The organism is Chitinasiproducens palmae, from assembly GCF_900095735.1.
Lineage (GTDB): Bacteria > Pseudomonadota > Gammaproteobacteria > Burkholderiales > Burkholderiaceae > Chitinasiproducens > Chitinasiproducens palmae.
The window spans coordinates 28,094-85,764 of sequence record NZ_FNLO01000010.1; the positions used below are offsets into that span (position 1 = coordinate 28,094).

The window sequence follows — 57,671 nt, forward strand, 5'->3', positions numbered from 1 at the left end:
TCGGCGTTCGGCGTTCGGCGTTCGGCGTTCGGCGTTCGGCGTTCGGCGTTCGGCGTTCGGCGTGCTGCCTGCGCTCGGCGTCGTACATCCTGCGGGTGGCATTGCGCGGCGGATGGCTTGGTCACGCACCCGCCCCCCGTGGGCGACCGGTCTGGCAACCGATGGCTATCGCGGCCCCGTGGATGACGTCTTCCATCCTGCGTCGATGAATGAGCACACCGGCTGGGTCACGAAGCCGATGCGCGTTGCTTGCGCGCACCTGCCCGACGATGATCTCTTCACGCGTTCTCGTTGAAGGGCCGTTTGCCTTGACTCTGTCGCCTCTTCGGCGCGAACCGGCGTCCGTTTCTGCTCATTTACTCGCCCGTGCAACGTCCTGTCGAGTCGTGAGCTCGCAGGCAGCGAGAATGGCCGGTTGTCGAACGCTTCGCCTTGCCGCCGGCACCGCGGTCTGTAGACATGAACGACCGGCACTCGTGGCGCGTGTACAGCGCTATCGTTGCGACGTCGTGCCATCCTGCCGCGCCGCTTCCAATCCGCGCGGTCGAGCCCAATTGCAGTCGAGCCCAATTGCAGTCGTGCCCAATTGCGGTCGCGCCCAATTGCCGTCTAGCCGAAGTGCCGCCGTGGCCGAATGCAGCCGTGCGCAAGTGCCGCCTAGCCCGTGTGCCGCCTAGCCCGTCGCCGTCCTCAATTGCCGTCGCGCCCATGCGCCGCGGAGCCCAAACGCCAACATGCCCAAACGCCGTCGTGCTCAAGCCCCGCCATGCCCAAGCCCCGCCGTGTGCAAGCGCCATCGTGCCCAAGCGCCGACATGCCGAAGTGCCCCTACTGCGTCGCGCTTTTCGGGAATGCCCGCACCTGGGCAAGCACCGCCTGAAGCATGGCGGCGCCGAGCGCGCTGCTGCGGGCCCCGCTCCAGCCATGGATTCCATCAGGCAGGTCGGCATTGTCCTTGAACGGCATCTCGAGCGTCAGCGACAGGCAGCGATAGCGGTGTGCAAAGTATTTCGAGGCCAGCTTGAGCGCGTCCTCGCGGTACTTGTCGGCCTCGTAGCCGTAGCGGTCCTGAAAATCAGGGCTGGCGGTCTTGAATGCGTCGACGAAATGCCGCTGTTCGAGCGTTTGCCGCTCGGTGAAGTCCGGCAGCATTTCGCTGCCCGCGACGAAGACGTACGGGAGCGTCTCATCGCCGTGGATATCGAAGAACATATCGCAACCGGTTTGCTCGATCGCATTGCGTACGTGCAGCACTTCCGGGCTGTGCGTTGCGCTGGGCGTGAGCCATTCACGATTCAGATTGGCGCCGGCGGCGTTGGTGCGCAGATTGCCAAGCGCGGCGCCGTCCGGATTGATGTTCGGCACGACGTGGAAGCGTGCGTGCTCGCGCAGCAGACGGCCGACCGGATCGCCGGCCCAGTCGTCCAGCCCTAGCAGGCGCTTGAGCAGTCCTTCGACGAACCACTCGGCCATGGTTTCGCCCGGGTGCTGGCGGGCGACGATCCAGATCACCGGTGTCGGCTCGCCAGCCGTCCCGTTATCCTTGCCTACCGTAACGCACTCGAGTGCCCGGCCAGCGACGCTGTCGCCGACTGAGTGCACGCGCGCGATGCCTTGGCGACGGATTCGTCCGAGGAACTGATGGTGGCGCGCTTCGCCATACGGTTCGAAATACGCGTAGTAGACCGTGTCGTGTTCCGCGCGGTGCGAGAATGCCAGCACCTGACCGTCGTACTCGGCGTCGACGCGGAACCAGTTCTCGGTATCGTAGCTGGCGACGACGCGATAGCCTTGCCAGCCGCCGGGAAATGCGCACTGGGCCGCGTTCTCGAAACGATAGGTACAGCGTTGCTCGGCCATGCCATCCACGCGGAAGTAAAACCATTGCGCGAAGTCGGCGGCGGTGTCCGGCCGGACGCGCAAGCGCACGTTCTGACCATCGCTCGCGTCCACTACCTCGACGGCACCGCCGTCGAAACGACTGCTGATCTGCATAATCACCTCGTCAAACCGATACGGGCACCGACATCAGCCGTTCCCGCGAACAACGCCATGGCGCCGAACACCTGCCTGCCGCCGCCTGAACGCCATTCCTGCCCCGGGCGCCTGCGATGCCAGCGTCTTCCAGGCGACCAGCGCATGCCCACGGCACTACGCCGGCCAAACCGCGAACAGAGCGCCAGCGACACAAACGGCAGCTGGCGTGGGCGTTCCTGGCGCGTTGCCGGCGCCGGCCATGCGGGTTCGGTCCGCGGCATGCAGGTCTGCCCGAGGCCCATGGTGCCGCCGGAGCGGACTCACGCGATGCCGGACAGGCACTCGGCGGCAGCCAGCGCTCAGGCCTGTTTGCGCCGGAACACCCAGTCCGTGGCGCTCGACGCTTCGGCATCGTAGCGATAGCCATCCACGTCGAACTGCTGTAACTGCTCGGCGCGTTCGATCCGATGGTCGATCGCATAACGGGCCATCAGCCCGCGGGCCCGTTTTGCGTAGAAACTGATGATCTTGTAGCGCCCGCCTTTGAAATCCTCGAACACCGGCGTCACGACGTCCATGTCGAGGGCCTTGCGGACCACCGACTTGAAGTACTCCTGGGATGCCAGATTGACCAGCACGCGCGACTTGCCGCGTTGCGCCTGGGCAGCGGCATTCAATGCCTGAGCAATGCGCTCCCCCCAGAACGCGTACAGGTCTCGACCACGCTCGTTGTCCAGCCGCGTACCCATCTCCAGCCGGTATGGCTGCATCAGATCGAGCGGACGCAACACGCCGTATAGGCCCGACAGGATGCGCAGATGCTTCTGTGCGTAGTCGAGGTCGGCCTTTCGCATCGTCTGCGCGGCAAGGCCTTCATAGACGTCGCCGTTGAAGGCGTAGACGGCGGCCCTGGCATTGTGCTCGTCGAAGGTCGGCGACCAGGCAGCGAAGCGCTCGAAGTTCAGATGCGCGAGCGGATCCGAGATGTGCATCAGCGTGGCGATCTGCGCCGGCGAGAACGCGCGCAGGCGTTCGATCAATCGCGCCGATTCGTCGATGAAGTCGGGCTGGGTATGCGCCTTGTGCGGCACGGGTGTCTCGTAATCGAGCGACTTCGCGGGAGACAGAACGATTATCATGTGGCGCGGACCGCAAAAGTGGCTATTCTAACGAAAGACACGAGCAACGCCCGCCCTCCCCACACCCTGCCCCTGCACCGGACCGCCAGCACACGCGGCCTACACGACAGTGACCGAAGCCACGCGCGTCATCCTCGACTCCAATGTCTGGCTGGACCTCGTACTGTTCGACGATCCACCCTCCCGTCCGCTGCTGACCGCCCTCGAAGGCGGACAACTCGTCGCCTTGATCGACGCGGCCTGTTTCGACGAACTGCGTCGCGTGTTGCAGTATCCACAATTCGCGCGCTTCGGTCCCGACTGGGCGCCCCGGCTGGCACGCGTCGAGGCACTGACGGAAAGGTTCGAGCAGAACGCGCCTTCGGGTCGCGCATTGACGCTGCCTCGCTGCACCGATCGAGACGACCAGAAGTTCCTGTCGCTGGCTTGCGATAGTCAGGCGGAATGGCTGCTGAGCCGAGACCGCGCGGTGCTGAAACTGGCCGGACGCGTTCGGAGCCGCTTCGGTTTCGCGATTGCAACACCGCAACGCTTTTTGGCCGCGTGGGCGGCGCCGCGCGCGAACGAGGACACCGAGGCGTCGGCAGCCGCCGCCTGACGGCGGACCGACTGCGTCGGCGGCGCCAATGGGGGTCGCGAACGACCCAGCGCACGGCACAGCGCCCGGTGATTTGCGCTGGCCGGGCATCAAGCGGCACGCTCAGCGTCACCGGGGGTCTTCCGACGGCCGGGGAGTAGTGCGCGGCGAGCGGTGCACCGTCCAGGCGTGCCCTGCCGTAAGCGGTCCCGGCCTACCGGATCGGGACTCGTCTGCCATTATCCAACTTGGGCCTTAGGCATTTACTGAGGCATCCATCCAAGGCGTCCACCCAAGGCATCCACCTGCGGCACCCATCTGAGGCATGTAGCTGAACAACGGCCTGCTCGGCGACCATGGCAAGCGACTCCAGCACAGCGCTCTGCAACGGCTGAGGCGGCCTGGTCGCCGACCGCTCAGTCGAGCGCCCGCATCCAGCAGCCGGCGTGGCGCGCCAGTCGCTCGACGGATAGCGAGCGGAGCCATTCGCAGCACGGCTACGCGCTCGCCCCCGCAGGCGACGTTACATACGCGACGATCGCTTCAGGCGCGTGCGCCTGGCCATCGTCGCAGGGCCGAAGACGCGGCGGCTTGTTCCCAGGTCCTTATTCCAGCGGCGCGCAGGCAATGCGTGCGCCCGCGCCGCCGATCGGCTGGGTCGTATAGTCGTCGGGATTGGCATGGATGACGAGCGCGCGACCGCCAGCCGTCTTGAGCGCCGGCCGGCCCGTCGCGCCGTCGAAGGAGACAAGCGTCGAATACAGCTCGACGGTCGCGCGCCCGTCCGGTCCAACGTAGAGGTTGGGCAGATCGCCCGAATCAGTCGCGTTGGCGTTCAGCAGCCCGTGAACCAGCTTCGCATCGCCATGCACATGCCCGCCGCTGTTCATGAACTTGTCATCGGAGCAATCCCCTTTCTCGTGGAAATGCATGCCATGCCAGCCGGGCGGCAGTCCTTGCGCCTCGATGCGGACCAGCACACCCTTCGGCGCGTCGATCAGCATCACCTTGCCGACCGTCTTGCCACCGGGAACGAGCAAATCGCTGGACAGTGTCTGGGCAGGCGGCGTTTGAGGGCTACCCGATTGCGGCGCGGTCGTTTGTGCGTGCGCGGTGACGGCCAGGACAAGCGCGGCGGCGGCAAGCGCCGGGGGCAGGAATCGCATCGAAGGTCTCCGGTTTGGGTTGAGTGGCATCGCGGGCGCCATCGGCATCCGGCGGCGTGCATTGCCTACCATACGCGTCCCCGGTCACATCCGCCAGCCACCGAACGGCGTAAGGGTGCGTCTGGACGCAGTGTCCATCGCCCGCGGCGCATCGTGCGACGTGCCGCGCCCGCTCATCCCACGCGCGGCGCCGACCGCTCTTCGTACGCTAGACCGCGACCACCGTACGCTGCGACGTGGGCGCCGATGAGCGGACCGCTCGGCGACCCAATAGGGAGCAAGCGGAATACGGAGCAAGCGGAATAGGACGCAAGCGGACCGGGTGCGGAAAAACGCAGCCGAACGACGTGGCAGCGGCGCGCGGTCAGCGGCAAGTCACTGACAAACCAATGGTCAGTGATCGGCGAAGCAGCGCCATCTCGACCCAATCGCAGGCGAGGGACCCACCGTTGACCGGTGTGCAACCGACGCCGATGCGACGCGCCCCGCAACGCAGGCGCGCGCGCATCCGGCTGACGCGGGAACGGTGCTGGTCAAGTCCGCACCGTCTTCCACCCGTCCTTTCCAGAGCGCACGGCATTCGCGCGGTCGCGGCACGGTCTACAATGACGCGCTTGACGGAACGCGGCCACGCCGAGGACGAGCGCGCCCGCCCGTCTGGAAAGCAACGCCGATTGCATGCCGGTCGCAGTCACCCGCCTGCCACGACCGCCCCGCTCACCGCTTGCCCATTGCTTCCCATTGCTTCCCATTGCTTGCTCACTGTCCGCTCACTGCCCGCGCCCGCTCATGACTGCTTCCGCCGCCACGCCCGCCACGCCAGCCACACCGAGCTTTCCGTCCCGTCTGCCGAACGTGGGCACGACCATCTTCACGGTCATGTCGGCGTTGGCGGCCAAGACCGGAGCAGTGAATCTCGGTCAAGGCTTCCCTGATTTCGACTGTGACGCCGCGCTTCTCGACGCCGTATCGAAGGCGATGCGCGATGGACACAATCAGTACGCGCCGATGGCCGGCGCACAACCGTTGCGGCACGCGATCTCGAAGAAGATCGCGGCATGCTACGGACGAACCTACGACCCGGACACCGAGATCACCGTCACCGCCGGCGCCACCGAAGCGCTGACCAACGCAATTCTGTGCAGCGTCTCGCCGGGCGACGAAGTGATCGTCCTGGAACCGTGCTACGACAGCTACGTGCCGGCGATCGAACTCGCGGGCGGCACCGCGGTCACGGTCTCGTTGAACGTACCCGAGTATTCGATTCCGTTCGACAAGCTGGCGGCCGCCATCGGTCCGCGCACCCGCCTGCTGATCATCAACACGCCGCACAATCCAACCGGCCGCATCCTGCACGGCGATGACATGCGTCGGCTGGCAGAGATGCTGCGCGGCACCGACGTGCTGGTGTTGTCCGACGAGGTCTACGAGCATATGGTGTTCGACGGCGTGGCGCACGAGAGTGTCGCGCGCCATCCGGAACTGGCGGCACGCAGCTTCGTGGTGTCGAGCTTCGGCAAGACCTATCACACCACCGGCTGGAAGATCGGCTATGTCGCCGCGCCCGCGCCGCTCTCGGCCGAGCTGCGCAAGGTCCACCAGTTCAACACCTTTTCCGTCAACACGCCGATGCAGATCGGCCTCGCGCAACATCTGGGCAACCCGGCGCCCTATCGGGACCTGCCGGCCTTCTATGCCCGCAAGCGCGACCACTTCCGCACCGGCCTGGCGGCGAGCCGCTTCAAGCTGCTGCCTTGCGAAGGCACTTATTTCCAATGCGTCGACTACTCCGCCATCAGCAGCATGCCGGAGGCCGAATTCGCGCAGTGGCTGACGACCGAGCATGGCGTCGCGGCGATTCCGGTCTCGGCGTTCTACCGCGAACCGCGCGACAGCGGCATCGTCCGCTTCTGCTTCGCGAAGCGGGAGGAAACGCTGGACGCGGCGATCGCCAAGCTGGTGCGCCTCTGAGCGCGACGCCGCATTCGAATCACTGATAAAGGAGACGGGACCCATGAGCGAGCAGGACACTCCATTCGACATCGTCGGCATCGTCGGCGCCGGCGCGATGGGCCGAGGCATCGCGCAGATCGCGGCGCAGGCCGGCGTCACGGTGCGGCTGTACGACGCGAACCAGACGGCGGTCGAGCAGGCCCGTGCCGCGCTGGCCGAGACGCTGGGCAAGCTGGCAAGCAAGGGCAAGATCAGAGAGTCGGAGCGCGATGCGGCGCTCGCACGCATCCATGGCTGCGTGGCCGTCGAGGCGTTGGCCGACTGCTCGCTCGTCATCGAGGCGATCGTCGAAAAGCTGGAAGTGAAGCGCGCGGTGTTCGGGCAACTGGAAGCCGTGGTCGCCGACGACGCCGTGCTGGTTTCGAACACGTCCTCGCTGTCGATTACCGCGATCGGCGCCGGTTGCCGCCGCCCGGAACGGGTCGCCGGGCTGCATTTCTTCAATCCGGTGCCGTTGATGAAGGTGGTCGAGGTGATCGACGGTGCGCACACCGCGCCCGAGGTCGCGACGCGACTCGCGGCGTTCGCGCGCCAGATCGGGCACACGCCCGTGAAGGCGAAGGACATGCCGGGCTTCATCGTCAATCACGCCGGACGCGGCATGAACACCGAGGGGCTGCGCATCGCGCAGGAAGGGGTGGCTTCGTTCGCGGACATCGACCGCATCGTGCGCGAGCAGGCCGGCTTCCGGCTCGGCCCGTTCGAATTGATGGATCTGACGGCGCTGGACGTCTCGCACCCGGTGATGGAATCCATCTATCACCAGTTCTACGAGGAGCCGCGCTTCCGTCCTTCGCCGATCACTGCGCAGCGTCTCGCCGGCGGTCTGCTGGGGCGCAAGACGCAGGCTGGCTTCTATCGCTATGTCGACGGCAAGCCGCAGATCGACGCCGAGCGTCCGGCGCCGGCCGCGCTGCCGGCGCGCGTGTGGATCAGCCGGGCCGATCCGGCCGCCCGCGCGCGTATCGCGGTGCGCGTCGCCGAAGCCGGTGTGCCGCTGGACGAAGGCGAGGCGCCAGCCGCCGACTCGCTGGTGCTGGTCGCGCCGCTCGGGCTCGACGCGACGACCGTCGCATTGTTCGAGGATCTGGATGCGCAACGGGTGGTGGCGGTCGATACGCTGTTCCCGCTCGATCCGGGCCTGCGCATGACGTTGATGACGACACCGGCAACCAGCGTGGCGATGCGCGACGCGGCGCACGCGTTGTTCGCGAAGGCCGGACACCCGGTCACCGTGATCGAGGATTCGGCCGGCTTCGTCGCGCAGCGCGTGGTCGCGACCATCGTCAATATCGGTTGCGACATTGCCCAGCAAAAGATTGCGACACCAGAGGACATCGACCTGGCCACGACGCTGGGCCTCGGTTACCCGAAGGGTCCGTTGGCGCTCGGCGACTTCCTTGGCCCGGCGCGCATCCTGATGATCCTGCGCAACATCCAGCAGGTGACCGGCGACTGGCGCTACCGGCCGTCGCCGTGGCTGCATCGGCGCGCGGCGCTGAGGCTATCGCTCAAGCACGTCGCCGCATAAGCGCGGGCGGTCACGACGGCGCCTGCCGTCGCGTCCGTCACCCATCGCGTAAACCGAGACGCGGGCACGCAACTGCCCTCGTCGGCGGCGCCACGGCAGTGCGGTTCGGTTAGGTTCGGTTAGGTTCGGTTAGGTGCCATTAGGTGGGGTAAGTGCGGCGCACCGCTTCGCCCTGCCCGGTGCCGGCCCACGATGCGTGACGCACGGACCCGGCTGCTGTTTGGCCGTGAACATCGCACCGGCGGTCGGTGGAGTACCGCGACCGCCGGTGCTGTGCGTCACGCCGCCCCGCGCCGCAAAGCCTGAGAGATGAACGCGCTGAGCAGCGCGCGCATGTCCCGCATCGACGCATTCGCCTGGCGGGCACGCCGACGCAGATCGCCTTCGCTCAGCTCGAGCACGATCTGCGCGAGCGAATCGGCATTGTCGAGCAGCAAGCGCGCGCGGATGTCCGGCTTCGTGTTGAACAACCGGGTCGCCGCCGCGACAAGCTTGTCCTCGGACTCGCCCGCCGCGCTCTGCGCACGCGCCAGCTTCAGCAGATAGCGCGCCTCATCTCGTCCGATGCGGCCTTCCGACAGCCGCTGGATCTCTGCCGCGAGCGGGTGGTCTGACGCCGCCGCCGATAGATAGAACACGTCATCGGTGTCCGCGGCGAGATGGGAAACTTCATGGAGCATGGTGGCGACATCGGCCCGGTGCGTCGCTTCGTTGCACGGCGGTGCGCAAGCCGCCGCCTGCTCGCGGTGCGCATCGCTTTTCTCGACGTCGATGAACACGCGCTTGAGCGGATCTCGTTTGAACGTCAGTCCGAGAATGTCGTCGCGCGTGAACTTGACCAGCCAGATCCGGCGGCAGGCATCGTCGATCAAATCGTTCATGAATCGGTTGATCGAGCCGAGGTGATCGAGCAAGTGCACCTTGATCAGGTTCTGAGCCTCGGCGTCGGCCTTGGTGCCGATCAACGCAAAGAAGCGATCGAACAGGCGCTGCGAGCGCGCCGGGTCGCGCAGCGCGACATCCAGCGCATGCACGCGGCTGGCGGAGTTCAGCGCGGTCGCCTTCAGCTTCTTCGCAACCGGCGCGTACTGACTGGCCACGGCCAGTTCGTCTCGATCCAGGCCGTAATAGACAATGGTCGGCGCGTACTCCACCAGCGTTTCATCGACAAGCAGGACCGTCGGATACGAGCGGGCCTCCCAGGTCCGAAAGCCCTCGCGGTATGTCAGCATTTTCCGCTGCTGCGCGAAACGGCGCGCGATCCGCTGCTGCCCGACCATCGCGTCCAGGACGGTGCCGACCCACTCGGGGTCGTCGCCCGGTTCGCCCTCGAAACTTGCCTCTTCGGGCGCGAGCCGAAAGATCCGGTGGCCTTCGTCATAGATGCAGAGCACCTTGTCGCTGTCCGGCGGCCCGATCTCGTAGATGCCCGCGTGCAGCGCGTGTCGTTTGATCGGCGCGAAGCCACCGGCAACCGGCAAGTACCATCTCTCGCTGTCGAGCTTCATGATCCCGAGCGAGTTCGGCGACGACAGTCGGGACGGGTCGAGATCCGGCGCAAGCCACGCCTGCGGGATCTTGTCGCGCAACCGGTCCGACACGCCACTGCCCGCCGGCTCGGCGGGTCCGTCGCCCTCCGCCTGGGGCTCGACGGGCCGGCCAAATACCCAGCGATCTTCGGCAGCGGGGCGCACCGGATAGCCTGGCTCGGCCGCCTGCGTTACGTCGTAAGCCTCGTAGGACAAGCCATCGCGCCGCAAGCGAACCGGCACGAAACGGTCATGGATCCGGGCGCAAAGCGTGCCGCTCTCGTCGCTCGTGTCCGTCTGCACGTAATACAGCGTGCCCGCGCCTTCGTGCGAAGCGCGCCGATGCCCTCGGAACGCGACAAGCTGCACCGCGTCGGCGATGCCCTGGTCGAGCTGCGCGCGCGTGTGGGCGAGCGGTCGGACCTGCAAAGTCTCCAGGTTTGAATCGGGATCATGCAACTCCCAGGTGCCCGCCTCCCGCGCATATTCGACGTCGACCGTGCGGCCGTTGCGACTGGCAACGAAGCGCCCGTCACGGAAACTCAGGCGCCACCGCTCGCCGCCGATCTCGGCGACGGCGCCGGACGGCTCGAAGCGCGTATTCGCGGGTCGCGTCAGCTTGTCGGGGATCACCCTGCCCGCGGCGTCGCGCGGCGAGGCCGCGACCACCGACCGCGCGAGAAACGCCAGGTTCTCGGTGGCACTGCTCGCCTCGGCCGGGTCGGGCGCCAGGCCATCGAGGTCCTCGGCGATCATGCGCAACAAGGTGGAACCGAAGTTCTGCAACAGCACGCTCGTCTGTGCGCCAGGCATCAATGCAAGCAGTTGCCCCATCACGATGTCCACCGCGCCGAAGATCTGGCCACACCGGACGGTCTCCGCTGGTGTCGGGCAACGCCCCAGCAGATAATGGAAATAGACGACCTGCGACTCGGTGGCCAGCGCCGACAGGGGGCTTCGCAAGGTACGCGCGATCTGGCGCAGCACGGTTGCGGCGGACAGATTCGCGCGCTCCGTGACGCAGGAGAAGTCCAATTCCGCGATATCGACGTCGTCGATCGGCGCCGTCGCGGGCGTCGTCGACGGGGCCACCGGCAAAAGATGGGCGCCGGCCGTGGGTTCGGCAAGCCGGGCCTGTTCGAAGGCTTCCCGGCGCGCGGCGGAGCCTGCGGTATGCGTCAATGCATGCCATGCCGGCAGCGGCGGAGCCTGCGGTATGCGTCAATGCATGCCATGTCGGCAGCAGCGGCGCCGGCAGCAGGTCGGGCAGGCCGAGTCCCGCGTCGGGCGCCACCCCTGCCGCGTCGCGCCACCGCATGTAGGCGAGGCCGGCTGTACCGCCAAACAGCAGACCAGCACCCAACCACAGCGCTTGCTTGCGGGTGAAACAAGGCACGTTGCTTGGCGCTTCGGCCCGCTCGTTCTGCCCGGTCAGCACGATCAGGCGGTCGCGTTGCTCAGCGAACTCAGCCTCGCACAACGGGCATGGGGCCTCCGGCCAGATGGCGGGCGACCGGGCCGCTGCACAGTCGCTTGATGCCGGCCCACAAGCCGGCTTCGGCGAGCGCTGCCCGGCCCCTTCGGCCCACGAGCTCATGGGCGCAGACAGTGTCGGATGCGAGCGCGAACGTGACGCCGCCATGCCGCGACGAGCGCGGGTTGGCGAAACGATGCGGGGCTCGTTGCGGCGCGCGGGCGGATGCGCCAGTGATGTCGATGGGCACGATCGATCCTCCTGGGAGAAAGTGCCCATTCGTCACCGAAACAGCTACCGGCGCCGTCCCTTATCAACCATGCCCGAGCGAGCGGGCGCGTGACGCTATCGATGGCCGTCCTCGGCAGGCCGGCCACAAGCACGGGATGCGGTCCCGCCCCACCGGCAAGCCATTCTGTGACTCTGCGTCCGCGAGGCGCGGCGCCTGCCTGATGGGCGCCGCGATATGCGCCCCATCAGGCGCCCCATCAGGCGCCCCATCAGGCGCCCCATCAGGCGCCCCATCAGGCGCCCCATCAGGCGCCCCATCAAGCGCCCCGTCATGCGCTCCCATCACGCGCCCTCATCACGCGCGATCCGTCATGCGCGAGCTTTCATGCGCCCGGTCCCGCGGCTCCTGTCACGCCGGCCCGTCACGCCTGTCCCGAGCCCCTGCCGCCCGTCCAGGTCGTGCGCATGGACCGCTGCCAGTGCATCACGATACCGGTCCGACAACGCCCGTCGAACAACGCCCGAGCGATTGCCGCGGCATGCGGCGTCGAGGGTCAACGGGTCCGCGCGGTGACCGAGGTTGCGGCGACCGCGCGGCGCGACCGCTTTACTGCAACGGCTCCTTCAAGGCGGCGGGCACCGGCAGTGACAGCACCTCAATGCCTTCGTCGGCCAATGCCGCCGCTTCCTGCGGACTGGCGACGCCCCGAATCGCACGTTCCGGCGCCTCGCGGTAATGGATGCGGCGGGCTTCCTCGGCGAAGCGCTCGCCGACGTTCTCGGTCTTTGCAAGCACCTGTCGAATCGCCCCGAACAATGCCGATTGCATCGCGCGCGCCGCGGCGGCGTCCGCCGGGTTGCCGCCTTGCGCGGGCACGGCCGCGGCGGACGGCGAAGCCGGCAAGACCGGCGGCGCGGATGCACCCGACAGATTCAGGCGAGGCGCGGACGGCACGCGCGTGACTTCGACGGATTCACAGATCGGGCACGCGATCAGTCCGCGCGCCTTCTGGTCCGTGAAGGCGGCCTCGGAGGCGAACCAACCTTCGAAGCGGTGCTGCTGCTGACAACAGAGATCGAAAACTTTCATGGTCGGAAATTGACGGCGCCGAAGAGGCGTCGTCCAGCCGCAGCATACCGCAAGCCGGCGCGCGCGGCAGGCCTCGCGCGCCGGGGCCGACAGCGGCTCAGGGCAGCAGGGGTGGCTGGGGCCAGTCGCCGCGCTTCAGCCGGTCAAGCCACATTGTCGAGATGATCGTCTTCACGTCGGAAATGGTGCCGTCATGCACCCAGGCAAGCATCTGCTCAAGCGTGACGATTTCCAGATCGAGGAATTCGCCTTCGTCGAGACGACGCTCGCCCGCTGTCAGGCCGGTGGCCAGGTACAGGTCGAGGGTCTCGGTGGAATACGAGATGACCGGATGGATGCGCGTCAGGTAGCGCCAGTCGCTGGCCCGATAACCGGTCTCCTCCTCCAACTCGCGTTTCGCGCAGACCAGCGGATCCTCGCCCTTGTCGAGCTTGCCGGCAGGATATTCGATCATCACCTGGTGCACGGGGTAGCGGAACTGGCGCTCGACCAAGACCCGCCCGTCATCGAACACCGGCAGGATCATCACCGCGCCCGGGTGTTCGAGATACTCGCGGGTGGTTACCTTGCCGTCGGGCAAGGTGACGCGATCGCGCTTGAGAATCAGGAAGCCCTCGTCGTGCAGCGTCTCGCCGTCGATGCGCGTCTCGACCAGATTGGCGTCCTGGCCTGCGTTGCCCGGCCTGTCTGAATTCATCGTTGACTCCTCACACAAATGCGGACCGCGCCGCGCCGTTGCAGACGGTGCATGCGTGGGACCATCCTGTCCCACCTGCTGCCCACCATGAAAAAAGGCGCTTCGTCACTGACGTAGCGCCCGCTATCCAAACCATCATCCGCGTTGCTGGCCCACCGATCCGGCGAGCGTCCGCATCATGGCGCCACTCGGCGCGGCGCCCGTCGCAGCAAATACCGGAACGTGAAACCGGGGAATGCCGCCACCAGGAACAACGCGCCGGTGATGGCGTAGAACTGCCACTCCTGCGGGAATACCGTGCCCACCTGGCCTTCGAGCACACGCGCGAGCGTACCGACGACGAAATACAGTACCAGCAGCTCCAACAAGCGCCACCAGCCGGACTTCTCGCCCCGTCGCAACGGCAGCACACCGAACAGGCGCTGGTTCACGAACGGCAGCGTCGCGAAGGCCAGCGCCAGCAGCACGATGAACAGACCGGCCACCGACATGGTCACTGACCCAGCGACCGCTGCACGGCCCACAGACACGCCGTCATCAACGGACCGGGCAGCAGGCCAAGGGCAAGTACCGCGAGGCCGTTGGCGGTGAGCGTGACGCGTGCGCCGCCATCGCGGTCGAGCGGCAGCTCGTCCTGCGGCACGTCGAAGTACATCACCTTGACGACGCGGAGATAGTAGAACGCGCCGACCAGCGAAGTCAGCACGGCCAGCACGGCCAGCCACGTCAGGCCCGCATGCACGGTCGCCGACAGCACGGCGAGCTTCGCATAGAAGCCGACGGTCGGCGGAATGCCCGCGAACGAGAACATCAGGATCAGCATCACGAAGGCAGTCCACGGGCTGCGCTTGTTGAGGCCCTTCAGGTCGTCGATCTGGGTGACCTCGAAGTCGCCGCGCGAGAGCACCATCAGCACCGCGAACGCGCCCAGCGTGGTGAGCAGGTAGGTCACGCTATAGAACAGCGCCGAACCGTAGGCACCGGTGATGCTGTGTGCGTCGCCGCCGGTGAACACGCCGGCCAGCAGCCCGAGCAGCACGAAGCCTTGATGCGAGATTGCCGAGTACGCCAGCATCCGCTTGATATTGCTTTGCACCACGCCCATCACGTTGCCGATGATCATCGACAGCGCGGCGATGATGATCAGCATCTGCTGCCAGTCGCCGGCCAGCGGCAGCATGCCGTTCACCAGGAAGCGGAACGCGAACGCGAACGCGGCGACCTTCGGACCCGCGCCGACCAGCAGCGTGACCGCCGTCGGCGCGCCCTGATAGACGTCCGGCACCCACATGTGGAAAGGCGCGGCGCCGAGTTTGAACGTGACCCCGACCACGATGAACACCACGCCGAAGACCAGCATCGTGTGATTGATGCGGCCCGAGTCGATCGCGGCGAACACGTCGCCGAGCAGCAGCGAGCCGGTGGCACCGTAGGTCATCGAGATGCCGTACAGCAGGAAACCGGAGGCCAGCGCGCCGAGCACGTAGTACTTCAGCGCCGACTCGGTGGCCAAGCCGTCCTTGCGGCGCAGCGCGATCAGCGCGTACAGCGACAACGACATCAGTTCCAGACCCAAGTAGAGCGTCAGGAAGCTGCTGCCGCTGATCATCAGCATCTGGCCGAGCAGCGAGAACAGCGCGAGGATGTAGAACTCGCCCTTGAACAAGTCGCGTTCGACGATGTACCGGCGGCCGTAGATCAGGGTGGCCGCGAAGCCGAACGAGACCGTCGCCTTCAGCACGCTGGCCAGCCCGTCGACCACGTAGCTGCCGTCGAACAGAGTGCGCGGCACGCCGTCGCCCGCCAGCACCAGGAAGATGCAGCCGGCCGCCAGCGAGGCCACGACCGCGATCGCATGCGTCAACCCCCGGCCCTTCACGCCGCTCAGCGCGTCGTTCATCAGGCACAGGATCGCCGCGAGCAGCACCAGCGCCTCGGGCAGCAACAGAGTGAGATTACCGTTTTGCATGTTTTATCTTTCCGCAGCCGTGCTCACAGCTTCGAGTGAGCGACGTGGACCAGCAGGTTCGCCACCGATTCGTGGATCACGTCGGTGAACGGACGCGGATACAAGCCCATGAACAGCACCAGCGCGGCGAGGATCGCCATCATCAGGAATTCGCGGCCGCTCAGGTCGAGCAGCTTGGCGACGTGGTCGTTCGCTACCGCGCCGAAGTACACACGCTTGTACATCCACAGCGTGTAGGCAGCGCCAAGGATCAGCGTGGTGGCGGCCAGCAGGCCGATCCAGAAATTGAACTGGACCGCAGCCAGGATCACCATGAACTCGCCGACGAATCCGGAGGTGCCCGGCAGGCCGCAATTGGCCATCGCGAACATCAGCGCGAACGCGGCGAACTTCGGCATCGTGTTGACGACACCGCCGTAGGCGGCGATCTCGCGAGTGTGCATGCGGTCGTACAGCACGCCGATGCTCAAGAACATCGCACCGGACACGAAGCCGTGCGAAATCATCTGCACGATCGCGCCTTCGACGCCCATCTGGTTGAAGATGAAGAAACCGAGCGTGACGAAGCCCATGTGCGCGATCGACGAATACGCGACCAGCTTCTTCATGTCGGTCTGCACCAGCGCGACCAGACCGATGTAGATCACCGCGACCAGCGACAGCGCGATGATCGCCGGCGCGAAGAAATGCGACGCGTCGGGCGCGATCGGCAGCGAGAAGCGCAGGAAGCCGTAGGCGCCGAGCTTCAGCATGATCGCCGCCAGCACCACCGAGCCGCCGGTCGGCGCCTCGACGTGAGCGTCCGGCAGCCAGGTGTGCACCGGCCACATCGGCACCTTCACGGCAAAGGCCAGGAAGAACGCGATGAAGATCAGGATCTGCGGCGTCATCTCCAGCGGCAGGCGATGCCAGGCCGCAAGTTCGAAGGTGCCCGACACGGTGTACAGATAGATCAGCGCGACCAGCATCAGCAGCGAACCGGCCAGCGTGTACAGGAAGAACTTGAACGCCGCGTACACGCGGTTGGCCCCGCCCCAGACACCGATGATCAGGTACATCGGGATCAGCGTGGCCTCGAAGAAGACATAGAACAGCATGCCGTCGGCGGCACTGAACACGCCGATCATCAGGCCCGACAGGATCAGGAACGCGGCGAGGTACTGCGCGACCTTGTTCGTGACGACCTGCCACGCGGCGATCACGACGATGATCGTGATGAACGCGGTGAGCACGACGAACCACATCGAGATGCCGTCGACGCCCAGGAAATAGGCGATGTTGAAGCGCTCGATCCAGGGTGCCTTCTCGACGAACTGAAGCGCGGCGCTGCTGCGGTCGAAACCGCTGATCAGCGGCAGCGTGACCAGGAAGCCGACGATGGAACCGAGCAACGATAGCACGCGCGCCGGGCCCGGGTTGCGGTCCGAACCGGTCGCCAGCACCAGTACGCCGGTGAGGATCGGAATCCAGATTGCGAGCGTGAGCAACGGAAAGTTATGCATTGTTATCCTCGCCTTACCTTCCGCCGATGGTCACGAACAGCGACAGCAAGGCCAACATGCCGATGATCATTGCAAATGCGTAGTGATAGATGTAGCCGGTCTGCACGTGCCGCAGCAGGCCACCGAGCTTGGCGATCGCGCGCGCGCTGCCGTTGACCGCGCCGTCGATGACCGCCTGGTCGCTCTCCTTCCACAGCCCGCGTCCGATCGCCACCGCGCCCTTCGCGAACACGATCTCGTTGATGCGGTCCATGTAGTACTTGTTGTCCAGCAGCCGGTAGATGCCGCTGAACCGTTGCCGCAGGCCAGCCGGAATGTCCGGGCGCTTCATGTAGAAGAAATACGCGACCAGCACGCCGGCGAGCGCCAGCCAGACCGGCAGACCAGCCACCGAATGCAGGCCCATCGCCACCCAGCCGTGGAACTCGTGCGCGAGTTCTTCCATCCCCGGGTGGTTCTCGCCGACGAAGATCACCTTCGCGAACGCGACGCCACGCTCGAAGTAATTGCCGTACAGCATCGGACCGATCGCGATCGCCCCCATGATCACCGACGGGATCGCGAGCAGGATCAGCGGCAGCGTCACGACCAGCGGCGATTCGTGCGGAATGTGCGGGCCGTGGTGGCCATGGCCGTGATCGCCATGTCCGTGATCGTCATGGCCGTGGGCGTCGTGCGCGCCATGGGCGTCATGGGCGTCATGGGCGTGCGCGTCATGGGCATGCACGTCCTGGGCATGCGCGTCGTCGCCATGCACCGCGGCTTCCTCGCCGTGTTGCGCATGGGCGTCGCGGAAACGCTCGCGGCCATGGAACACCAGGAAGTACATCCGGAACGAATACAGCGCGGTGATGAAGACGCTGAAGACGACGCAGAAATAGGCGAAGCCCGAGCCGGCCAGATGCGATTCCTTCACCGCCTCGATGATCGAGTCCTTCGAGTAGAAGCCGGAGAAGAACGGCGTGCCGATCAGTGCCAGCGAACCGACCAGCGACGTGATCCAGGTGATCGGCATGTACTTGCGCAGACCGCCCATGTTGCGCATGTCCTGGTCGTGGTGCATGCCGATGATCACCGAACCCGCGCCAAGGAACAGCAGCGCCTTGAAGAACGCGTGCGTCATCAGGTGGAACACCGCCGCCGAGTAGGCGGAGGCGCCCAGCGCGACGGTCATGTAGCCGAGCTGCGACAGCGTCGAGTACGCGACCACGCGCTTGATGTCGTTCTGGATCAGGCCCAGGAAGCCCATGAACAGCGCGGTGATCGAACCGATGATCATGATGAAGGACAGCGCGGCGTCCGACAGTTCGAACAGCGGCGACATGCGGGTGACCATGAAGATGCCCGCGGTCACCATCGTCGCCGCGTGGATCAGCGCGGAGATCGGCGTCGGACCTTCCATCGAGTCGGGCAGCCACACGTGCAGCGGGAACTGCGCGGACTTGCCCATCGCGCCGATGAACAGGCAGACGCAGGCCACCGTCAGCAGGCCCCAGGACGTGCCGGGGAAGGTCATGCCGGCGAGGGCTTCGCGGTGCGCGAACACGTCGCCGTAGTTCAGCGAACCGGCGTAGGCGAGCAGCAGACCGATGCCGAGGATGAAGCCGAAGTCGCCGACCCGGTTGACCAGGAAGGCCTTCATGTTCGCGTAGATCGCCGTCGGCCGCGTGAACCAGAAGCCGATCAGCAGGTAGGAGACGAGACCGACCGCTTCCCAGCCGAAGAACAGCTGCAGGAAGTTGTTGCTCATCACCAGCATCAGCATCGAGAAGGTGAACAGCGAGATGTACGAGAAGAAGCGCTGGTAGCCGCTGTCATCAGCCATGTAGCCGATCGTGTAGATGTGCACCATCAGCGACACGAAGGTCACCACGCACATCATCATCGCGGTCAGCGAGTCGACCAGGAAGCCGATTTCGAGCTTCAGGCTGCCGACGCGCATCCATTCGTAGATGGTCGCGTTGTAGCCGGCGCCGTGCAGCACGTCGAAGAAGGTGATCGCCGACAGTACGAGTGCGATCGCCACGCCGAGGATGGTCACCACGTGCGCGCCCGTGCGGCCGATCGCGCGGCCGAACAGGCCCGCGATCAGCGAGCCGGCCAGCGGCGCCAGCGGGATCGCGAGGAGCAGGGTTTGGTTCAATGTCGTTGCCATAACTAACGTGCCTGAGTCCCCGTGATTAACCCTTGAGCTGGTCGAGATCCTCGACGTTGACCGTGTCGAGGCGGCGGAACAGATTGACCAGGATCGCGAGGCCGATCGCGGCCTCGGCCGCCGCAACCGTCAGCACGAAGAAGACGAAGACCTGACCGCCCGGATCGCCCAGGTAGTGCGAGAAGGCGACAAAGTTGGTGTTCACCGCGAGCAGCATCAATTCGATCGCCATCAGGATCACGATGACGTTGCGTCGATTCAGCCAGATGCCGACGACGCTGATCGCGAACAGGATCGCGCCGACGACCAGAAAGTGAGCGAGACTAATCATTGCGGTCTTCCTGTCAGTTCGAGACTTTGCCGGGGCCGACCTTGCCCGCGCCGGCGTCGCCGGTGACGGGCGGCTCGGTCGCCGCGTCGGGCGCGGTCTTCTCGGCCGCCATGCGTACGATGCGGATGCGGTCCTGGGCGCGAACGCGGACCTGCGCGCTCGGGTCGGTGCGCTTGACGCCCTCGCGATGGCGCACGGTCAGGCCGACCGCGGCGACGATCGCGACGAGCAGCACCAGGCCGGCCACTTCGAAGCCGAAGATGTAGCGGGTGAACAGCAGCACGCCGATGCCGTGCGTGTTCGAGACCGAAGCGAACGCGCCCGGCAGTGCGCGGGCCTCGACCGTCGCGCCGTAGCCGTGCCAGAGCACCAGCGCCAGCTCGACGACGATGATCGCGCCGACCACGGTCGCCCAGGGCACGAAGCGCTTGAAGTCGCGGCGCAGGACCTCGGTGTTGACGTCCACCATCATCACGACGAACAGGAACAGCACCATCACCGCGCCGACGTACACCAGCACCAGCATGATCGAGAGGAACTCGGCCTGCAGCAGCATCCACAGCGCCGCCGCATTGAAGAACGCGAGCACGAGAAAGAGCGCCGACTGCACCGGGTTCGGCGCGGTGACGACTCGCAGTGCGGACGCGACCAGCAGGATCGCGAACAGATAGAACAATACGGTGGTGAATTCCATTTTTATCGTGGCATCGTTGCGCGGGATGCGGAAGCGGCGCCGATGCGCCCTTCCCCCCTGACTTCGGCGTTCACCGGTACGGCGCGTCCGCGGCCTTGGCCGCGGCGATCTCGCCTTCGTAGCGATCGCCGACCGCGAGCAGCATTTCCTTCGTGAAGTACAGGTCGCCGCGCTTCTCGCCGTGGTATTCGAGGATGCTGGTCTCGACGATCGAGTCCACCGGGCAGCTTTCCTCGCAGAAGCCGCAGAAGATGCACTTGGTCAGGTCGATGTCGTAGCGCGTCGTGCGTCGTGTGTTGTCGGCGCGCGTCTCGGATTCGATCGTGATCGCGAGCGCCGGGCACACCGCTTCGCACAGCTTGCAGGCGATGCAGCGTTCCTCGCCGTTCTCGTAGCGGCGCAGCGCGTGCAGGCCGCGGAACCGCGGCGACAGCGGCGTCTTCTCTTCCGGGAACTGCACCGTGATCTTGCGACGGAAGGTGTAGCGGCCGGTCAGCGCCAGGCCGCGCAGCAGCTCGACGAGCAGGAAGCTGCTGAAGAAATTCTTGATAGCGTTGCTCATGGTTCGATCTCGCTCCCGTTCAATGCCAGATGTTCAGCGGCGAGACGATCCAGCAGGCCACCACGACCACCCAGACCACCGAGACCGGCAGGAAGACCTTCCAGCCGAGGCGCATGATCTGGTCGTAGCGGTAGCGCGGGAAGGTCGCACGCACCCACACGAACACCGACAACAGGAAGAACACCTTGGCGAACAGCCAGAAAAAGCCCGGGATGAAGGACAGGAAGCCGAACGGCGCATCCCAGCCGCCCAAGAACATCAGCGCGGTCAGCGCCGAAATCACGATCATGTTCAGGTATTCGGCCAGGAAGAACAGCGCGAACGTGATGCCCGAATACTCGATCATGTGCCCCGCGACGATTTCCGATTCGCCTTCCACCACGTCGAACGGATGGCGGTTGGTTTCGGCCAGTCCGGACACGAAGTAGATGACGAACATCGGCAGCAGCGGCAGCCAGTTCCACGACAGGAAGTTCACGCCGTGGCTCGCGAAGATGCCAACCGCCTGCGAACGGACGATGTCGGAGAAATTCAGCGTGCCGGCGGTCATCAGCACGGTGACCAGCGCGAAGCCCATCGACACTTCATACGACACCATCTGTGCCGACGCGCGCATCGCGCCCAGGAACGCGTAGCGCGAGTTCGACGCCCAACCGGCGAGGATCACGCCGTACACGCCCACCGACGAAATCGCCAGCGCATACAGCAGGCCGGCATTGATGTCGCCCAGCACCGCCTCGGCCTGGAACGGCAGCACCGCCCAGATCGCGAACGCCGGCGCCACCACCATGATCGGCGCCACCACGTACAGCCAGCCGGTGGCCTGCGTCGGCGTGATCACTTCCTTGAGCAGCAGCTTCAGCACGTCGGCAATGGTCTGGAACAGCCCCGCGGGTCCGACGCGGTTCGGTCCCAGTCGGACGTGCATCCAGCCGATCAGCTTGCGTTCCCAGTAGACCAGGTACGCCACGCACAGCAGCAGGACCACCGAGATCACGACGATGCGCAGCAGCGTCCAGACCGTCGGCCAGGCGACGCCGAGCACATCGGTGCCGGCGGCGTTGATCGTTTCGAACAGGGACATTTAGGCCTTCTCCACCCTCAATTCACCGTACAGCGCGCCGAGGCGCGCCGCATGCGGGGTCGCCGCCGAGAGGCGCACGACGCGCGCGTCGAGCTCCGGCTCGTGACGCGCGGCCACCACGATCTCCTGGCCATCCTGCGTGATGCGCACCATCTCGCCCTGCTGCAGGCCGAGGCGCTCGAACAACGCGGTCGGCAGGCCGACGGCTTGCGCGCGCTTGGCGGCCTGCGTCGCGTGCAGCGACGGCGCGCGGCGAACGATCGGATCCGCGTCGTAGATCGGCACGTCGGCAAGGCGCTCGAACGCGCCGTCGGCGAGCGGCCGCAGCTGGCGCGGACCACCGAAGGCGACCGCCGACAAGGCGGCGTTGTTCAGTCGTTCGCCGGTCTGCACGTCGGCCAGCGCGGCCTTCGCGACCTCCTCGGCCGTCTCGTAGTCGAAGCCCGGCAGGTCCAGCAGGTTGCCGAGCACGCGCAGCACCTTCCACGCCGGACGCGTATCGCCGAGCGGACGCACCACGCCGGTGAAGTGCTGCGCCAGGCCCTCTGCATTGACGAAGGTGCCGGCGGTCTCGGTGAACGGCGCGACGGGCAGCAGCACGTCCGCGTAGTCGGAACCATGCTTGAACGGGCTCAGGCTGACCACCAGCTCGGCGCCACGCAACGCGGCGAGCGCCTGCGCGGGGTTGGCCGAGTCGAATTCCGGTTCGGTGCCGAGCAGCACATAGGCCTTGCGCGGTTGCGCGAACATCGCGCCGGCGTCCAGGCCGCCTTCGCCAGGCAGCACGCCGATCAGATGCGCGCCGACCGAGTTGGCCGCTTCCGGCAGGAAGCCCAGCGTCGCGCCGGTCTGCTCGGCCAGCCAGACGGCCAGCCCATGGATCGCGGCCAGGTCCGGATGCCGGGCCACGCCATTGCCGAGCAGAATCACCGCGCGTTCGCCGGCGGCGAGCGACGCGGCGATCTTGCCGGCGACGTTGTCGGTGTCGTTTGCACCGTCCGCCGAGACAGCCGCTTCCGGCAGCCCGGCCGGGGCGTCGACGCCACGGCTGGTGGCCACCGCGCGCACCACCGCGGCCAACGTGTCGAACCACGCGCTCGGCGCGGCGGCGAGCGTGGTCGCCGGGCGCACCAGCGCGTCGTCGGCCGTCGCGTTGATGAAGCTCACGCGCGCGCCGTTGCGGGCCGCCTGACGGATACGGGCCGCGAGCAGCGGATGGTCGCGACGCAGGTCGGAACCGATGATCAGCGCACGGTCGACGTTGTCGAGCGACGCGATGCTGGTGCCGAGCCACGGCGTGCCGCGGGTGATCCGCGCGAAATCGGCCTGGCGCAGCCGGAAATCGATGTTCGGCGTGCCCAGGCCATCGGCCAGCGACTTCGCCAGGAACAGTTCCTCGATCGTGCTGTGCGGGCTGGTCAGCACGCCGACCGCCTCGTCGCCGTGCTCGGCGCGCACGCCGTTCAGGCTGTCCGCGACGTATTGCAGCGCGGTCTGCCAGTCGACCTCGCGCCACTCACCGCCCTGGCGGATCATCGGCCGGGTCAGGCGCTCTTCGCTGTTAAGCGCTTCGTACGAGAAGCGGTCCTTGTCCGAGATCCAGCACTCGTTGACCGCATCGTTTTCGAGCGGCAACACGCGCATCACGCGGTTGTTCTTGACCTGGACGATCAGGTTCGCGCCGACGCTGTCGTGCGGGCTCACCGAACGGCGCCGCGACAGTTCCCAGGTTCGCGCACTGTAGCGGAATGGCTTGGACGTGATCGCGCCGACCGGGCACAGGTCGATCATGTTGCCCGACAGTTCGGAGTCGACGGTCTGGCCGACGAACGAGGTGATCTCCGAATGCTCGCCGCGGCCCAGCATGCCGAGTTCCATCACGCCCGCGATTTCCTGCCCGAACCGCACGCAGCGCGTGCAGTGGATGCAGCGCGTCATTTCTTCCAGCGAGAGCAGCGGGCCCACGTTCTTGTGGAACACCACGCGCTTCTCTTCCGAGTAGCGGGACTCGGACTTGCCGTAGCCGACGGCCAGATCCTGCAGCTGGCACTCGCCGCCCTGGTCGCAGATCGGACAATCGAGCGGGTGATTGATCAGCAGGAATTCCATCACGGCCTGCTGCGCCTTCACCGCCTTTTCGGAACGGGTCTTGACGATCATGCCCGCCGACACCGGCGTGGCGCACGCGGGCACCGCCTTCGGCATCTTCTCCACTTCGACCAGACACATCCGGCAGTTTGCCGCGATGGTCAGCTTCTTGTGGTAGCAGAAGTGCGGAATGTACGTGTCGGCCCGCTTGGCAGCTTCCATCACCATGCTGCCTTCGGGTACTTCGACCTTCTTGCCGTCTATCTCAAGTTCAACCATGGTGACTCAGACTCGCTTCCGTTCCCGCCGACACCATGCAGTGCTTGTGTTCGACGTGATACTCGAATTCGTTCCAGAAATGCTTGAGCATGCCGCGCACGGGCATCGCCGCCGCGTCGCCGAGCGCACAGATCGTCCGGCCCATGATGTTCTGCGCGACCGAGTCGAGCAGCGCCAGGTCTTCCGGGCGGCCCTCGCCATGCTCGATACGATGCACGACGCGATACAGCCAGCCGGTGCCCTCGCGGCACGGCGTACACTGCCCGCACGACTCTTCGTAGTAGAAGTAGGACAGGCGCAGCAGCGCGCGCACCATGCAGCGCGTCTCGTTCATCACGATGACCGCGCCCGAGCCCAGGCCCGAACCGGCCTTGGCGATCGCGTCGTAGTCCATCGTGATCTGCATCATTTCGTCGGCCGGAATCACCGGCATCGACGAACCGCCCGGGATCACGCCCTTGAGCGGCACGCCGTCGCGCATGCCGCCGGCAAGTTCGAGCAGCGTCGCGAACGGCGTGCCGAGCGGCACTTCGTAGTTGCCCGGCCGCGCCACGTCGCCGGAGACCGAGAAGATCTTGGTGCCGCCGTTGTTCGGCTTGCCGAGTTCCAGATACTGCTGCGGTCCGACCGCGAGCAGGAACGGCACCGCGGCGAACGTCTCGGTGTTGTTGATGGTCGTCGGCTTGCCGTACAGACCGAAGCTGGCCGGGAACGGCGGCTTGAAGCGCGGCTGGCCCTTCTTGCCTTCGAGCGATTCGAGCAGCGCGGTTTCTTCGCCGCAGATGTAGGCGCCGTAGCCGTGATGCGCGTGCAGCTCGAACGAGAAACCCGATTCGAGGATGTTGGCGCCCAGATAGCCGGCTGCCCGCGCCTCTTCCAACGCGGCCTCGAAGCGGCGATAGACCTCGAAGATCTCGCCGTGGATGTAGTTGTAGCCGACGGTGATGCCCATCGCGTACGCGCCGATGGCCATGCCCTCGATCAGCGCGTGCGGGTTGTAGCGCAGGATGTCGCGATCCTTGAACGTGCCCGGCTCGCCTTCGTCCGAATTGCAGACCAGATACTTCTGGCCCGGGAACTGACGCGGCATGAAACTCCACTTCAGCCCGGTCGGGAAGCCGGCGCCGCCTCGTCCGCGCAGGCCCGACGCCTTGACGTCGGCGATCACCTGTTCGGGCGGAATCTTCTCGCTCAGGATCCGGCGCAGCTGGGCGTAACCGCCGCGCGCCACGTAATCCTCGAGATGCCAGTTCTCGCCATTCAGGCCGGCCAGGATCAGCGGCTTGATGTGTCGGTCGTGCAGGCAGGTCATTTCGACAGCTCCTCGAGCATTTGGTCGATCTTCTCGTGGCTCATGAAGCTGCACATCCGATGGTTGTTCACCAGCAGCACCGGCGCATCGCCGCAGGCGCCCATGCACTCGCCTTCCTTCAGCGTGAAACGGCCGTCCGGCGTCGTCTCGTTGAAGTCGATGCCGAGCTTGCGCTTCAGGTAGTCGGCGGCCGATTCGGCGCCGGACAACTGGCACGGCAGGTTCGTGCAGATGGTGATCTTGTGCCGACCGACCGGCCGCGTCTCGTACATCGTGTAGAAGGTCGCGACCTCCTGTACGGCGATCGCGGGCATGTCGAGGTAGTCGGCGACGAACTGCATCGTCTCCGGCGACAGCCAGCCAAGTTCGGCCTGGGCGACCGCGAGCGCCGCCATCACCGCCGACTGCTTCTGGTCGGGCGGGTATTTGGCGATGCTGCGGTCGATTTCCTTCAGAGCTTCAGCAGAGAGCATTTTTCAATACGACTCTAGGGTTCCGGCCGGGAATGTATGCCGTGGCAACTAACGTCGCGAGGACATGCCTTCTCGGCCTGGACGGTACGGCGCCGCGTGTTGCCTGCGGCGCCGCGCAATAATTAACGGTCTACCTCGCCGAACACGATGTCCTGCGTGCCGATGATCGTGACCGCGTCGGCGATCATGTGGCCGCGCGTCATCTCGTCGAGCGACGACAGGTGGGCAAAGCCCGGCGCACGAATCTTCAGGCGGTACGGCTTGTTGGCGCCGTCGGACACGATATATACGCCGAACTCACCCTTCGGATGCTCGACCGACGCGTATGCCTCGCCTTCAGGCACGTGCATGCCTTCGGTGAAGAGCTTGAAATGGTGGATCAGCTCTTCCATGTTGGTCTTCATGCCCAGGCGCGACGGCGGCGCGACCTTGTGGTTGTCGACCATCACCGGACCCGGGTTGCGCTTGAGCCAGTCCACGCACTGCCGGACGATCTTGTTCGACTCGCGCATTTCCGCGATGCGCACCAGATACCGGTCGTAGCAATCGCCGTTCACGCCCACCGGGATGTCGAAGTCGAGCCGATCGTAGACCTCGTACGGCTGCTTCTTGCGCATGTCCCAGGCAATGCCCGAGCCGCGCAGCATCGGACCGGTAAAGCCCAGCTGCATCGCGCGCTCCGGCGTCACCACGCCGATGCCGACCAGCCGCTGTTTCCAGATCCGGTTGTCGGTGAGCAGCGTCTCGTATTCGTCGACGCAGGCCGGGAACCGGTCGGTGAAATCTTCGATGAAGTCGAGCAGCGAACCCTGGCGGTTCTCGTTCATCTTCGCAAGCGCGCGCTCGTTGCGGATCTTCGACACCTTGTACTGCGGCATCTGTTCCGGCAGGTCGCGATACACGCCGCCCGGGCGGTAGTAGGCCGCGTGCATGCGCGCGCCGGACACCGCCTCGTACATGTCCATCAGGTCTTCACGCTCGCGGAACGCATAGAGCATCACGCCCATCGCGCCCACGTCGAGCGCGTGCGTGCCGACCGACATCAGGTGGTTCAGCAGGCGCGTGATCTCGTCGAACATCACGCGGATGTATTTCGCGCGCTCGGGCACGTCGATGCCGAGCAAGCGCTCGATGGCCATCACGTAGCCGTGCTCGTTGCACATCATCGACACGTAATCGAGCCGGTCCATGTACGGCACCGACTGCAGATACGTCTTCGATTCGGCCAGCTTCTCGGTCGCGCGATGCAGCAGGCCGATGTGCGGGTCCGCACGCTGGATCACCTCGCCGTCGAGCTCGAGCACCAGACGCAGCACGCCGTGCGCGGAGGGATGCTGGGGACCGAAGTTGAGGGTGTAATTCTTGATTTCCGCCATCAGGAACCCCGATAGGGTGTGGTCTTTGCGTTCATCGGGCCGCCGCTCAGTGCTTCAGGCCGCCATACTGCTCTTCACGAATGATGCGCGGGATGATCTCGCGCGGCTCGATCGTGATGGGCTGGTAGATCACGCGCTTCTCGTCCGGGTCGTAACGCATTTCGACATAGCCCGAGACCGGGAAGTCCTTGCGGAACGGATGGCCGATGAAGCCGTAGTCGGTCAGGATGCGGCGCAGGTCCGGGTGGCCGTCGAAGACGATGCCGAACAAGTCGAACGCCTCGCGCTCGAACCAGTTCAGGCCGTTCCACACGTCCACCAGCGACGGCAGGATCGGCAGATCGTCGTCCGGCGCGAACGCGCGCAGACGCAGCCGGCAGTTGTGCTCGATCGACAGCAGATGCACGACGGCCGCGAAGCGCGGGCCGTCGTATGCGCCGTCGCCGTAGGCGCTGTAATCGACGCCGGCCAGGTCCAGGGCAATCTTGAACTGCAGCGCCGGATCGTCGCGCAGCGCAAGCGCCACGTCGAGGTAGTGCTCGGCCTTCACGACGAGCGTGAGCTGACCAAGCGCGTTGGTCAGCGCGCCGATGCGCTCACCGAGGACCGCGCGCAGCGTGGTTTCGAGCGATTGGAGAGTATGCGCCATCGTCGTCCCTCAGCTCCGCGCGATCGTGTTGGTACGGCGGATCTTCGCCTGCAGCTGGATGATGCCGTAGATCAGCGCTTCGGCCGTCGGCGGGCAGCCCGGCACGTAGACGTCGACCGGCACGATGCGATCGCAGCCGCGCACCACCGAGTACGAATAGTGGTAGTAACCGCCACCGTTCGCGCAGGACCCCATCGACAGCACCCAGCGCGGCTCCGCCATCTGGTCGTAGACCTTGCGCAGCGCGGGCGCCATCTTGTTGCAGAGGGTGCCGGCGACAATCATCAGGTCGGACTGGCGAGGACTCGGGCGGAACACCACCCCGAACCGGTCGAGGTCGTAGCGCGCCGCGCCGGCGTGCATCATCTCGACCGCGCAGCATGCCAGACCGAATGTCATCGGCCACAGCGAACCGGTGCGCGTCCAGTTGATCAGCTTGTCAGCGGACGTCGTGACAAACCCTTCCTTCAAGACCCCTTCGATACTCATTGCCTTCGACTCCGGGCAGATAGGCAGCGTCAAGCCGGCGCCGCCCTCAGACGTGCTTGCCGTTCCAGATCATTCCCACTCGAGCGCACCCTTGCGCCAGAGGAAAACGAAACCGAGAACGAATTCGAGCAGGAATACCATCATCGCCAGGAAACCGGGCCAGCCGATGTCGCGAAGCGCGACGCCCCACGGAAACAGGAAGGCCGTTTCCAGATCGAAGATGATGAACAGGATGGTGACGAGGTAGTACCGCACGTCGAACTTCATGCGGGTGTCTTCGAATGCCTCGAAGCCACACTCGTAGGGAGAATTCTTTTCCGCGTCCGGACGGCTCGGCCCGAGCAGCTTGCCCGCGCCAATCAGCGCGACACCCAGGCCAACGCCCACCACGATGAACAGCAGGACGGGGAAGTATGGCGCGAGGTTCACGGCTATCCTCTTACGGTTATCGGCTGGGTGGCACCAGGCGCACGCAAGGACCACCTGGCAGGGACTGCGCCGCAAAAGCGGACGCTTTACGAAACAATGCCAGCCGGGGCACTTACCAAGCGGCTGGCATTATCACTGAATCATGGTGCCGACGATGAGACTCGAACTCATACGGCTTTCGCCACTACCCCCTCAAGATAGCGTGTCTACCAATTTCACCACGTCGGCAATCTACTGCTCTTCCATCTGACTGCTGGGCAATTTCCAGCCTGGCAAGCGACCGCGCCAAGCCCTGAAACGGCGGCCACAACACTCAATGGCCGCATCCCGACAAGACTTAGATTCTAACCCCTTTAATAGAATTGTTCAATCTCCGGGATTGGGAAAAGGCATTAATTCGGGACGTCCTGGTGCGTGCCGCTGGCGCCAACCGGCGACGCCGGCGCGGCTGCCGCAGCGCCGCTGGCCGCCGGCACGGTTGCAGGCGCCGCGCCGCCGAGGACGCCGGCCGACGCACTGGGATGGTAGGCACCGACATAGGTCAAAGCCAGCGTGCACACGAAGAACACCGCGGCCAGAATACCGGTCGTCCGTGACAGGAAGTTGGCCGAGCCGGACGCACCGAACAGGCTGCCGGAGTTACCGCTACCGAACGCGGCGCCCATGTCGGCGCCCTTGCCGTGCTGCAGCAGCACCAGTCCGATGATGGTCAGCGCGGACAGCACCTGCACCACGATGATCAAGGTTTTCAACCACAACATTTTCGTTACTCATTTAAGATCGGCACACCGGTTGCGCCGATCGGGAACGCTTCGCCTCAGGCTGCCGCCCGGCAGATGGCGAGAAAATCGTCCGCGACCAGCGATGCGCCGCCAATCAGTCCACCGTCGATATCCGGCATGCCGAACAGCTCCGTCGCGTTGCCCGGCTTGACGCTGCCGCCGTACAGGATCGTCACGGCATCCAGCGCGGCGGACTTCGCCCGCAGCCGCTCGCGCAGGAACGCGTGAACCGCCTGCGCCTCCGCGGCGCTGGCGCTCTTGCCCGTGCCGATCGCCCATACCGGCTCATAGGCGACGAGAATCCGCTCCGCCTGTTGCGCATCGAGCACCGCCAGCACCGCGTCGAGCTGCCGACCGACAACCTGCTCGGTGCTGCCGGCCTCGCGCTCTTCCAGCGTCTCACCGACGCAGACGATCGGCGTGATCGCCGCTTCCAGCGCGCGCAAGGTCTTCTGCGCGACGACGTCATCGGCCTCGCGGTGATACGTGCGGCGCTCCGAATGACCGACAATGGCGAGCGTCGCGCCGAACTCCACCGCCATTTGCGCCGACACCTCGCCGGTGTACGCACCCTTCGGGTACATCGACAGGTCCTGCACGCCCCACGCAACCGACGAGCTGAGCAGCACGTCGCGCGCCTGCACCAGGTATGGGAAGGGCACGCAGACACCGATGCGGGCGCCGCTGGCGGGCGCGGCCGCGATCGATTCGAGCAGGCCGGCGTTGTCGGCCAGCGAGCCGTGCATCTTCCAGTTTCCGACGACCCACTTCGCTCTCGACGCCATCCGTGCGCTCCTGTTTTTATGCCTTGCCGGGCGATTCGGGACACCAAACTACCGCGTCCGGCACCGCCATCACCTCGGCACCGCCCAGCCACTGGCGGCGAAATGCCGGGAAAAACGCAAAATTTTACTTTGCTGGGGCGAGCGGGTCAACGGCGTTGCCTGGTTGACCGCTGCCGGATCGCCGCTCGCGTGCCGGCCGATCACCGGCTGGCCGGTGATCGGCCGGCCCTGTCACCGCCCCGCCCCGGCCGGCGGATCGATTTTCTCTGTACCGTCCTTTTGCCGAAGCTGCCGGCGCGGCCGGAAGAAACAGCCGCCCATCGCTCCGCCAAGCAAGCCTTACCAGGCGAGCACGATCTTGCCGATATGCGCGCTGCTTTCCATCAACGCGTGGGCACGCGCAGCTTCGGCCGCCGGCAGCACCTCGTGGATCACCGGCTTGATCCGGCCGGCCTCGATCAACGGCCAGACCTGCGTGCGGAGCTGGGCGGCGATCTGCGCCTTGAAGCCGACCGGCCGGGCCCGCAGCGTCGAGCCCGTCACCGTGAGCCGCCGCCGCAGGATCTCGCCAAGCGGCACGTCGGCCTTCGCGCCGCCGAGCAGCGCGATCAGTACCAGCCTGCCACCGTCGGCAAGTGCCTTCAGCTCGCGCGGCACATAGTCGCCGCCGACCATGTCAAGGATCACATCGGCACCACGCCCGTCCGTGGCCGCCCGCACCACCTCGACGAAGTCCTCCTCGCGGTAGTTGATCGCGCGCGCGGCGCCCAGGCGTTCACACGCGGCGCACTTCTCGGCGCTGCCGGCCGTCGCGAAGACGCGAAAACCGAAGGCCGACGCCAGCTGAATCGCCGTCACGCCGATGCCGCTCGAACCGCCCTGCACGAGCAGCGTCTCGCCGGCGCCGCCCTCGCCCCGTCCCAGCAAGCCCCGTTCGAACACGTTGCTCCAGACGGTGAAGAAGTTCTCCGGCAGGGACGCGGCCTCCACGTCGCTGAGCCCCGCGGGCGCGGGCAGGCACTGGCCGACCGGCGCAACCGCGTACTCGGCATAGCCACCACCGGTCAGCAACGCGACGACGCGCGCACCCTCGACAATGCCGGGCGCCTGACCGACCGCGCCGCCCACCACCGTGCCGCATACCTCGAGGCCGGGCAGGTCCGAAGCGCCGGGCGGCGGCGGATAGTTGCCGAGCCGCTGGAGCACGTCGGGACGATTGATGCCGCTGGCCGCGACCTTGATCAGCACTTCGCCCGGCCCCGGCTGCGGCAGCGGGCGCTCCGCCAGCCGCAGCACTTCCGGCGCACCGAAACCGTCGATCTCCACCGCCTTCATCGTCTTGCTCATCGTCGCTCTCCAGAAAAAAGCCGCCGGCACCTCGCGGTGCCGGCGGCTTGGTCGCATGCCGACGCCCGCGCCCCGGCATGCGGGGCGCACGGGCGGTCGGGACGGTCAGGCGCCGGCTTCGTTCAGCAGCGCCTTGGCCGACAGACGGATGCGTCCCTTCTCGTCGGTCGCCAGCACCTTGACGCGCACCGACTGACCTTCCTGCAGGTAGTCCTTCACGTCGTTCACGCGCTCGTTGACGATCTCGCTGATGTGCAGCAGACCATCCTTGCCCGGCAGCACGTTGACGATCGCGCCGAAGTCGAGAATCTTGACCACGGTACCTTCGTAGACCTGGCCCGGCTCCACGACGACGGTCAACTGCTCGATCCGGCGCTTGGCGTTTTCCATGCCTTCGGCGCTGGTGCCGGCGATCGTCACCATGCCTTCGTCGGTGATGTCGATGGTGGTGCCGGTTTCCTCGGTCAACGCACGGATCACCGAGCCACCCTTGCCGATCACGTCACGGATCTTGTCCGACGGGATCTTCATCGTGACCATGCGCGGCGCGTGGGCCGACAGTTCGGCGCGCACCGACGGCACCGCCGCCTGCATCTTGCCGAGGATGTGCATGCGGCCTTCCTTGGCCTGAGCCAATGCCACCTGCATGATTTCCTTCGTGATGCCCTGGATCTTGATGTCCATCTGCAACGCGGTGATGCCGTTGCTGGTGCCGGCCACCTTGAAGTCCATGTCGCCGAGGTGATCTTCGTCGCCGAGGATATCGGTCAGCACCGCGAACTTGCCATCATCGAGGATCAGGCCCATCGCGATACCGGCCACCTGTTCCTTCATCGGCACGCCGGCGTCGAGCAGCGCCAGACAGCCGCCGCAGACCGAGGCCATCGAGGACGAGCCGTTCGACTCGGTGATTTCCGAGACGACGCGCATCGTGTAGCCGAATTCGTCGGCCGACGGCAGGCAGGCGGCCAGCGCGCGCTTGGCAAGGCGGCCGTGGCCGATCTCGCGGCGCTTCGGCGAGCCGACGCGGCCGGTTTCGCCGGTGGCGAACGGCGGCATGTTGTAGTGGAGCATGAAGCGCTCGCGGTACTCGCCTTCGAGCGCATCGATGACCTGTTCGTCGCGCGCGGTCCCCAGCGTCGTGACGACCAGCGCCTGCGTCTCGCCGCGCGTGAACAGCGCCGAGCCGTGGGCACGCGGCAATACGCCGGTGCGGATTTCGATCGGGCGAACCGTGCGGGTGTCACGACCGTCGATACGCGGCTCGCCGGCCAGGATCTGGCTGCGCACGATCTTCGCTTCGAGGTCGAACAGGATGTTGCCGAGCGTGGTCGCGTCCGGCGCGACACCGTCCGTCTCGGTGGCGACCTGCGACAATTGCGCGGAGACCTCGCGCTCGACCTCGCGCAGCTTCACCGTGCGCTCCTGCTTCGAGCGGATCTGATAGGCCGCACGCAGCTTCGGCTCGGCGATCGCCGCGATGCGGCTGATCAGCGCTTCGTCGCGGTCGGCCGGTTTCCAGTCCCATTCCGCCTTGCCGCCCTGCTCGACCAGATCGTTGATCGCGTCGATCGCGATCTGCATTTGCTCGTGACCGTACACGACCGCGCCCAGCATCACGTCCTCGGGCAGTTGATCGGCTTCGGACTCGACCATCAGGACGGCCTGGTCGGTGCCGGCGACGACCAGATCGAGGCGCGAGGCCTTGATCTGGTCACGCGTCGGATTCAGCACGTACTGACCGTCGAGGTAGCCGACGCGCGCGGCACCGACCGGCCCGTTGAACGGCACGCCGGAGATGGCCAGCGCGGCCGAGGCACCGATGATCGACGGGATGTCGGTCGGAATCTCGGGGTTCACCGACAGCACGTGGATCACCACCTGCACTTCGTTGTAGAAGCCTTCCGGGAACAGCGGACGGATCGGACGATCGATCAGACGCGAGATCAGCGTCTCCCCTTCCGACGGGCGGCCTTCGCGGCGGAAGAAGCCGCCCGGGATCTTGCCGGCGGCGTAGGTCTTCTCGAGATAGTCGACGGTCAGCGGGAAAAAGTCCTGACCCGCCTTGGCAGTCTTCTGCGCGACGACGGTGGCGAGGACCACCGTGTCTTCGATGGACACGAGCACGGCGCCAGAAGCCTGGCGGGCGATCTCGCCCGTTTCGAGGGTCACCTGATGGGCGCCCCACTGGAAGGTTTTGGTGATTTTATTGAACATGTCGACTCCTTATATTGACGTCCGGCCCCGCGCGTCGGCGGCCTTGACGTCTCTGATCCATGCACCGGCCAGCATTGTGTTTATGCCATTCCAGCGCGGCGCGGGACACGCCGCACATCGCGTGCCGCACGCAGCGCTGGAATGACACAAGCGGCTGGCGACGCCGGTTGCACGATGGACTGCCGGGCGCCGCGCAAGCGGCGGCACGCGACAGGCGCAAAACGATGACACTGCATCCAACGGACCGCATCGGTGCTGCATCGCAGCCGACGCGTCGCGCGTGTGCCGCGCAGATACGACAGCGGCGCGTTGTGCCCGGCCGGAAACTGTCCAGCCGGGCACAACGCGCCGCCTGCCTCGCTCCGGCCGACACCCCGGCGACCGCGTCCCCAAAGCGGGGCTACGGACGCGACGGGGGCGTCGGGACAGGGCAAAGCCGTGATGCCGTCCTGCTTACTTACGCAGGTTCAGGCTTTCGATCAGCGCGCGATAACGGTCTGCGTCGCCTTTCTTCAGGTAGTCGAGCAGCTTGCGGCGACGGCTGACCATCGCCAACAGGCCGCGACGGCTGTGGTGATCCTTCTTGTGCGCCTTGAAGTGCTCGGTCAGGTCGTTGATGCGAGCGGTCAGCAGCGCGACTTGAACTTCAGGGGAGCCGGTGTCGTTCGGCGTGCGCGCGAACTTGGCGACGATTTCCGACTTGTTGATATCTGCTACGGACATGATGTTTTCCTTGTATCGACAGGCGGTCACGGAAGAAAGGGCCGTGCCGTGGATGCCCTTCCGAAAGCTCGCGGAACGCAAGCTCGCAGAACGACAAGGGCGCTATTCTAGCACAGGCGAGACACGCCGCAGCGCCGACCGCGGACACAGCGCCGGCGGCGCCCGCGCGGCAGCGGATTCGGGGCACGGCGGCCATCGCGACGGCATCCGCGACGCAAAATGGCGCACAATGCGGAACCTTCGTCGAGATGTGCCGAATCGGCCCGATCCGGGCAGCAGTCAGCGCCTAGGTGGACGCCGCAGTGGCGGCTTCATCGGGCGCCCTGCCGGGCGGGGCTTGCCAGGAGTCGCCACCACAGCGCGCAGTTTGCGCGTAGTTCGAGCGCCGCGCGGACGCAGCCCACATGCGCTCCGGTGCGGTCCGGGCGCAGTTCGGGGGTGAGTTGGCTGCCGACCGCGCTAGACCGCGCTACGGCGCCTGCCGCACGAGGCCATCGTCGACGTCACTTCGGAGACCACTATGCCCAAGCTTCGCCCGCTCGCCCGCCTCGCGCGTGGCGGCGTCCTGGCCGCCGCGCTGGCCGGCACCCTCGCCGGCTGCGCCCAACCGTGGCAGCGCGTCTCGGCCGGCCAGGATGCGAGTCAGGTGGTGGCAACGCTCGGACCCGCGCGCGAACGCTATCCCCTTGGCAATGGGGTCGAACGCCTGTTGTGGCCGACCCAGCCGTTCGGCGAAACGACCACCGCCGCGGATATCGACAGCAGCGGCCGCGTGCTGGCGGTGCAGCAGGTGTTGACGAACGAGTCGTTCGGCGCGGCGACGATCGATGGCTGGACCCGCGACGACGTGCTCCATCACTTCGGCAAGCCGGTCGAGACCTCGTACTTCCCGTTGATGAAGCGCGAGGTCTGGACCTATCGCTATATGGATGCCGACGTCTGGTACATGATGTACAGCTTCTACTTCAGCGACGACGGCATCCTGCGCTCGACGCAGAAGTCGCCGGACCCGCTGCACGACCCCGACCGCCGCGAGTGGTTCTAGGCGGCCGTCGCGCCGTACCGCGCGCGGAGCGGCCGCGCGCCGTTCAGGCGTGCTGCGGGTTGACCTTCTCGGCCTTCGCCTGAAGCTTGCTCAACGCCGACAGGTAGGCTTTCGCCGACGCGGCCACGATGTCCGGATCGGTGCCGACGCCGTTGACGATCCGGCCATTCCGCGACAGCCGCACCGTCACCTCGCCCTGCGCCTGGGTGCCGGTGGTGATCGCATTGACCGAGTACAGCACCTGTTCGGCGCCGCTGCCCACGCGTGATTCGATCGCATTGAGCGTCGCGTCCACCGGACCGTTGCCGTCCGCCTCGCCGACCAGCTCGCGCCCTTCGCTGACGAAGACCACGCGGGCCTGCGGCCGCTCGCCCGTTTCCGAACGCTGCGACAGCGATACGAAGCGGAAGTGATCGGCGTCGGCGTGCTCGCCGCCGTTCGCGACAAGCGCCGTGATGTCCTCGTCGAAGATTTCCGCCTTTCGGTCGGCAAGCTCCTTGAAACGCGCGAACGCGGCATTCAGCTCACCTTCGCTGTCGAGCATCACGCCCAGTTCCTGCAGCCGCTGCTTGAACGCGTTGCGTCCCGACAGCTTGCCCAGCACGATCTTGTTCGCGCTCCAGCCCACGTCTTCGGCGCGCATGATCTCGTAGGTGTCGCGCGCCTTCAGCACGCCGTCCTGGTGGATGCCGGACGCGTGCGCGAACGCATTCGCGCCGACCACGGCCTTGTTCGGCTGAACCACGAAACCGGTCGTCTGCGACACCAGCTTGGAGGCCGGCACGATCTGCGTCGCGTCGATGCCCAGCTGCAGATCGAAGAAATCGCGGCGCGTCTTCGCGGCCATCACGACTTCCTCCAGCGAGGTGTTGCCGGCCCGCTCGCCCAGGCCATTGACCGTGCATTCGATCTGGCGTGCGCCGCCGATCATCACGCCGGCCAGCGAATTGGCGACCGCCATGCCGAGATCGTTGTGGCAATGGACCGACCACACGGCCTTGTCCGAATTCGGCACGCGTTCGCGCAGCGAGCGAATCAACGCGCCGAACTGCTCCGGCACCGCATAACCGACCGTGTCCGGAATGTTGATGGTGCTCGCGCCCTCCGCGATCACGGCCTCCAGCACGCGGCTCAGGAAGTCCATGTCGGAGCGGCTGCCGTCCTCGGGCGAGAATTCGATGTCGTCGGTGAACTGACGCGCGAATCGCACCGCCAGCCGCGCCTGCTCCAGCACCTGCTCGGGAGACATGCGCAGCTTCTTCTCCATGTGCAGCGCCGAGGTGGCAATGAACGTATGGATGCGGAACTGGCCGGCCGGACGCAGGGCCTCGGCCGCGCGGGCGATGTCGCGATCGTTGGCGCGCGCCAGCGAGCAGATGCGACTGTCCTTGACCGTCTGCGCGATCGCGTTGATCGCCTCGAAGTCGCCGTTGGAACTGGCCGCGAAGCCGGCTTCGATCACGTCGACCTTCAGCCGTTCCAGCTGCTTCGCGATGCGGATCTTCTCTTCTTTGGTCATCGACGCGCCGGGCGACTGCTCGCCATCGCGCAAGGTCGTATCGAAAATGATCAGCTGGTCAGCCATCTCGTTGCTCCGTTTTCGGAATGTGGGGTATCGGGCTTCGCCACCGTTGGCGAAGCCGATCACATCGGCAAAACGGAGGCGAACGAAGGCAGCGCTACGGGCGTAGCGTTAGCGCGCCGGCCAGGCGGCCGGGGCGGGACGCGACGATACCGCGCGTGCCAGCGGCTGCGCGGTGCGTCGGGGAAAGCGGGAGGATTCGGGAAAGCATCGGGTGACTATAGCGACATTCGGGCGGGCGCGCAATCGTCATGCGCCTCGCCAGCGGGCCGGCGGACACGGCACGGCACGGGCACGGCATGGACACGGCACGGGCCTCGATACGGGTCCGGTCGGGCACGGCCCGCCGCGCCTGCCCTGCCGGCGCCGGCCGGCGGCGACGCCACGGTCCTACGCGGCGTCGCCGCCGCTTCCACGCCGCGATGCCAGTGCGCGGTATGCCCAGAACAGATAGCCCGACAATCCGTACAGGATGAACAGGCCGAACAGGACGATCGGCGGGTCGGACGAGACCGCGACGAACAGCACGACAATCAACAGGATCACGCCGAACGGGACGCGGTGCTTCACGTCGAGCGCCTTGCCGCTGTAGAACGGCGCGTTCGAGACCATCGTGACGCCGGCATAGATCGTCAGCGCGAACGCCACCCACGGCATCCAGTGCCAAGTGAGCTGCAGCCGGTTGTCGATCGACAGCCAGACGAAGCCCGCGATCAGCGCCGCCGCCGCCGGGCTGGGCAAGCCCTGGAAGAACCGCTTGTCGACCACCTCGATATTGGTGTTGAAGCGCGCCAGCCGCAGCGCCGCGCCGGAGCAGTAGACGAAGGCCGCCAGCCAGCCCCAGCGCCCGATATCCTTCAGCGCCCATTCATAGATGACCAGCGCCGGCGCAACACCGAAGGAGACCATGTCGGACAGGCTGTCGTACTGCTCGCCGAACGCGCTTTGCGTATGGGTCATGCGCGCGACCCGACCGTCCATTCCATCGAGCACCATCGCCGCGAAGATCGCGATGGCCGCCGCCTCGAAGCGCATGTTCATCGCCTGCACGATCGCGAAGAAACCGCAGAACAGCGCGGCAGTCGTGAATGCGTTCGGCAGCAGGTAGATGCCGCGTTTGCGCAGCAATTGCTGGCGTTCCGCCCGCAGATCCGGGCGGGGGGGCCGCACGGCACCGGTCGGTGTCCGACGCCGCAGCTGTCGCGGCCAGTGCTGCGCGAAGCGCCCGTTGCGGCGCGGCTTCAATGCCATTTCCTCTCCTGCTCGATGCCCGGGCTGCCGTCAGCCGATCTGGCCGCTCGGGCCACGCGTGACGCCGACACCGGTCTGCGTCGGGTCGTTCGGCTGGCCGCCGGCGGGCGGCGTGCCGTCCGGTGCCAAGGTGCCGGCCGGCGGCGTCTGCAGCGGATCGGCGCCGGGCGCCGGGCCGGTTGGGAGGGTCGAACCGTTCGGATCGATGTCTCCCGAAACGACGTCCGCCGGCGGCACCACATCGGCGCGCGGCATGACTTCGCCCACGCCAGCGACGGCGGCGGCGCGGACCGCCTCGTCGCGCGTCGGTGCGACGGACGCCGACTCCGCCAGTTCCGCCAGAATCGTCGCGGACGCGTACACCTTCTCGCCGATCGACACGCGCGGACGGCTGCCGACCGGCAGGAATACGTCGAGCCGCGAACCGAAGCGGATGAAACCGTAGCGCTGGCCGCGCCGCAGCACGTCGCCGGCGCGCACGTAGCACAGGATGCGGCGCGCGACGAGCCCCGCCACCTGCACACAGCTGACCGTGTGGCCGCTGGTCGTCTCGATCACCAGCGCGTTGCGCTCGTTTTCCAGCGACGCCTTGTCGAGTTCGGCGTTCAGGAAGGCGCCCGGGAAGTATTCGGCCTTGACGATCGCACCGTCGACCGGCGAACGCTGCGAGTGCGCGTTGAAGACATTCATGAACACGCTGATCTTCACTGCCTCGCGGTCCGCGTGTGGATCGCGGACCGTTTCGATCGCGACGATGCGGCCATCGGCGGGACTCAGCACCGCATTGGCCTGGGTCGGAATCGCGCGCGGCGGATCGCGGAAGAACTGCACGACGAAGATCAACAGCAGCCAGAACGGCCAGGCCCAGCCCAGCCCTGCCCACGACTGGATCATGAGCGCGAGCACGGCGGCGATTGCGATGAACGGCCAGCCTTCGCGCGCAATGATCGGGTGCGGATAATTCATGAATGGTCTGCCTGACAATGAAAACGCTAGGATAGCAAAAGCCGCGTTGCCACTGAGTGGCAACGCGGCTTTTTGACAATACGCAAGATCGCGCGGCGGGCCGCTCGAAGGCCCGCCGGCACGCCGTCAGTCTTAGTTCTTCGACTGGTCGACGAGCTTGTTCTTCGCGATCCACGGCATCATCGCGCGCAGCTTGGTGCCGACCTGCTCGATCTGGTGCTCGGCCGTCAGGCGGCGGCGCGATTGCAACGTCGGCGCGGCGGCGCGGTTTTCGAGCGTGAAGCTCTTCGCGTATTCGCCGGTCTGGATGTCCTTCAGGACTTCGCGCATCGCACGCTTGGTCTCGTCGGTGATGATGCGCGGGCCGGTCACGTACTCGCCGTATTCAGCGTTGTTCGAGATCGAGTAGTTCATGTTCGCGATGCCGCCTTCGTAGATCAGGTCGACGATCAGCTTCAGCTCGTGCAGGCACTCGAAATACGCCATTTCCGGCGCATAGCCCGCCTCGACCAGCGTCTCGAAACCGGCCTTGATCAGCTCGACGGTACCGCCGCACAGCACGGCTTGTTCGCCGAACAGGTCGGTTTCGGTCTCTTCGCGGAAGTTCGTCTCGATCACGCCGGCGCGGCCGCCGCCGTTGGCCGCCGCGTACGACAGCGCGAGATCGCGCGCCGAACCGGACTTGTCCTGGGCCACGGCGATCAGGTGGGGCACGCCGCCGCCTTGGCTGTACGTCGAGCGCACCGTGTGGCCCGGCGCCTTCGGCGCGATCATGATCACGTCCAGGTCGGCGCGCGGCTGCACCTGACCGTAGTGGACGTTGAAGCCGTGCGCAAAGGCCAGCGCGGCACCCTGCTTGATGTTCGGTTCGACGTCGTTGCGATAGACCTCGGCGATCAGTTCGTCCGGGATCAGCATCATTACCACGTCGGCGCCCTTCACCGCTTCGCCGACCGCCTTCACGGTCAGGCCGGCCGATTCGGCCTTCTTCGCCGACGCGCCGGTCGGACGCAGGCCGACCGTGACGTTGACGCCGCTTTCCTTCAGGTTCAGCGCGTGGGCGTGGCCTTGCGAACCGTAGCCGATGATGGTGACTTGCTTGCTCTTGATCAGCGAGAGGTCGGCGTCCTTGTCGTAGAAAACTTTCATGCTGGTATCCGTTGTTTATTGAGTTGAATGATTGTCAGGCGGCGGCGAGCGCCGGGTTCAGACTTTCAGGACGCGCTCGCCGCGGCCAATACCGGAGCAACCGGTGCGGACCGTTTCGAGTATCGCCGTGGCGTCGACCGCCTGGATGAACGCGTCGAGCTTGTTCGTGTCCCCCGTCAGCTCGACCGTATAGGTGCGCTCCGTCACATCGATGATGCTGCCGCGGAAGATATCCGCCATCCGCTTCATCTCGTCGCGCTCCTTGCCCACCGCCCTGACCTTGATCAGCATTAGCTCGCGTTCCACGTGGGCGCCCTCTGTCAGGTCGACCACTTTGACCACCTCGATCAGGCGGTTCAAATGTTTCGTGATCTGTTCGATCACTTCGTCCGAGCCGATCGTCACGATCGTCATGCGCGACAGCGAGGGGTCCTCGGTCGGCGCGACGGTCAGAGTCTCGATGTTGTAACCCCGTGCCGAGAACAGGCCGACGACGCGCGACAGCGCCCCCGGTTCGTTCTCCAGCAGAACGGAAATGATGTGTTTCATGATGGCTTCGTTTGACAGTCGATGCGGATCGCGGGCGCGCGCCCGCGACGACTCAGAACAGATCCTCGGCGCCGAGCAGCATCTCGGTGATGCCCTTGCCGGCCTGGACCATCGGCCAGACGTTCTCGGAAGGATCGGTCTGGAAATCGAGGAAGACGGTTCGGTCCTTCAGGCGCAGCGCCTCCTTCAGCGCCGCCTCCACGTCCGAGGTCTTCTCGATCCGCATGCCGACGTGACCATAGGCCTCCGCCAGCTTCACGAAGTCGGGCAACGCATCCATGTACGAATGCGAATACCGTTCCGCGTATTCGATCTGTTGCCACTGCCGCACCATGCCCAGATAGCGGTTGTTCAGCGAGATGATCTTGACCGGCGTGTTGTGCTGCTTGCAGGTCGAGAGCTCCTGAATGCACATCTGGATCGATCCCTCGCCGGTGATGCACACGACATCGTCATCCGGATGAGCCATCTTCACGCCCATCGCGGCCGGCAGGCCGAAGCCCATCGTGCCGAGCCCGCCGGAATTGATCCAGCGCCGCGGCTCGTTGAAGCGGTAGTACTGGGCGGCCCACATCTGATGCTGGCCCACGTCCGAGCAGACGAACGCGTTGCCGCCGGTGAGCCGGTGCAGGGTCTCCACCACGAACTGCGGCTTGATGATCTCGCTGTCGCGGTCGAACTTCAGGCAGTCGATGCCGCGCCACGCCTCGATCTCCTGCCACCACTGCGCGAGGGCCTCGGTGTCCGGGCCGTGATCGACCACCTGCAGTTGCTCGATCATCTCCTTGAGGACTTCGCGCACGTCGCCGACGATCGGGATGTCGACCTTGACGCGCTTCGAGATCGACGACGGGTCGATGTCGATGTGGATGATCTTGCGGGGCCGCGACGCGAAATGCTCGACGTTGCCGATCACGCGGTCGTCGAAGCGCGCCCCGATGGCGATCAGCACGTCGCAGTGCTGCATCGCCATGTTCGCTTCGTAGGTGCCGTGCATGCCGAGCATGCCGAGGAACTTGCGGTCGCTGGCCCGATAGCCGCCCAGACCCATCAGGGTGTTGGTGACCGGATAGCCGAGCAGGTCCGCGAACTGGTTCAGCTCCCGCGCGGCGTTCGCGAGGATCACGCCGCCGCCCGTGTAGATGTACGGGCGCTTCGCGCCCAGCAGCAGCGCCAGCGCCTTGCGGATCTGGCCCGAGTGTCCCTTGGTCACCGGGTTGTATGAGCGCAGCGCGACGTGTTGCGGCGCCTCGTACTCATACGGCGTTTTCGAGACGTCCTTCGGGACATCGATCAGCACCGGGCCCGGTCGTCCGGTGCGGGCGATATGGAACGCCTTCTTGACGATCGCCGGCAGGTCGCGCGCATCCTTGACCAGGAAGTTGTGCTTCACGCAGGGCCGCGTGATGCCGACCGTGTCGCACTCCTGGAACGCGTCCTGGCCGATCGAGCCGGTCGGGACCTGGCCGCTGATCACCACCATCGGAATCGAATCCATGTAGGCGGTCGCGATGCCGGTCACCGCGTTGGTGACGCCGGGCCCCGAGGTCACCAGGCAGACGCCGACCTGGCCGGTCGAGCGCGCATAGGCGTCGGCCGCATGCACGGCTGCCTGCTCGTGGCGCACGAGCAGATGCTGAATCCGGTCCTGCTTGTACAGCTCGTCGTAGATGTAGAGAACCGATCCACCGGGATAGCCCCAGATGTATTCGACGCCTTCGACGGCAAGGGCTTCGACGAGCGCGGTTGCGCCGATCGACTCAGCACGCGGCGGCGTGGTCGAGGAAACGGTCAGAGGAGACGAGGGAGACGGAGGAACGCGAGTGGAAGTCTGAGCGACATCGTCGCGCGCGGAGAATTCCGCGCTGGAAGTTTTCATGATCCGCCTTGGCAATTTTCGGCAAAAAATTGATCGGATGCTCTCCATGCGTGCTTGTGGCCCGCTTTCGAGCTTCTCATCCCGGCACCGGTCCGCCTGATGGGCCGGCGGCACTGGGACGTGTGTCGTGATGCGAATTCGGAACATTAGCGGCACCGGCTGGCCCGGTCAAGGCAATTTGCACCATTCGAAGGATTGCCCGCCGGCTGTCGCGCGCGCGCCGCACCACGCGCATGCATCGCGCACCGTCGCGGGGCCCAGCCGGCCCGGCAGGGCGGCACGCGCCCGCAGCCCGCGCTTTTTTTGATAGCATCCGCTCCTTCAAGAACGCAGACCGCCTCGCGCAATCAAGCGGCTTCCCCGCATGCAGAATGGCTTCCGATAAGGAGATGGGCGACTTTCTCGCCGGCGTCGAGACGCGCGCCTTCAAGACGGCGCAGTACGCGGTGCGCGATGCCGACGCCGCGCTCGACATCGTCCAGGAAGCGATGGTCAAGCTCGCCGAGCGCTACGGCGACCGGCCGGCCGGCGAATTGCCGCTGTTGTTCCAACGCATTCTGCAGACGACCACGCTCGACCACTTCCGCCGGCAAAAGGTGCGCGACTCGCGCTTCGCCTCGCTCGCCTCGCTGGGCCTGCCCGACGACGTCGACCCGCTGGAGACCCTGACCAGCAATGCCGTCGCGCCACTGTCGATGGCTACCCGGCCGGCCGACGACACGCTGGGTCGCACGCAAACGCTTACACTGATCGATGCCGAGATCGACCGCCTGCCGGCGCGTCAACGCGAAGCCTTCCTGCTGCGTTACTGGGAGGACATGGACGTGGCGCAGACCGCTGCCTTGATGGGCTGCTCCGAGGGCAGTGTCAAGACACACTGCTCGCGGGCCGTCCGTACCCTGGCGGCTGCGCTGCAAGCGAAAGGAATCACCTTATGAGCGATCAAACGGAATTCGACGAGCAGTTGTTCGCGAGGCGACTCTGTCACGCGCTCGACCAGCATGCCGCCGCGCTACCGGCCGCGACACGCGGCCGCCTGGCCGACGCCCGGCGCCGCGCGATGGCGCGCAAGAAAGCCGCCGCGCCGGTCCTGGTGCGCGTACCGGCGCTGGCGACGGCTGGCGGCTCGACGGGCGTGTCGGACGGGCCGGGCGGTCGGCACGGCGCGCGGCGGCTGGCGGCATTGGCGGCGGCGCTGGCCATCGGGGCGGCCCTGCTCGGTCTCGGCAATGTCGAACGCCAGCAGCGGATCGACGACTACGCGACCCTCGATGCCCAGATGCTGAGCGATGCGCTGCCGATCGACGCCTACCTCGATCATGGCTTCAACGGCTACCTGAAGGGCGATCGTTAAGTGACTGCGGACAGCCATCTGGTTGGCGCGACTTCGCTGCTGGCGGTCGCCGCGGCGGCGATCGCGCTGACCGCCACCTGGCCGCGCTGGCATTCGACCGATACGCCCGCGGTGATCGGCACGGCCGTGCCGGTCGCGCCGTTGGCGCCGAGCACGGCACCGGTGGTTGCTGACCAGGCATGGCCCACCCTGGGCGCGGAGCAACGTGCCCTGCTCGCGCCGCTGGCCAGCCAGTGGTCCACGCTGACGGCCGAGCAGCGCAAGAAGTGGCTGGTGATCGCGGAAGAAGCGGGCCGGATGCCGAGCGATCGGCGCGCCTTGCTGCAACAGCGCATCGCACGGTGGGCCGCGCTGACGCCCGATGAGCGCCGGCATGCGCGGGAAAACTACCAGTTGGCGCGCAGCTTGTCGCCGGTCGAGCGTGAACGGGCGTGGAAGGCTTATCAGCGGCTGCCGGAACGTCAGCGAACGGGCATTGCCGCCCGGCAGGAACGCCTGCCGCGTTCCGCGGTGACCGCGCCGCCCAGCGGCAGTGCCGGCCTCCATCACGTGGTCCGCAATGCCCTCCGCGGCCGGCAAGTGCGCCCCGGGGCCGCCCGGGCTGCGTCCGCATCCGCCGCCCCACCGGCGCCGGCTTCCGCGGCAGCGCGGGGTACCGTCACCCCGCCCGCGGCCGCCTCGGCGCCGTTTTCCGTCTCGACCGCGCCACGAACGGCAGATACCGCAGCGCCACGCATCGCGGCGTCGGGCGGCGCCGGCGGCAACTCAGGCGCCTTCGACCTGGAACGCGCCAATCCCTGAGCGCAGCGGTGGCAGCGACTGACTGCGAATCGGGCCTGGCAGCGTGCCGTTCGGCCCGCGCCCTCGCCTGACGCTGCTTACGCCGCCGCCGCCGCGCCGCGGGCTCGCGCCTCTCGTTCGTTCTGCTGCATCGCACGCGCGGCACAGCGCCGTCTGCCCGTCTGCCCGTTGCGCTGCGTTGCCGCACCCCGAAGCTGGCCGCCGACCCTGACCTTCTCCCCTCGCCCAGCCGCGCGCGCCGCGGCCGCGCGCACGCCGGGCACGTCGGCACGCTGACAGCCGCCCGCCTCCGTGACACTCGCCTGCGCCAGCGTGCGGACCGTCAAACCGGCACGAACGACGGAACCGTGGCAACCTGATTGGACGCCCCTGTGCCAATGGACGGACTCATGAAAGAACTCAATACGGACGTGGCGATCATCGGCGCCGGTAGCGCTGGCATGGCCGCCTATCGTGCCGCGACCAAGGCCGGCGCCAAGGCGCTGTTGATCGATGGCGGCGCGCTGGGCACGACCTGCGCGCGGGTCGGCTGCATGCCCTCGAAACTGCTGATCGCCGCCGCCAATGCGGCCCACGCCGCCGCGCCGGAAACCGGGCGATTGGACACCTTCGGCATCCGCCTGGACGGCACGCTGCGGATCGACGGCACTGCGGTGATGGACCGGCTGCGCACCGAGCGCGACCGCTTCGTCGGCCTGGTCAAAAAGGAGATCGAACAATTTCCGGCGGACGCGCTGCTGCGCGCGAACGCACGCTTTCTTGCCCCCACCCGGCTGTCGGCCGGCAACACGCTGGTACAGGCACGCGCGGTAATCATCGCGACCGGCGCCACGCCGACGCTGCCCGACGAATTCGCGCCGCTCGGCGACCTGGTCGCGACCAGCGATACGCTGTTCGAATGGCCGGCCCTGCCGACACGCATCGCGGTGTTCGGCACCGGCCTGATCGCGCTCGAACTGGGTCAGGCCTTGTCACGGCTTGGTGTCACCGTGCGCATGTTCGGCAAGGGTGGCTCGCTGGGCGGCCTGACCGATCCGGCCGTCGCCGCGTGTGCGCGGCAAACGCTCGGGGCCGAGTTTTACCTCGACTGCGACGCCGACGTCGTCTCGATCGAACGAGTGCAGCAGGGCGACGCCGCCCGTGCGCGCATCGTCTATCGGACGCCGGACGGCAAGCATCGCGACGAGCAATTCGATCGCGTCCTGGTCGCAACCGGCAGGCGCCCGCAGCTCGACAAGCTGGCGCTCGACGCAAGCGGACTCGCACTCGGCAAGCACGGTGTGCCGCTGTTCGACGAAACGCGCATGCAGTGCCGTTTCGGCAAGGACAGTCGCCCCGCCAGCGACGGCGGCGGTGACGGCGACCCGGCGCCGGTTTTCATCGCGGGCGACGTCGACGGCCAGCGGCCATGGCTGAACGAGGCCGCGGACGAGGGCCGCATTGCCGGCACCAATGCGGCGGCATGGCCGGACACCACGTCGTTCGAGCGTTCGACACCGCTCGCGGTGGTGTTTTCCGACCCGCAGATGCTGATGTGCGGCGCGCGCTTCGAAGCGCTTGACCCCGACACCATCGTCGCCGGCCAATCGAGCTTCGACGACCAGGGCCGGGCCCGCATCGAACAGGTCAACCGCGGCCTGCTGCGCGTGTATGCCGACAAGGCGACGCGACGCCTGCTTGGCGCGGAAGGCATCGCACCCCATGCGGAGCATTTCGCTCACCTGCTCGCGTGGTCGATCCAACGTGGCGCGACCGTCGATGAGTTGATCACGATGCCGTTCTACCACCCGGTTTTCGAGGAGGGCGTGCGCAGCGCGCTGCGCGACGCGATGGCGCGGCTGGTCGAAACGACCCATTGCGCGCCGCCCTCGCTGGCCGACGCGATCGGCGGCTGAAGCCGTGCGTCGGGCCGCCGGCGGCGGCAGTCCAACGCGCGTCAGCCTGCACGCCGGTGGCGGTTCCCGCCGCGACGCTCCGAACATGGGAGAGACAGTTCGGAGCGCGCCGTTATAATCGGCCGATAGCGCGCCGACGTGCCCGGCGCGTCGGTGCCGCCTGAAGCCATGGACATCAAACTCCCGCGACGTACCCGCGAGCGCATCCTGCAGAAGTCGTTGAAGCTCTTCAACGAAATCGGCGAGCCGCATGTCACGACGACGACCATCGCCGAGGAAATGTCGATCAGTCCCGGCAACCTCTACTACCACTTCCGCAACAAGGACGACATCATCAACTGCATCTTTCTGCAGTTCGAAGCGGAGATCGACAAGCGCATGACCTTCGTGGGCGACAGCGCGCCGTCGATCGAGGAAGTGTGGACATACCTGCAGCGGATGGCCGATTTCCTGTGGGCCTATCGCTTCCTGTACCGGGACCTGAACGACCTGCTGGCGCGCAACCGCACGCTCGAAACCCACTTCAAGCAAATCATCTCGCACAAGGTCGGGTTCGCACGCAGTCTGTGCGAGCGCCTGGTGGCCAGCGAAGAGATGGCCGCGAGCGCGACCGAGATCGAGTTGATCGCGACCAACATCGGTGTCATCGCAACGTACTGGCTCTCCTACCAGTTCGTCATGCATCCACGGAAGTACAACGACCAGGCGGCTATCCGGGCCGAACTGCAGCGCGCCAGCCTGCAAATCCTGTCGGTGATCGCCCCTTATCTGCGCGGCGCGTCGCGCGAGCGCTATCAGCGACTCGCCAGCGCCACGCCGCCTCCTCCAGAGAAATCATGATGAAATCGGTTTGTGTCTACTGCGGTTCCGCCAATGGCGCGCGCCCCGCGTACGCCGCAGCGGCGCGTGCATTCGGCCAGGCGCTGGCTGACGCCGGCCTTACGCTGGTCTACGGCGGCGGCAGCGTCGGCCTGATGGGCATCGTCGCGGATGCCGCGCTTGGCGCCGGCGGCGAAGTAGTCGGCATCATCCCGCAGTTGCTGATGGACAAGGAAGTCGGTCATCACGGCCTGAGCCGGCTGGAAGTCGTGCCCGACATGCACCAGCGCAAGAAGCGCATGGCCGACCTGTCCGATGCCTTCATCTCGCTGCCCGGCGGCGCGGGCACCCTCGAGGAACTGTTCGAGGTCTATACCTGGGCGCAGCTCGGCTATCACCGCAAGCCGATCGGCTTGCTGAACGTCGCGGGCTTCTACGACCCGCTGCTGACGATGCTGCGTCACACGGTGGCCGAGGGCTTTCTGCGCGAGCCTTATCTGGATCTGCTGCTTACCGAGCGCGACCCGGCCGCCCTCCTCGACCTGTGCCGACGCTTCGAATCGCCTGCCGGCGACAAGTGGGCCAGTCGTCGGGAAGCCGTCTGACACGCCGCGCCGCTCGGCATCGCGAGCGCGCGGCTCGCCCGGCTCGACCGCGCAAGGGTTTCACGGGGCTGCCGACGGCATCGCATGGGCCGGCGGACCGCGTTCTCATGGTGAGAGCGGCAGGGGAGCGGCACGAGAGCGGCAGGGAAGCGGCAGGGAAGCGGCAAAAGCACGGCGATCTCATCGCCGCTCCCGGTCTGAGCCGCTTCATCGCGCCGCTTTATCGTGCCGCTTCATCGCGCCGCTTCATTGCGCCGTTTCAGCGATACGCCGCGCCAGTGCCGCGCCGAGCCCGCCCGTCTTGCCCACCGGGGCGCCAGCGCCGCTACTGACTCCGCAGCGAGGCGAGCGCCGGACGCGCCAGCACCTGGCGCAAACTCCACCAGCCGCCAAGCAGCGCGCACGCCAGTCCGGCGACGATGCCGACCGGCGCAAGCCACGGGTCGAACGCGATCGCGAAATCGAACACGCGCCGCGCCAGCAACCAGCCAATCGCCTGCGCCCCGAGCGCGGCGAACAAGCCCGCCATCGCCCCGACTACGACGAACTCGGTCAACTGCACGCGACCGACCTGCCGTTGCGACGCGCCCAACGCGCGCAGCAGCGCGGACTCTCGTGAGCGCTCGTCGCGCGATGCCGCCAGTGCCGCGTACAGCACCAGCATGCCGGCGGCGAGCGTGAATGCGAACAGGAACTGCACGGCCGCGATCACTTGATCAAGCACACCCTGGAGCTGCGCCAGGATCGCGGCCGTATCGATCACGGTCAGGTTGGGCATCGCCTGCACCAGCGCGTCCAGTCGGGGACCGGCACCGGGCGGCAAGCGGAAACTGGTGATGAACGTCGCCGGCAGATCGGCCAGCGCAGCCGGCGGCATCAGCACGAAGAAGTTGACCCGGAAGCTGCCCCAGTCCAGCTCGCGCAAACTCGTCACGCGCGCGTCCACCGCCTGTCCGGCCACTTCGAAGCGCAGGGTGTCGCCGAGCTGGACGCCCAGTTGCTTCGCGATGCCCGCCTCCATCGACATCTCCATCGACCTTTCCGTCGACACCTTGGTGCCGGGCGGCGCGCCCGCGTCCGTGGCGCCGAACCACCGCCCCGCGCCGATCCGGTTGCCGGCCGGCAGCACGTCGGTGTACGACAGATTGAATTCGCGATCGACCAGCCGGCGGGTCCGCTCTTCCGGGTAGGCGTCGGGCGACACCGCCTTGCCGTTGTGACGCGTCAACCGGCCCCGGATCATCGGAGACAAGGCGGGCGAGGCGACACCAAGGGCGTGCAGCCCCCGCGACACCGCATCGACCTGATCGGGCTGGATATCGATCACGAAACGGTCGGGTGCGTCGGGCGGCGTCGACTGCCGCCAGCCCGCAATCAGGTCGTTGCGCGTCATCGCCAGCAGCAGCAGGCACATCAGCCCGATTGCCAGCGCCGTGACCTGCAACGCACTGCTGGCCCCTCGTCGCGACAGCGACGCAAGCGCGTAGCGGGTGCCGAAGCGCTGCGCCGGCCGCTCGCGCCGTGCCGCGCGCGCCAGCGCCCGCAGGCAAAGCCACGACAGCCCGCCGAACACCAGCAGCCCGGCCGCGAAACCGCCCGCGACGATCAGGCCCAGGCGCCACTGCCCGGCGCTCGCCACCAACAAAGCCGCGAACAACGCCACGCCGAGCGTGTAGCCGAACACGCTGCCACGCCGGCCGGGGTCGGCCTCGCGCCGCAACACCTTGACCGGCGGCACCCGCGTGAGCGGCAAGAGTGGCGGCAGTGCGAAGCCCAGCAGCAGCACCAGTGCGGTACCGACGCCTTGCGCGACCGGCCAGAGCGTCGGCGCCGGCAGGTCGATGCGCAGCAGCGCACCCAGCCAGTTGAGCAGCACCGCGTGGCCCGCGAAGCCGATGCCGACCCCGATCAGCCCGCCGATCAGTCCGACCAGCAGGAATTCGACGAGAAACAGCACTGTCAGCGTTCGCGCGCTGGCACCGATGCAGCGCATCACCGCGCACCCGTCCACATGGCGGCGGGCAAAACGATGCGCACCCAGCGCGATCGCGACCGCCGCCAGCAGCGAGGTCAGCAGCGCCACGAGCGTCAGGAAGCGGTGCGCGCGATCGAGCGTCGCTTTCACCTGGGGCTGGCCCTCCTCCAGCGACTCGAGCGCGACGCCGCGGGCGTTTGGCTCGGCCAGCCGCGCATTCGCCCAGGCGGTATAGCGGGCCAGCGCAGCGTCGTTGCCGGAGACCAGCAGACGATAGGTGACGCGACTGCCGAAGCCAGTCAGGCCGGTGCCGGCGAGGTCGTCGGCGCGCAGCATGACGCGCGGCGAGAAGTTCACGAAGCTGTAGCCGCGGTCGAGTTCGCGAGCGATCGTCGCGGCGACGCGGAACGGTTTGTCGCCAAGCTTGATCGTGCCACCGAGCGGCAAGCCGAGGGCATCGAGCAACGCGGGGTCGACCCAGACGGTCCCCGGCGCCGGCACGCCGGTCGCGGCGTGCGCGGCGCCGCCGGGCGACGAGACGATGTCGACCGCGCCGCGCAACGGATAGGCGTCCGACACTGCCTTGACCGCGCTCAGTCTGGCGCCGGCCCCTCCACCCGGCGTGGCCATGCTGGGAAAGATCGCGGTGGTCGCGGTGCGCAGCCCGAGGCGTGCCGCCTCGGCGGCGAAGGCCGGGTCCACCGGCCGGTCCGCACGAATACGCAGATCGGCGCCCAGCATTTGACGCGCATCACGGTCGAGGCCCTGGCGCATCCGGTCCGACAGGAAGCCGACGCTGGTCAGCGCCGCCACTGCCAGGACCAGCGCCAGCAACAGGACCGTCAGCTCTCCGCCGCGCCAGTCGCGCCAAAGCATCGCCAGCGCAAGACGCCACTGCGCCGCCGGGCGCAGGCCGCGGCCCGCCGCTTCCAGGCCCGTCACTCGACTTCGCTTTCGAGCCGGCCGACCACGCGCGGCAGCATTTTCGTCGCCATCCCTTGCCAACCGCCGCGGACCCCGCGCCACAGACGCGGCAATACCCAGGCGGCGACCGACAGGAAGGCCAGCAGCAAGGCGAGGAACGCGACTGGCATGAAAGCGGCCAGCGTCAGCCCAGCCAGTACCAGACCATCCTCGGTCGCAGAGGCGAAGACATTCGAGACGGGGGCCGGCGACAGATTGATCAACGCACGTGTCGCCGCCTTGGTCAGATGCGCGGTGCCGGCCAGCGTGGCGCCGGCCAGCGCGGTGGACAGCACCAGTCCGGGCGACGCGTGGCCGAGCGCCGCCGCGGCAATCACCGCGCCCGACGGAATGCGGATCAGCGTATGCACCGCGTCCCAGAGGGAGTCGAGCGCGGGGATCTTGTCGGCGCAGAACTCGACGATCGCAAGCGCGGCGGCAATGCCGATCACCCACGAGGATGCGAGCACATGCAGCGAACCCGGCAGGTCCACAATGCCGAGGCGCTGAAACAGACCGGCGAGGAAGACCGTCAGATAAAGCCGCAGGCCGGCCGCCCAGGCAAGCCCGGCAGCCAGCGCGAAAGTCTCGATCATTCGCTTCTCCATAGGAACCGCACGCCGACGCCCGGCGCCAGCCCGCGAACGCGGCAGCGGAGGTCGGACAGGCAACGACGACGCCGATCGGGGCGCTGCGTCACAGACTGCGTTGCCCGGCGCGACAGCGCGCAACGGCACAAGCTGCAAAGCACGATCGAGACCTGATTGATCGATTATAGACGCGACGTTGCACGCGTGCTGCGCTGCGTCAGCGCGCCGCACGGCGGCGGGCGCGAACGAGGCATGGGACGCATCGCACTCATGGCATGGATCAGCCCACGAACGGCACCGGCGCCGCCCTGCCAACGCTTCCCTCCCGCCGGCCGTCGCGGTTCGATGCAGCCGTGGCGTCAGGCGTGGCTGGTCAACTTCAGCCCGATGATGCCGGCCAGCAGCAGGCCGGCGCTGATCAGCCGGGCCGGCGTGACGGCCTCGCCCAACACCACGATACCGACGATGAACGCACCGACCGCGCCGATGCCAGTCCAAACCGCGTAGGCGGTGCCAAGCGGCAATTGGCGCATCGCGATCGCCAGCAGCACCACGCTGAGCACCATCGCGATCACGGTAAACACCGCGGGCCAGAAACGACTGAAACCTTCCGACTGCTTCAGGCCATACGCCCAGGCGACTTCCATCAGGCCAGCGACAAACAGGTAAATCCAGGCCATCACGCCTCCCCCCTTGCGGTGCCGCGCAGCGCGGCCCGCCCTATGCGGGGCCGTCCCCGCGACCGCAGACGCACGCCGGGTCGTCCCGGCGGCCAGGAAACTACCGATCGCGTGCTGCCGATCGCGTGCTGCCGTTCGCGTGCTGCCGTTCGCGTCCTGTCGCTTGCGTCGGGCGCTTGCGTCGCGCGCTCAGGCCGACGCGGCGGTGGCCAGCAGGCCGCTGTCGCGCATCCGGAGGGTGAGCACGTCGAGCAGCATCCGCGAGGTCGCCAGGTTCGTCGCGCACGGCACGTTGTGCACGTCGCACGCGCGCACTAGCGCGTTGATGTCCGGCTCGTGGGGCTGCGGCGTCATCGGATCGCGCAGGAAGATCACCGCGTCGACATGCCCTTCGGCGAGCTGCGCGCCGATCTGCAGGTCGCCGCCGTGCGGCCCCGACAGCATGCGCTCGATGTCCAGCCCGTAGCGTTCGGCGATGCGTCCGCCGGTCGTGCCGGTGGCGAGCAGCCGGCAGGCGGCGAGCGTCGGCACGTATTCGCCGCACAGCGCGACGATGTCATCCTTCTTCATATCGTGCGCGATGAGGGCCAGGCGAGGCGCGATCGGTTGCATAGCAGTGGCGCGACAAGGCGCGGTTCGGTGGAGCAACGTGTTGTGGTGGCGGCCGGCCGGTGTAGCGGATGTCGCGCCCGGCCGGCATCGAAGCGGACCCCGGCGCGGCGCTCGGTCGACGCGCGGAAGTCGTGAGGCGGCGCCCGCTCAGTTCTTGGTGCCGAACAGGCGGTCGCCGGCATCGCCCAGCCCCGGGACGATGTAGGCATGCTCGTCGAGATGGGAGTCCAGCGAGGCGACGAAGAGCTTGACGCCGGGATGTGCGCGCTGGAACACCTCGACCCCCTCCGGGGCCGCCACCAGCGCGACGAACATGATGTGCTCGGTCGGCACGCCACGCCGCTTGAGCACGTCGACGGCATGCGCGGCGGAGTAGCCGGTGGCGACCATCGGGTCGCACAGAATGAACACGCGCTCCTCGACGTCAGGCAGCTTGACCAGGTATTCGACCGGCCGGTGGTCTTCGGCGCGGTAGACGCCGACGTGCCCGACCCGGGCGGACGGGATCAGCTCCAGCAGCCCGTCGGACATGCCGACACCGGCACGCAGCACCGGCACGATGGCCAGCTTGCGGCCGGCGATCACCGGCGCCTCGATCTGCTGCAGCGGCGTGTCGATCAGGCGCGTCGCCAACGGCAGATCACGGGTGATTTCATACCCCATCAGCAGGGTGATCTCGCGCAGCAGTTCGCGGAATGTGCGCGTCGACGTGGACCGATCGCGCATATGCGTCAGCTTGTGCTGGATCAGCGGGTGATCGAGGATGTACAGATCGGGAAAGCGAGGGTCCTGACGCATGGAAGGCTGGCACGGTGAACTGTTGGGGGCAAAACCCGACGCGCCGGCCAACACGTCGGCCGCCGCGCAAGGCACGGCAACCGCGGGGACGGGCAGGCGCTGCGGCGCACAGGCCGCGGGCTGGAGTTTACCGGAGCGGCGCGCGCGGAGAAAGCGCGCATTGCCGACTCGGCGGTCCACGCCAGCCGCGCCGCGCCCGTTCTTCCCTGCCACCCTTCCCCTACCGCCTGCCCGCGCCAGCGTGTAGGCGTCTTTCGCAAGCGGCGGCGGCCGTCTGCGCCGGGCGACGCGAGTTTGCTAAGGTTGAGGCGGTGTGCCGGGCGCGCGTGACGGGCCCGGCCGCGTCGACCGGTTCAGACCGGTTCAGACCGATTTGGGCCGGTGTCGACCGCTGTAGACCGCTGTAGACCGCTGTCGAACGAAAAGGAGGAAGGATGGATCTCGGAATTCAAGGCCGCCGGGCGCTCGTCTGCGCGGCCAGCAAAGGACTGGGGCGGGCCTGTGCCGAGGCGCTTGCCGCCGAAGGCGTCGAGGTGACGATCGTCGCGCGCGGCCGCGACGCGCTGGAGGCCACGGCCGAGGCGATACGGCGGCGCACTGGCGTGCGTGTCGACACGGTCGCCTGCGACATCATCACCGAGGCAGGTCGCGCGCAGGCGCTCGCCGCCTGCCCCGCGCCGGACATCCTGGTCAACAACGCCGGTGGTCCGCCGCCGGGCGATTTCCGCGACTGGGACCGCGACGCCTGGCTGGCCGCGCTAGACGCGAACATGCTCACGCCGATCGCGTTGATCCGCGCGACGATCGACCCGATGCGCGAACGGCGCTTCGGCCGCATCGTCAACATCACCAGCGCAGCCGTGCGCGCGCCGATCGACATCCTCGGGCTGTCGAACGGCGCACGCGCGGGCCTGACCGGCTTTGTCGCCGGCCTTGCCCGCCAAGTGGCCGGCGACAACGTGACGATCAACAACCTGCTGCCGGGGCCGTTCGACACCGATCGCTACCAGGTGACCGTCGAGGCCACTGCGCGGCGTACCGGCGCATCGGCGCAGGCGGTCCGGCAGCAAGCGCTTGCGTCGCTGCCGGCCGGGCGCATCGGCGAACCGGCCGAATTCGGCCAGGCCTGCGCATTCCTGTGCAGCGCGCATGCCGGCTACATCGTCGGACAGAACTGGCTGCTCGACGGCGGCGCCTACCGCGGCACATTCTAGACGTCGCGGCGGCACGGGACGGCGGAACACGGCAGCGGAACGCGGCAGCGGCAGCCGACGGCCGGGGCCGGTAGGCGTCCCGGGCGGGAATGCGGTCGTTGAAGCCGTTGGCGGAAAGCGGCCGCGGCGCGCGGCGGCACGGCCTGGCGGGGCCGCGCACCGGCGTGGCGCGCCCCGCCGACACTGGGTTCGCCGGTCCCGACAGGGTAGAATACGCGTTTGCGTGGCGCGAACTGCGCCCGGGCGCCGCGGCGCGCCGCACACGACCGGATTACAGGACATCACTCGATCATGGCTGGACATTCCAAATGGGCCAACATCAAACACAAGAAAGCGGCCACCGACGCGAAACGCGGCAAGATCTGGACGCGACTGATCAAGGAAATCACGGTCGCGGCGCGTCTCGGCGGCGGTGAAATCGACAGCAATCCGCGCCTGCGGCTGGCCGTCGACAAGGCCACCGACGCGAACATGCCAAAGGACAACATCCAGCGCGCGATCCAACGCGGCGTGGGCGGTCTGGAAGGCGTGAACTACGAGGAAATCCGCTACGAAGGCTATGGCATCGGCGGCGCGGCCGTCATCGTCGACACGATGACCGACAATCGCACGCGCACCGTCGCCGAAGTCCGACACGCGTTCTCGAAATTCGGCGGCAACATGGGCCAGGACGGCTCGGTGTCGTTCATGTTCACGCAATGCGGCCTGTTCCTGTTCGCCCCGGGGGCGTCCGAGGATGCGCTGATGGAAGCCGGCCTCGAGGCCGGTGCCGACGACGTGATCGGCAACGAGGACGGCAGCGTCGAGGTGGTCTGCCCGCCCAACGTCTTCGCGCAGGTCAAGAGCGCGCTCGAGGCGGCCGGTTTCAAGGCCGAGAACGCCGAGATCACGATGAAGCCGCAGAACGAGGTGGTGCTGACCGGCGACGATGCGGCACGCATGCAGAAGCTGCTCGACGCGCTGGAGAATCTCGACGACGTACAGGAAGTTTTCAGCAACGCCATCATCGACGAAGCCTGAGCGTCTTCAGGATCGGGACGATGCTCCGCGCCTTGCCGGCCGGGCTGCACGACGCTCCCGGCACGACGGGTCACGACGCGGTTCCAAAATGAGAAACAAGTGATGAAGTTAATGGTGGTCGGCTCGGGTGGCCGCGAACACGCCCTCGCCTGGAAGCTCGCGCAATCGCCGCGCATCCAGACCGTCTACGTCGCGCCGGGCAACGGCGGCACGGCCCGCGACCCGCGCCTGAGCAACGTCGAATTGCCGGAACTGGCCGAGGGCTTCACGCCGGCCGCCCTCGCCGCGCTGGCCGACTTCGCCGAGGCCGAGAAGGTCGCATTCACGCTGGTCGGGCCCGAGGCGCCGTTGGCCGCCGGCATCGTCAACGTGTTCCGCGCACGCGGGCTGCGCGTCTTCGGTCCGACCAGCGAAGCAGCGCAACTCGAATCGTCGAAGGATTTCGCGAAGGCGTTCATGAAGCGCCACGGCATTCCGACCGCCGAATACGAGACCTTCACCGACGCGGACGCGGCGCACCGCTACATCGACGCGAAGGGCGCCCCGATCGTCGTCAAGGCCGACGGCCTGGCAGCCGGCAAGGGTGTCGTCGTCGCCACCTCGGTCGACGAGGCGCACGAGGCGGTCGACATGATGCTGGGCGACAACAAGCTCGGTCAGGCTGGCGCGCGCGTGGTGATCGAGGAATTCCTGGCCGGCGAGGAAGCGAGCTTCATCGTGATGGTCGACGGCAAGCATGTGCTGCCGCTGGCAACCAGCCAGGACCACAAGCGCCTGCTGGATGGCGACACCGGCCCGAACACCGGCGGCATGGGCGCCTACTCGCCCGCGCCCGTGGTCACGCCGCAACTGCACGCGCGGGTAATGCGCGAAATCATCCTGCCGACGGTGCGCGGCATGGAAGCCGACGGCATCCGCTTCACCGGTTTCCTGTACGCGGGCCTGATGATCGACGCGAATGGCAACCCGCGCACGCTCGAATTCAACTGCCGCATGGGCGACCCCGAGACGCAGCCGATCATGGCCCGGCTCAAGGGCGATTTCGCGAAAGTGGTCGAGCTTGCGATCGACGGCCGGCTGGATACGGTCGAGCTGAGCTGGGATCGCCGCACTGCGCTGGGCGTCGTGCTGGCCGCGCGCGGTTATCCGGAAAACCCGGCGAAGGGCGATCTGATCGCCGGCATCCCGGACGAAACGGATGCTTCGGTGACCTTCCACGGCGGCACGACGCTGCGCGATGGCAAGCTGACCAGT

Annotated in this window: 50 protein-coding genes, 1 tRNA gene and 1 pseudogene (1 of these 52 cut by a window edge); 13 read left to right on the top strand and 39 right to left on the bottom strand. The window is 66.9% G+C overall.

Features of this window, described 5'->3' with window-relative positions:
• Nucleotides 1-828 precede the first annotated feature (828 nt).
• Together BLU54_RS15975 and yaaA are read right to left on the bottom strand one after the other, a co-directional pair.
• A complete protein-coding gene (locus BLU54_RS15975; protein ID WP_091910608.1) occupies nucleotides 829-2,001 on the bottom strand; it encodes a M14 family metallopeptidase in 1,173 nt (390 codons plus the stop codon).
• Nucleotides 2,002-2,336: 335 nt separating this feature from the next.
• Complete coding sequence (gene yaaA, locus BLU54_RS15985) at nucleotides 2,337-3,116, bottom strand: peroxide stress protein YaaA (protein WP_091910612.1); 780 nt, start codon at nucleotides 3,114-3,116, stop codon at nucleotides 2,337-2,339.
• Nucleotides 3,117-3,225: 109 nt separating this feature from the next.
• Between yaaA and BLU54_RS15990 the strand changes: the two genes are divergently transcribed.
• Nucleotides 3,226-3,714 carry a putative toxin-antitoxin system toxin component, PIN family gene (locus tag BLU54_RS15990; protein ID WP_091910614.1) on the top strand — a complete coding sequence of 163 codons (489 nt, stop codon included), beginning with the start codon at nucleotides 3,226-3,228 and terminating at the stop codon, nucleotides 3,712-3,714.
• Nucleotides 3,715-4,298: 584 nt separating this feature from the next.
• On the opposite strand, the gene BLU54_RS15995 is transcribed toward BLU54_RS15990, so the two are convergent.
• Nucleotides 4,299-4,859, bottom strand: a complete 561-nt coding sequence (locus BLU54_RS15995) for a superoxide dismutase family protein (RefSeq protein WP_091910617.1) — start codon at nucleotides 4,857-4,859, stop codon at nucleotides 4,299-4,301.
• A gap of 789 nt (nucleotides 4,860-5,648) precedes the next feature.
• On the opposite strand from BLU54_RS15995, the gene BLU54_RS16000 reads away from it, so the two are divergent.
• Nucleotides 5,649-6,830, top strand: coding sequence for a pyridoxal phosphate-dependent aminotransferase (locus BLU54_RS16000; protein WP_091910619.1), 1,182 nt, complete (start codon nucleotides 5,649-5,651; stop codon nucleotides 6,828-6,830).
• A 43-nt stretch (nucleotides 6,831-6,873) separates the two neighbouring features.
• On the top strand, nucleotides 6,874-8,403 hold the full coding sequence (locus BLU54_RS16005) for a 3-hydroxyacyl-CoA dehydrogenase (RefSeq protein ID WP_091910621.1): 1,530 nt from the start codon (nucleotides 6,874-6,876) through the stop codon (nucleotides 8,401-8,403).
• A gap of 278 nt (nucleotides 8,404-8,681) precedes the next feature.
• Here BLU54_RS16005 and BLU54_RS16010 read toward each other — a convergent pair whose 3' ends face one another.
• The 25 genes from BLU54_RS16010 to rpsO form a co-directional block, all read right to left on the bottom strand.
• Entirely contained in the window at nucleotides 8,682-11,114 is a 2,433-nt protein-coding gene (locus BLU54_RS16010) for a hypothetical protein (protein ID WP_091910624.1), read from the bottom strand.
• A 284-nt stretch (nucleotides 11,115-11,398) separates the two neighbouring features.
• Nucleotides 11,399-11,656: a hypothetical protein gene (locus tag BLU54_RS16015; protein ID WP_091910627.1), complete on the bottom strand. Its 258-nt coding sequence runs from the start codon at nucleotides 11,654-11,656 to the stop codon at nucleotides 11,399-11,401.
• Nucleotides 11,657-12,244: 588 nt separating this feature from the next.
• A complete protein-coding gene (locus tag BLU54_RS16025) occupies nucleotides 12,245-12,727 on the bottom strand; it encodes a DUF1178 family protein (RefSeq protein WP_091910632.1) in 483 nt (160 codons plus the stop codon).
• 97 nt (nucleotides 12,728-12,824) lie between these two features.
• A complete protein-coding gene (locus tag BLU54_RS16030; RefSeq protein ID WP_091910635.1) occupies nucleotides 12,825-13,424 on the bottom strand; it encodes an NUDIX domain-containing protein in 600 nt (199 codons plus the stop codon).
• Nucleotides 13,425-13,600: 176 nt separating this feature from the next.
• Entirely contained in the window at nucleotides 13,601-13,915 is a 315-nt protein-coding gene (locus BLU54_RS16035) for a DUF2818 family protein (protein WP_091910637.1), read from the bottom strand.
• Between the two features lie 2 nt (nucleotides 13,916-13,917).
• Nucleotides 13,918-15,393 carry an NADH-quinone oxidoreductase subunit NuoN gene (gene nuoN / locus BLU54_RS16040; RefSeq protein ID WP_091910640.1) on the bottom strand — a complete coding sequence of 492 codons (1,476 nt, stop codon included), beginning with the start codon at nucleotides 15,391-15,393 and terminating at the stop codon, nucleotides 13,918-13,920.
• Between the two features lie 23 nt (nucleotides 15,394-15,416).
• Complete coding sequence (locus BLU54_RS16045; RefSeq protein ID WP_091910642.1) at nucleotides 15,417-16,895, bottom strand: NADH-quinone oxidoreductase subunit M; 1,479 nt, start codon at nucleotides 16,893-16,895, stop codon at nucleotides 15,417-15,419.
• A gap of 13 nt (nucleotides 16,896-16,908) precedes the next feature.
• Nucleotides 16,909-19,050, bottom strand: a complete 2,142-nt coding sequence (gene nuoL / locus BLU54_RS16050; RefSeq protein ID WP_091910645.1) for an NADH-quinone oxidoreductase subunit L — start codon at nucleotides 19,048-19,050, stop codon at nucleotides 16,909-16,911.
• Between the two features lie 25 nt (nucleotides 19,051-19,075).
• Nucleotides 19,076-19,381, bottom strand: a complete 306-nt coding sequence (nuoK, locus tag BLU54_RS16055) for an NADH-quinone oxidoreductase subunit NuoK (protein WP_091910648.1) — start codon at nucleotides 19,379-19,381, stop codon at nucleotides 19,076-19,078.
• A gap of 13 nt (nucleotides 19,382-19,394) precedes the next feature.
• Entirely contained in the window at nucleotides 19,395-20,075 is a 681-nt protein-coding gene (locus BLU54_RS16060; protein ID WP_091910650.1) for an NADH-quinone oxidoreductase subunit J, read from the bottom strand.
• A 70-nt stretch (nucleotides 20,076-20,145) separates the two neighbouring features.
• A complete protein-coding gene (gene nuoI / locus BLU54_RS16065; protein WP_091910654.1) occupies nucleotides 20,146-20,637 on the bottom strand; it encodes an NADH-quinone oxidoreductase subunit NuoI in 492 nt (163 codons plus the stop codon).
• Nucleotides 20,638-20,656: 19 nt separating this feature from the next.
• Nucleotides 20,657-21,721, bottom strand: coding sequence for an NADH-quinone oxidoreductase subunit NuoH (gene nuoH / locus BLU54_RS16070; RefSeq protein ID WP_091910656.1), 1,065 nt, complete (start codon nucleotides 21,719-21,721; stop codon nucleotides 20,657-20,659).
• Nucleotides 21,722-24,088: an NADH-quinone oxidoreductase subunit NuoG gene (gene nuoG, locus BLU54_RS16075; RefSeq protein WP_091910658.1), complete on the bottom strand. Its 2,367-nt coding sequence runs from the start codon at nucleotides 24,086-24,088 to the stop codon at nucleotides 21,722-21,724. It abuts the gene before it with no gap.
• Complete coding sequence (gene nuoF, locus BLU54_RS16080; protein WP_091910660.1) at nucleotides 24,081-25,400, bottom strand: NADH-quinone oxidoreductase subunit NuoF; 1,320 nt, start codon at nucleotides 25,398-25,400, stop codon at nucleotides 24,081-24,083. The genes nuoG and nuoF overlap by 8 nt, the downstream gene beginning before the upstream one ends.
• A complete protein-coding gene (nuoE, locus tag BLU54_RS16085; protein ID WP_091910663.1) occupies nucleotides 25,397-25,873 on the bottom strand; it encodes an NADH-quinone oxidoreductase subunit NuoE in 477 nt (158 codons plus the stop codon). The genes nuoF and nuoE overlap by 4 nt, the downstream gene beginning before the upstream one ends.
• Nucleotides 25,874-25,995: 122 nt before the next feature.
• On the bottom strand, nucleotides 25,996-27,249 hold the full coding sequence (locus BLU54_RS16090; RefSeq protein WP_091910666.1) for an NADH-quinone oxidoreductase subunit D: 1,254 nt from the start codon (nucleotides 27,247-27,249) through the stop codon (nucleotides 25,996-25,998).
• A gap of 46 nt (nucleotides 27,250-27,295) precedes the next feature.
• Complete coding sequence (locus tag BLU54_RS16095; RefSeq protein WP_091910669.1) at nucleotides 27,296-27,898, bottom strand: NADH-quinone oxidoreductase subunit C; 603 nt, start codon at nucleotides 27,896-27,898, stop codon at nucleotides 27,296-27,298.
• Between the two features lie 9 nt (nucleotides 27,899-27,907).
• Nucleotides 27,908-28,387, bottom strand: coding sequence for a NuoB/complex I 20 kDa subunit family protein (locus tag BLU54_RS16100; RefSeq protein ID WP_091910672.1), 480 nt, complete (start codon nucleotides 28,385-28,387; stop codon nucleotides 27,908-27,910).
• Nucleotides 28,388-28,456: 69 nt separating this feature from the next.
• Nucleotides 28,457-28,816, bottom strand: coding sequence for an NADH-quinone oxidoreductase subunit A (locus BLU54_RS16105; RefSeq protein ID WP_091910674.1), 360 nt, complete (start codon nucleotides 28,814-28,816; stop codon nucleotides 28,457-28,459).
• A gap of 143 nt (nucleotides 28,817-28,959) precedes the next feature.
• Nucleotides 28,960-29,044: transfer RNA gene (locus tag BLU54_RS16110), tRNA-Leu, on the bottom strand.
• 164 nt (nucleotides 29,045-29,208) lie between these two features.
• On the bottom strand, nucleotides 29,209-29,577 hold the full coding sequence (secG, locus tag BLU54_RS16115) for a preprotein translocase subunit SecG (RefSeq protein WP_091910676.1): 369 nt from the start codon (nucleotides 29,575-29,577) through the stop codon (nucleotides 29,209-29,211).
• Between the two features lie 56 nt (nucleotides 29,578-29,633).
• On the bottom strand, nucleotides 29,634-30,383 hold the full coding sequence (gene tpiA, locus BLU54_RS16120; protein WP_091910678.1) for a triose-phosphate isomerase: 750 nt from the start codon (nucleotides 30,381-30,383) through the stop codon (nucleotides 29,634-29,636).
• A 339-nt stretch (nucleotides 30,384-30,722) separates the two neighbouring features.
• Complete coding sequence (locus BLU54_RS16125) at nucleotides 30,723-31,718, bottom strand: NAD(P)H-quinone oxidoreductase (protein WP_091910927.1); 996 nt, start codon at nucleotides 31,716-31,718, stop codon at nucleotides 30,723-30,725.
• A 117-nt stretch (nucleotides 31,719-31,835) separates the two neighbouring features.
• On the bottom strand, nucleotides 31,836-33,947 hold the full coding sequence (pnp, locus tag BLU54_RS16130) for a polyribonucleotide nucleotidyltransferase (RefSeq protein ID WP_091910681.1): 2,112 nt from the start codon (nucleotides 33,945-33,947) through the stop codon (nucleotides 31,836-31,838).
• Nucleotides 33,948-34,400: 453 nt separating this feature from the next.
• The gene (gene rpsO, locus BLU54_RS16135; RefSeq protein WP_091910684.1) at nucleotides 34,401-34,670 is read right to left on the bottom strand and encodes a 30S ribosomal protein S15; all 270 of its coding nucleotides are present in this window, start codon (nucleotides 34,668-34,670) and stop codon (nucleotides 34,401-34,403) included.
• A 520-nt stretch (nucleotides 34,671-35,190) separates the two neighbouring features.
• Here rpsO and BLU54_RS16140 point away from each other — a divergent pair.
• Entirely contained in the window at nucleotides 35,191-35,715 is a 525-nt protein-coding gene (locus tag BLU54_RS16140) for a hypothetical protein (protein ID WP_091910686.1), read from the top strand.
• Between the two features lie 43 nt (nucleotides 35,716-35,758).
• On the opposite strand, the gene BLU54_RS16145 is transcribed toward BLU54_RS16140, so the two are convergent.
• The 6 genes and pseudogenes from BLU54_RS16145 to BLU54_RS16170 all read right to left on the bottom strand — a co-directional run bounded on the left by BLU54_RS16145 (nucleotide 35,759) and on the right by BLU54_RS16170 (nucleotide 43,091).
• The gene (locus BLU54_RS16145) at nucleotides 35,759-37,300 is read right to left on the bottom strand and encodes a 2-isopropylmalate synthase (RefSeq protein ID WP_091910929.1); all 1,542 of its coding nucleotides are present in this window, start codon (nucleotides 37,298-37,300) and stop codon (nucleotides 35,759-35,761) included.
• A 387-nt stretch (nucleotides 37,301-37,687) separates the two neighbouring features.
• Complete coding sequence (pssA, locus tag BLU54_RS16150) at nucleotides 37,688-38,548, bottom strand: CDP-diacylglycerol--serine O-phosphatidyltransferase (RefSeq protein ID WP_091910688.1); 861 nt, start codon at nucleotides 38,546-38,548, stop codon at nucleotides 37,688-37,690.
• Between the two features lie 324 nt (nucleotides 38,549-38,872).
• Nucleotides 38,873-39,514 (bottom strand): annotated as a pseudogene (locus tag BLU54_RS16155) (phosphatidylserine decarboxylase); the annotation flags it as partial.
• A 132-nt stretch (nucleotides 39,515-39,646) separates the two neighbouring features.
• The gene (gene ilvC / locus BLU54_RS16160; protein WP_091910690.1) at nucleotides 39,647-40,663 is read right to left on the bottom strand and encodes a ketol-acid reductoisomerase; all 1,017 of its coding nucleotides are present in this window, start codon (nucleotides 40,661-40,663) and stop codon (nucleotides 39,647-39,649) included.
• Between the two features lie 57 nt (nucleotides 40,664-40,720).
• Nucleotides 40,721-41,212, bottom strand: a complete 492-nt coding sequence (gene ilvN / locus BLU54_RS16165; RefSeq protein ID WP_091910691.1) for an acetolactate synthase small subunit — start codon at nucleotides 41,210-41,212, stop codon at nucleotides 40,721-40,723.
• A gap of 52 nt (nucleotides 41,213-41,264) precedes the next feature.
• On the bottom strand, nucleotides 41,265-43,091 hold the full coding sequence (locus BLU54_RS16170; protein ID WP_091910693.1) for an acetolactate synthase 3 catalytic subunit: 1,827 nt from the start codon (nucleotides 43,089-43,091) through the stop codon (nucleotides 41,265-41,267).
• Between the two features lie 371 nt (nucleotides 43,092-43,462).
• Between BLU54_RS16170 and BLU54_RS16175 the strand changes: the two genes are divergently transcribed.
• The 6 genes from BLU54_RS16175 (at nucleotide 43,463) to BLU54_RS16205 (ending at nucleotide 48,565) form a co-directional block, all read left to right on the top strand.
• Nucleotides 43,463-44,029 carry an RNA polymerase sigma factor gene (locus tag BLU54_RS16175; RefSeq protein ID WP_091910696.1) on the top strand — a complete coding sequence of 189 codons (567 nt, stop codon included), beginning with the start codon at nucleotides 43,463-43,465 and terminating at the stop codon, nucleotides 44,027-44,029.
• Nucleotides 44,026-44,445, top strand: coding sequence for a DUF3619 family protein (locus BLU54_RS16180; protein ID WP_091910698.1), 420 nt, complete (start codon nucleotides 44,026-44,028; stop codon nucleotides 44,443-44,445). The genes BLU54_RS16175 and BLU54_RS16180 overlap by 4 nt, the downstream gene beginning before the upstream one ends.
• A complete protein-coding gene (locus BLU54_RS16185; protein ID WP_091910700.1) occupies nucleotides 44,446-45,246 on the top strand; it encodes a DUF3106 domain-containing protein in 801 nt (266 codons plus the stop codon).
• 389 nt (nucleotides 45,247-45,635) lie between these two features.
• Complete coding sequence (locus BLU54_RS16195) at nucleotides 45,636-47,141, top strand: dihydrolipoyl dehydrogenase (protein WP_091910931.1); 1,506 nt, start codon at nucleotides 45,636-45,638, stop codon at nucleotides 47,139-47,141.
• A gap of 168 nt (nucleotides 47,142-47,309) precedes the next feature.
• Entirely contained in the window at nucleotides 47,310-47,981 is a 672-nt protein-coding gene (locus BLU54_RS16200) for a TetR/AcrR family transcriptional regulator (protein WP_091910704.1), read from the top strand.
• Entirely contained in the window at nucleotides 47,981-48,565 is a 585-nt protein-coding gene (locus tag BLU54_RS16205; protein WP_091910934.1) for an LOG family protein, read from the top strand. Before BLU54_RS16200 ends, BLU54_RS16205 begins: the two co-directional genes overlap by 1 nt.
• 325 nt (nucleotides 48,566-48,890) lie before the next feature.
• On the opposite strand, the gene BLU54_RS16210 is transcribed toward BLU54_RS16205, so the two are convergent.
• The 5 genes from BLU54_RS16210 to upp form a co-directional block, all read right to left on the bottom strand.
• A complete protein-coding gene (locus tag BLU54_RS16210) occupies nucleotides 48,891-51,416 on the bottom strand; it encodes an ABC transporter permease (RefSeq protein ID WP_091910936.1) in 2,526 nt (841 codons plus the stop codon).
• Nucleotides 51,417-51,478: 62 nt separating this feature from the next.
• A complete protein-coding gene (locus tag BLU54_RS16215; RefSeq protein ID WP_091910938.1) occupies nucleotides 51,479-52,099 on the bottom strand; it encodes a DUF4126 domain-containing protein in 621 nt (206 codons plus the stop codon).
• A 353-nt stretch (nucleotides 52,100-52,452) separates the two neighbouring features.
• On the bottom strand, nucleotides 52,453-52,773 hold the full coding sequence (gene sugE, locus BLU54_RS16220; protein WP_091910706.1) for a quaternary ammonium compound efflux SMR transporter SugE: 321 nt from the start codon (nucleotides 52,771-52,773) through the stop codon (nucleotides 52,453-52,455).
• 189 nt (nucleotides 52,774-52,962) lie between these two features.
• A complete protein-coding gene (locus BLU54_RS16225; protein ID WP_407919434.1) occupies nucleotides 52,963-53,385 on the bottom strand; it encodes a methylglyoxal synthase in 423 nt (140 codons plus the stop codon).
• Between the two features lie 147 nt (nucleotides 53,386-53,532).
• Nucleotides 53,533-54,183, bottom strand: a complete 651-nt coding sequence (gene upp, locus BLU54_RS16230) for a uracil phosphoribosyltransferase (protein ID WP_091910708.1) — start codon at nucleotides 54,181-54,183, stop codon at nucleotides 53,533-53,535.
• 434 nt (nucleotides 54,184-54,617) lie between these two features.
• On the opposite strand from upp, the gene BLU54_RS16235 reads away from it, so the two are divergent.
• The 3 genes from BLU54_RS16235 to purD form a co-directional block, all read left to right on the top strand.
• Nucleotides 54,618-55,397, top strand: coding sequence for an SDR family oxidoreductase (locus BLU54_RS16235; protein ID WP_091910710.1), 780 nt, complete (start codon nucleotides 54,618-54,620; stop codon nucleotides 55,395-55,397).
• Nucleotides 55,398-55,688: 291 nt separating this feature from the next.
• Nucleotides 55,689-56,417, top strand: a complete 729-nt coding sequence (locus BLU54_RS16240; protein ID WP_091910712.1) for a YebC/PmpR family DNA-binding transcriptional regulator — start codon at nucleotides 55,689-55,691, stop codon at nucleotides 56,415-56,417.
• 102 nt (nucleotides 56,418-56,519) lie between these two features.
• Nucleotides 56,520-57,671, top strand: the 5' portion of a protein-coding gene (gene purD, locus BLU54_RS16245) for a phosphoribosylamine--glycine ligase (RefSeq protein WP_091910714.1). The gene runs 150 nt beyond the window's last position; only the first 1,152 of its 1,302 coding nucleotides appear in the window; it begins with the start codon at nucleotides 56,520-56,522; the stop codon falls past the right edge of the window.

Coding starts and splice junctions, on each gene's coding strand:
- nuoL (WP_091910645.1), bottom strand. CDS start 19,050: ATGGCAACGACATTGAACCAAACCCTGCTCCTCGCGATCCCGCTGGCG.
- BLU54_RS16095 (WP_091910669.1), bottom strand. CDS start 27,898: ATGGCGCATACTCTCCAATCGCTCGAAACCACGCTGCGCGCGGTCCTC.
- upp (WP_091910708.1), bottom strand. CDS start 54,183: ATGCGTCAGGACCCTCGCTTTCCCGATCTGTACATCCTCGATCACCCG.
- BLU54_RS16140 (WP_091910686.1), top strand. CDS start 35,191: ATGCCCAAGCTTCGCCCGCTCGCCCGCCTCGCGCGTGGCGGCGTCCTG.
- nuoN (WP_091910640.1), bottom strand. CDS start 15,393: ATGCAAAACGGTAATCTCACTCTGTTGCTGCCCGAGGCGCTGGTGCTG.
- ilvN (WP_091910691.1), bottom strand. CDS start 41,212: ATGAAACACATCATTTCCGTTCTGCTGGAGAACGAACCGGGGGCGCTG.
- BLU54_RS16005 (WP_091910621.1), top strand. CDS start 6,874: ATGAGCGAGCAGGACACTCCATTCGACATCGTCGGCATCGTCGGCGCC.
- secG (WP_091910676.1), bottom strand. CDS start 29,577: ATGTTGTGGTTGAAAACCTTGATCATCGTGGTGCAGGTGCTGTCCGCG.
- BLU54_RS16175 (WP_091910696.1), top strand. CDS start 43,463: ATGGCTTCCGATAAGGAGATGGGCGACTTTCTCGCCGGCGTCGAGACG.
- rpsO (WP_091910684.1), bottom strand. CDS start 34,670: ATGTCCGTAGCAGATATCAACAAGTCGGAAATCGTCGCCAAGTTCGCG.
- tpiA (WP_091910678.1), bottom strand. CDS start 30,383: ATGGCGTCGAGAGCGAAGTGGGTCGTCGGAAACTGGAAGATGCACGGC.
- BLU54_RS16205 (WP_091910934.1), top strand. CDS start 47,981: ATGAAATCGGTTTGTGTCTACTGCGGTTCCGCCAATGGCGCGCGCCCC.
- nuoK (WP_091910648.1), bottom strand. CDS start 19,381: ATGATTAGTCTCGCTCACTTTCTGGTCGTCGGCGCGATCCTGTTCGCG.
- BLU54_RS16090 (WP_091910666.1), bottom strand. CDS start 27,249: ATGGCGGAAATCAAGAATTACACCCTCAACTTCGGTCCCCAGCATCCC.
- pnp (WP_091910681.1), bottom strand. CDS start 33,947: ATGTTCAATAAAATCACCAAAACCTTCCAGTGGGGCGCCCATCAGGTG.
- BLU54_RS16170 (WP_091910693.1), bottom strand. CDS start 43,091: ATGAAAACTTCCAGCGCGGAATTCTCCGCGCGCGACGATGTCGCTCAG.
- BLU54_RS16000 (WP_091910619.1), top strand. CDS start 5,649: ATGACTGCTTCCGCCGCCACGCCCGCCACGCCAGCCACACCGAGCTTT.
- BLU54_RS16045 (WP_091910642.1), bottom strand. CDS start 16,895: ATGCATAACTTTCCGTTGCTCACGCTCGCAATCTGGATTCCGATCCTC.
- nuoF (WP_091910660.1), bottom strand. CDS start 25,400: ATGACCTGCCTGCACGACCGACACATCAAGCCGCTGATCCTGGCCGGC.
- BLU54_RS16195 (WP_091910931.1), top strand. CDS start 45,636: ATGAAAGAACTCAATACGGACGTGGCGATCATCGGCGCCGGTAGCGCT.
- BLU54_RS16225 (WP_407919434.1), bottom strand. CDS start 53,385: ATGCAACCGATCGCGCCTCGCCTGGCCCTCATCGCGCACGATATGAAG.
- BLU54_RS16100 (WP_091910672.1), bottom strand. CDS start 28,387: ATGAGTATCGAAGGGGTCTTGAAGGAAGGGTTTGTCACGACGTCCGCT.
- nuoG (WP_091910658.1), bottom strand. CDS start 24,088: ATGGTTGAACTTGAGATAGACGGCAAGAAGGTCGAAGTACCCGAAGGC.
- nuoI (WP_091910654.1), bottom strand. CDS start 20,637: ATGAGCAACGCTATCAAGAATTTCTTCAGCAGCTTCCTGCTCGTCGAG.
- ilvC (WP_091910690.1), bottom strand. CDS start 40,663: ATGAAAGTTTTCTACGACAAGGACGCCGACCTCTCGCTGATCAAGAGC.
- BLU54_RS16210 (WP_091910936.1), bottom strand. CDS start 51,416: ATGCTTTGGCGCGACTGGCGCGGCGGAGAGCTGACGGTCCTGTTGCTG.
- BLU54_RS16200 (WP_091910704.1), top strand. CDS start 47,310: ATGGACATCAAACTCCCGCGACGTACCCGCGAGCGCATCCTGCAGAAG.
- BLU54_RS16025 (WP_091910632.1), bottom strand. CDS start 12,727: ATGAAAGTTTTCGATCTCTGTTGTCAGCAGCAGCACCGCTTCGAAGGT.
- BLU54_RS16240 (WP_091910712.1), top strand. CDS start 55,689: ATGGCTGGACATTCCAAATGGGCCAACATCAAACACAAGAAAGCGGCC.
- BLU54_RS16235 (WP_091910710.1), top strand. CDS start 54,618: ATGGATCTCGGAATTCAAGGCCGCCGGGCGCTCGTCTGCGCGGCCAGC.
- yaaA (WP_091910612.1), bottom strand. CDS start 3,116: ATGATAATCGTTCTGTCTCCCGCGAAGTCGCTCGATTACGAGACACCC.
- BLU54_RS16215 (WP_091910938.1), bottom strand. CDS start 52,099: ATGATCGAGACTTTCGCGCTGGCTGCCGGGCTTGCCTGGGCGGCCGGC.
- BLU54_RS16145 (WP_091910929.1), bottom strand. CDS start 37,300: ATGGCTGACCAGCTGATCATTTTCGATACGACCTTGCGCGATGGCGAG.
- sugE (WP_091910706.1), bottom strand. CDS start 52,773: ATGGCCTGGATTTACCTGTTTGTCGCTGGCCTGATGGAAGTCGCCTGG.
- BLU54_RS16035 (WP_091910637.1), bottom strand. CDS start 13,915: ATGTCGGTGGCCGGTCTGTTCATCGTGCTGCTGGCGCTGGCCTTCGCG.
- BLU54_RS16060 (WP_091910650.1), bottom strand. CDS start 20,075: ATGGAATTCACCACCGTATTGTTCTATCTGTTCGCGATCCTGCTGGTC.
- BLU54_RS16180 (WP_091910698.1), top strand. CDS start 44,026: ATGAGCGATCAAACGGAATTCGACGAGCAGTTGTTCGCGAGGCGACTC.
- pssA (WP_091910688.1), bottom strand. CDS start 38,548: ATGGCATTGAAGCCGCGCCGCAACGGGCGCTTCGCGCAGCACTGGCCG.
- nuoE (WP_091910663.1), bottom strand. CDS start 25,873: ATGCTCTCTGCTGAAGCTCTGAAGGAAATCGACCGCAGCATCGCCAAA.
- nuoH (WP_091910656.1), bottom strand. CDS start 21,721: ATGTCCCTGTTCGAAACGATCAACGCCGCCGGCACCGATGTGCTCGGC.
- BLU54_RS15995 (WP_091910617.1), bottom strand. CDS start 4,859: ATGCGATTCCTGCCCCCGGCGCTTGCCGCCGCCGCGCTTGTCCTGGCC.
- BLU54_RS16125 (WP_091910927.1), bottom strand. CDS start 31,718: ATGAAGGCGGTGGAGATCGACGGTTTCGGTGCGCCGGAAGTGCTGCGG.
- BLU54_RS16030 (WP_091910635.1), bottom strand. CDS start 13,424: ATGAATTCAGACAGGCCGGGCAACGCAGGCCAGGACGCCAATCTGGTC.